The organism is Rhizobacter sp. (assembly GCA_019635355.1).
GTDB lineage: Bacteria > Pseudomonadota > Gammaproteobacteria > Burkholderiales > Burkholderiaceae_C > Rhizobacter.
The window spans coordinates 1,369,471-1,426,494 of record JAHBZQ010000001.1; the positions used below are offsets into that span (position 1 = coordinate 1,369,471).

Annotated in this window: 51 protein-coding genes and 1 riboswitch (2 of these 52 cut by a window edge); of the genes, 29 read left to right on the top strand and 22 right to left on the bottom strand. The window is 68.3% G+C overall.

From position 1 onward, the window contains the following. Positions 1-1,460: the 5' portion of an excinuclease ABC subunit UvrB gene (gene uvrB, locus KF892_06130; protein ID MBX3624571.1), read on the bottom strand. Its footprint begins 634 nt before the window's first position; the window shows 1,460 of its 2,094 coding nt (coding positions 1-1,460); its start codon is at positions 1,458-1,460; its stop codon lies beyond the left edge, outside the window. Positions 1,461-1,553: 93 nt separating this feature from the next. On the opposite strand from uvrB, the gene KF892_06135 reads away from it, so the two are divergent. The 4 genes from KF892_06135 (at position 1,554) to nth (ending at position 6,145) form a co-directional block, all read left to right on the top strand. Next, on the top strand, positions 1,554-2,753 hold the full coding sequence (locus tag KF892_06135; GenBank protein MBX3624572.1) for an aspartate/tyrosine/aromatic aminotransferase: 1,200 nt from the start codon (positions 1,554-1,556) through the stop codon (positions 2,751-2,753). Positions 2,754-3,806: 1,053 nt separating this feature from the next. Further along, the gene (rsxB, locus tag KF892_06140; GenBank protein MBX3624573.1) at positions 3,807-4,949 is read left to right on the top strand and encodes an electron transport complex subunit RsxB; all 1,143 of its coding nucleotides are present in this window, start codon (positions 3,807-3,809) and stop codon (positions 4,947-4,949) included. 157 nt (positions 4,950-5,106) lie between these two features. Then, positions 5,107-5,298, top strand: coding sequence for a hypothetical protein (locus KF892_06145; GenBank protein ID MBX3624574.1), 192 nt, complete (start codon positions 5,107-5,109; stop codon positions 5,296-5,298). Positions 5,299-5,488: 190 nt separating this feature from the next. Beyond that, positions 5,489-6,145, top strand: a complete 657-nt coding sequence (gene nth / locus KF892_06150; protein ID MBX3624575.1) for an endonuclease III — start codon at positions 5,489-5,491, stop codon at positions 6,143-6,145. On the opposite strand, the gene KF892_06155 is transcribed toward nth, so the two are convergent. The 10 genes from KF892_06155 to KF892_06200 form a co-directional block, all read right to left on the bottom strand. Continuing rightward, positions 6,091-6,660, bottom strand: coding sequence for a histidine phosphatase family protein (locus tag KF892_06155; GenBank protein ID MBX3624576.1), 570 nt, complete (start codon positions 6,658-6,660; stop codon positions 6,091-6,093). The genes nth and KF892_06155 overlap by 55 nt on opposite strands. Continuing rightward, positions 6,645-7,418, bottom strand: a complete 774-nt coding sequence (gene cobS, locus KF892_06160; GenBank protein ID MBX3624577.1) for an adenosylcobinamide-GDP ribazoletransferase — start codon at positions 7,416-7,418, stop codon at positions 6,645-6,647. Before cobS ends, KF892_06155 begins: the two co-directional genes overlap by 16 nt. Beyond that, on the bottom strand, positions 7,415-8,461 hold the full coding sequence (gene cobT / locus KF892_06165; protein MBX3624578.1) for a nicotinate-nucleotide--dimethylbenzimidazole phosphoribosyltransferase: 1,047 nt from the start codon (positions 8,459-8,461) through the stop codon (positions 7,415-7,417). Before cobT ends, cobS begins: the two co-directional genes overlap by 4 nt. Then, positions 8,458-9,945: a cobyric acid synthase gene (locus KF892_06170; GenBank protein MBX3624579.1), complete on the bottom strand. Its 1,488-nt coding sequence runs from the start codon at positions 9,943-9,945 to the stop codon at positions 8,458-8,460. The genes cobT and KF892_06170 overlap by 4 nt, the downstream gene beginning before the upstream one ends. Further along, positions 9,942-10,856, bottom strand: a complete 915-nt coding sequence (cobD, locus tag KF892_06175) for a cobalamin biosynthesis protein CobD (protein MBX3624580.1) — start codon at positions 10,854-10,856, stop codon at positions 9,942-9,944. The genes KF892_06170 and cobD overlap by 4 nt, the downstream gene beginning before the upstream one ends. Positions 10,857-10,934: 78 nt before the next feature. After that, positions 10,935-11,696 carry an ABC transporter ATP-binding protein gene (locus KF892_06180; GenBank protein ID MBX3624581.1) on the bottom strand — a complete coding sequence of 254 codons (762 nt, stop codon included), beginning with the start codon at positions 11,694-11,696 and terminating at the stop codon, positions 10,935-10,937. Then, the gene (locus KF892_06185; GenBank protein MBX3624582.1) at positions 11,693-12,715 is read right to left on the bottom strand and encodes an iron ABC transporter permease; all 1,023 of its coding nucleotides are present in this window, start codon (positions 12,713-12,715) and stop codon (positions 11,693-11,695) included. The genes KF892_06180 and KF892_06185 overlap by 4 nt, the downstream gene beginning before the upstream one ends. Next, positions 12,715-13,584: an ABC transporter substrate-binding protein gene (locus KF892_06190; protein MBX3624583.1), complete on the bottom strand. Its 870-nt coding sequence runs from the start codon at positions 13,582-13,584 to the stop codon at positions 12,715-12,717. Before KF892_06190 ends, KF892_06185 begins: the two co-directional genes overlap by 1 nt. Further along, a complete protein-coding gene (locus tag KF892_06195; GenBank protein MBX3624584.1) occupies positions 13,581-14,153 on the bottom strand; it encodes a bifunctional adenosylcobinamide kinase/adenosylcobinamide-phosphate guanylyltransferase in 573 nt (190 codons plus the stop codon). Before KF892_06195 ends, KF892_06190 begins: the two co-directional genes overlap by 4 nt. Then, positions 14,150-16,138 carry a TonB-dependent receptor gene (locus tag KF892_06200; GenBank protein MBX3624585.1) on the bottom strand — a complete coding sequence of 663 codons (1,989 nt, stop codon included), beginning with the start codon at positions 16,136-16,138 and terminating at the stop codon, positions 14,150-14,152. The genes KF892_06195 and KF892_06200 overlap by 4 nt, the downstream gene beginning before the upstream one ends. 70 nt (positions 16,139-16,208) lie before the next feature. After that, positions 16,209-16,443, bottom strand: a riboswitch (cobalamin riboswitch). 49 nt (positions 16,444-16,492) lie between these two features. Between KF892_06200 and zapB the strand changes: the two genes are divergently transcribed. The 3 genes from zapB (at position 16,493) to KF892_06215 (ending at position 17,771) form a co-directional block, all read left to right on the top strand. Beyond that, entirely contained in the window at positions 16,493-16,735 is a 243-nt protein-coding gene (zapB, locus tag KF892_06205) for a cell division protein ZapB (GenBank protein MBX3624586.1), read from the top strand. Positions 16,736-16,740: 5 nt separating this feature from the next. Continuing rightward, on the top strand, positions 16,741-17,058 hold the full coding sequence (locus KF892_06210) for a cell division protein ZapA (GenBank protein ID MBX3624587.1): 318 nt from the start codon (positions 16,741-16,743) through the stop codon (positions 17,056-17,058). A gap of 269 nt (positions 17,059-17,327) precedes the next feature. Beyond that, the gene (locus tag KF892_06215; GenBank protein ID MBX3624588.1) at positions 17,328-17,771 is read left to right on the top strand and encodes an EVE domain-containing protein; all 444 of its coding nucleotides are present in this window, start codon (positions 17,328-17,330) and stop codon (positions 17,769-17,771) included. Between the two features lie 102 nt (positions 17,772-17,873). On the opposite strand, the gene KF892_06220 is transcribed toward KF892_06215, so the two are convergent. Further along, positions 17,874-18,803: a diguanylate cyclase gene (locus tag KF892_06220; protein MBX3624589.1), complete on the bottom strand. Its 930-nt coding sequence runs from the start codon at positions 18,801-18,803 to the stop codon at positions 17,874-17,876. Between the two features lie 448 nt (positions 18,804-19,251). Here KF892_06220 and KF892_06225 point away from each other — a divergent pair, with 448 nt between their 5' ends. Further along, positions 19,252-20,523, top strand: coding sequence for a NarK/NasA family nitrate transporter (locus KF892_06225; protein MBX3624590.1), 1,272 nt, complete (start codon positions 19,252-19,254; stop codon positions 20,521-20,523). Here KF892_06225 and KF892_06230 read toward each other — a convergent pair. Then, positions 20,480-22,183 (bottom strand): bifunctional protein-serine/threonine kinase/phosphatase, encoded by a 1,704-nt coding sequence (locus KF892_06230; GenBank protein ID MBX3624591.1) that lies wholly within the window; start codon positions 22,181-22,183, stop codon positions 20,480-20,482. The genes KF892_06225 and KF892_06230 overlap by 44 nt on opposite strands. 166 nt (positions 22,184-22,349) lie before the next feature. Here KF892_06230 and nirB point away from each other — a divergent pair, with 166 nt between their 5' ends. From nirB to KF892_06260, 6 genes are all read left to right on the top strand, one after another. Then, a complete protein-coding gene (gene nirB, locus KF892_06235) occupies positions 22,350-24,797 on the top strand; it encodes a nitrite reductase large subunit NirB (GenBank protein MBX3624592.1) in 2,448 nt (815 codons plus the stop codon). 29 nt (positions 24,798-24,826) lie between these two features. Further along, positions 24,827-25,252 (top strand): nitrite reductase small subunit NirD, encoded by a 426-nt coding sequence (nirD, locus tag KF892_06240; protein ID MBX3624593.1) that lies wholly within the window; start codon positions 24,827-24,829, stop codon positions 25,250-25,252. Between the two features lie 16 nt (positions 25,253-25,268). Next, complete coding sequence (locus tag KF892_06245; protein MBX3624594.1) at positions 25,269-28,034, top strand: molybdopterin-dependent oxidoreductase; 2,766 nt, start codon at positions 25,269-25,271, stop codon at positions 28,032-28,034. Positions 28,035-28,101: 67 nt separating this feature from the next. Continuing rightward, positions 28,102-29,055 (top strand): DNA-binding protein YbiB, encoded by a 954-nt coding sequence (gene ybiB / locus KF892_06250; protein MBX3624595.1) that lies wholly within the window; start codon positions 28,102-28,104, stop codon positions 29,053-29,055. Then, positions 29,052-29,831 (top strand): uroporphyrinogen-III C-methyltransferase, encoded by a 780-nt coding sequence (gene cobA, locus KF892_06255; GenBank protein MBX3624596.1) that lies wholly within the window; start codon positions 29,052-29,054, stop codon positions 29,829-29,831. Before ybiB ends, cobA begins: the two co-directional genes overlap by 4 nt. Before the next feature lie 52 nt (positions 29,832-29,883). Further along, positions 29,884-31,017 (top strand): sterol desaturase family protein, encoded by a 1,134-nt coding sequence (locus KF892_06260; GenBank protein MBX3624597.1) that lies wholly within the window; start codon positions 29,884-29,886, stop codon positions 31,015-31,017. 6 nt (positions 31,018-31,023) lie between these two features. On the opposite strand, the gene KF892_06265 is transcribed toward KF892_06260, so the two are convergent. After that, positions 31,024-32,148, bottom strand: a complete 1,125-nt coding sequence (locus KF892_06265) for an MFS transporter (protein MBX3624598.1) — start codon at positions 32,146-32,148, stop codon at positions 31,024-31,026. A gap of 75 nt (positions 32,149-32,223) precedes the next feature. On the opposite strand from KF892_06265, the gene KF892_06270 reads away from it, so the two are divergent. From KF892_06270 to KF892_06305, 8 genes are all read left to right on the top strand, one after another. Beyond that, positions 32,224-33,441, top strand: a complete 1,218-nt coding sequence (locus KF892_06270) for an NAD(P)/FAD-dependent oxidoreductase (GenBank protein ID MBX3624599.1) — start codon at positions 32,224-32,226, stop codon at positions 33,439-33,441. Positions 33,442-33,589: 148 nt separating this feature from the next. Further along, positions 33,590-33,802: a 30S ribosomal protein S21 gene (gene rpsU, locus KF892_06275; GenBank protein MBX3624600.1), complete on the top strand. Its 213-nt coding sequence runs from the start codon at positions 33,590-33,592 to the stop codon at positions 33,800-33,802. 69 nt (positions 33,803-33,871) lie between these two features. After that, positions 33,872-34,318 carry a GatB/YqeY domain-containing protein gene (locus tag KF892_06280; protein ID MBX3624601.1) on the top strand — a complete coding sequence of 149 codons (447 nt, stop codon included), beginning with the start codon at positions 33,872-33,874 and terminating at the stop codon, positions 34,316-34,318. 10 nt (positions 34,319-34,328) lie between these two features. Beyond that, complete coding sequence (locus tag KF892_06285) at positions 34,329-34,673, top strand: TIGR01244 family phosphatase (GenBank protein MBX3624602.1); 345 nt, start codon at positions 34,329-34,331, stop codon at positions 34,671-34,673. 16 nt (positions 34,674-34,689) lie between these two features. Then, positions 34,690-36,069, top strand: coding sequence for a cache domain-containing protein (locus tag KF892_06290; protein ID MBX3624603.1), 1,380 nt, complete (start codon positions 34,690-34,692; stop codon positions 36,067-36,069). After that, complete coding sequence (locus KF892_06295) at positions 36,066-36,698, top strand: response regulator transcription factor (protein MBX3624604.1); 633 nt, start codon at positions 36,066-36,068, stop codon at positions 36,696-36,698. Before KF892_06290 ends, KF892_06295 begins: the two co-directional genes overlap by 4 nt. 119 nt (positions 36,699-36,817) lie before the next feature. Beyond that, entirely contained in the window at positions 36,818-37,438 is a 621-nt protein-coding gene (locus KF892_06300; GenBank protein MBX3624605.1) for a TRAP transporter small permease subunit, read from the top strand. Further along, positions 37,435-39,216 carry a TRAP transporter large permease subunit gene (locus KF892_06305; protein ID MBX3624606.1) on the top strand — a complete coding sequence of 594 codons (1,782 nt, stop codon included), beginning with the start codon at positions 37,435-37,437 and terminating at the stop codon, positions 39,214-39,216. The genes KF892_06300 and KF892_06305 overlap by 4 nt, the downstream gene beginning before the upstream one ends. A 44-nt stretch (positions 39,217-39,260) precedes the next feature. On the opposite strand, the gene KF892_06310 is transcribed toward KF892_06305, so the two are convergent. The 3 genes from KF892_06310 to pmbA form a co-directional block, all read right to left on the bottom strand. Beyond that, positions 39,261-40,523 (bottom strand): putative Na+/H+ antiporter, encoded by a 1,263-nt coding sequence (locus tag KF892_06310; protein ID MBX3624607.1) that lies wholly within the window; start codon positions 40,521-40,523, stop codon positions 39,261-39,263. A gap of 85 nt (positions 40,524-40,608) precedes the next feature. Then, the gene (gene dctP, locus KF892_06315; GenBank protein MBX3624608.1) at positions 40,609-41,691 is read right to left on the bottom strand and encodes a TRAP transporter substrate-binding protein DctP; all 1,083 of its coding nucleotides are present in this window, start codon (positions 41,689-41,691) and stop codon (positions 40,609-40,611) included. A gap of 130 nt (positions 41,692-41,821) precedes the next feature. Then, entirely contained in the window at positions 41,822-43,210 is a 1,389-nt protein-coding gene (gene pmbA, locus KF892_06320) for a metalloprotease PmbA (protein ID MBX3624609.1), read from the bottom strand. A 115-nt stretch (positions 43,211-43,325) separates the two neighbouring features. Here pmbA and KF892_06325 point away from each other — a divergent pair, with 115 nt between their 5' ends. From KF892_06325 to KF892_06335, 3 genes are read left to right on the top strand one after another with little or no spacing between them, the layout of a single operon-like run. Further along, positions 43,326-43,871: a DUF615 domain-containing protein gene (locus KF892_06325; protein MBX3624610.1), complete on the top strand. Its 546-nt coding sequence runs from the start codon at positions 43,326-43,328 to the stop codon at positions 43,869-43,871. Beyond that, positions 43,864-44,469 carry a molybdopterin adenylyltransferase gene (gene mog, locus KF892_06330; protein MBX3624611.1) on the top strand — a complete coding sequence of 202 codons (606 nt, stop codon included), beginning with the start codon at positions 43,864-43,866 and terminating at the stop codon, positions 44,467-44,469. Before KF892_06325 ends, mog begins: the two co-directional genes overlap by 8 nt. A gap of 57 nt (positions 44,470-44,526) precedes the next feature. Continuing rightward, positions 44,527-47,163, top strand: coding sequence for an EAL domain-containing protein (locus tag KF892_06335; protein MBX3624612.1), 2,637 nt, complete (start codon positions 44,527-44,529; stop codon positions 47,161-47,163). On the opposite strand, the gene cysE is transcribed toward KF892_06335, so the two are convergent. Further along, positions 47,156-47,923: a serine O-acetyltransferase gene (gene cysE, locus KF892_06340; protein MBX3624613.1), complete on the bottom strand. Its 768-nt coding sequence runs from the start codon at positions 47,921-47,923 to the stop codon at positions 47,156-47,158. The two genes, KF892_06335 and cysE, sit on opposite strands and share 8 nt — an antisense overlap. 48 nt (positions 47,924-47,971) lie before the next feature. After that, positions 47,972-48,691, bottom strand: coding sequence for an RNA methyltransferase (locus KF892_06345; protein ID MBX3624614.1), 720 nt, complete (start codon positions 48,689-48,691; stop codon positions 47,972-47,974). A gap of 111 nt (positions 48,692-48,802) precedes the next feature. Between KF892_06345 and KF892_06350 the strand changes: the two genes are divergently transcribed. Further along, a complete protein-coding gene (locus KF892_06350; GenBank protein ID MBX3624615.1) occupies positions 48,803-49,768 on the top strand; it encodes an inositol monophosphatase in 966 nt (321 codons plus the stop codon). Here KF892_06350 and KF892_06355 read toward each other — a convergent pair. Further along, positions 49,765-52,431, bottom strand: coding sequence for a transcriptional regulator (locus tag KF892_06355; protein ID MBX3624616.1), 2,667 nt, complete (start codon positions 52,429-52,431; stop codon positions 49,765-49,767). The two genes, KF892_06350 and KF892_06355, sit on opposite strands and share 4 nt — an antisense overlap. Between KF892_06355 and KF892_06360 the strand changes: the two genes are divergently transcribed. The 3 genes from KF892_06360 to KF892_06370 all read left to right on the top strand — a co-directional run bounded on the left by KF892_06360 (position 52,430) and on the right by KF892_06370 (position 54,650). Then, positions 52,430-52,867 (top strand): cupin domain-containing protein, encoded by a 438-nt coding sequence (locus KF892_06360; GenBank protein ID MBX3624617.1) that lies wholly within the window; start codon positions 52,430-52,432, stop codon positions 52,865-52,867. The genes KF892_06355 and KF892_06360 overlap by 2 nt on opposite strands. A gap of 142 nt (positions 52,868-53,009) precedes the next feature. Next, positions 53,010-53,723, top strand: a complete 714-nt coding sequence (locus tag KF892_06365) for a hypothetical protein (GenBank protein ID MBX3624618.1) — start codon at positions 53,010-53,012, stop codon at positions 53,721-53,723. Between the two features lie 21 nt (positions 53,724-53,744). Beyond that, positions 53,745-54,650 carry a c-type cytochrome gene (locus KF892_06370; GenBank protein ID MBX3624619.1) on the top strand — a complete coding sequence of 302 codons (906 nt, stop codon included), beginning with the start codon at positions 53,745-53,747 and terminating at the stop codon, positions 54,648-54,650. A gap of 18 nt (positions 54,651-54,668) precedes the next feature. Here KF892_06370 and KF892_06375 read toward each other — a convergent pair whose 3' ends face one another. Both KF892_06375 and KF892_06380 read right to left on the bottom strand, forming a co-directional pair. Continuing rightward, entirely contained in the window at positions 54,669-56,525 is a 1,857-nt protein-coding gene (locus tag KF892_06375) for an immunoglobulin domain-containing protein (GenBank protein ID MBX3624620.1), read from the bottom strand. 68 nt (positions 56,526-56,593) lie between these two features. Continuing rightward, positions 56,594-57,024, bottom strand: partial view of an NAD(P)/FAD-dependent oxidoreductase gene (locus KF892_06380; GenBank protein ID MBX3624621.1) — the 3' portion only. Its footprint extends 703 nt past the window's final position; the window shows 431 of its 1,134 coding nt (coding positions 704-1,134); the start codon falls outside the window, past its right edge; its stop codon occupies positions 56,594-56,596.

The window sequence follows — 57,024 nt, forward strand, 5'->3', positions numbered from 1 at the left end:
TTGTCGCTCAGGTAGTCGGTGAGCTGCTCGGCCATGCGCTTGGTGAGCGTGGTGATGAGCACCCGCTCGTTGACTTTCACCCGCTCGTTGATCTCCTGCAGCACGTCGTCGACCTGGTGGGTGGCGGGGCGTACTTCCACCACCGGATCGATGAGCCCGGTCGGGCGCACCAGCTGCTCGACCACCTGCCCGGAGTTCTTCTTTTCGAAGTCGGCCGGCGTCGCCGAGATAAACATCACCTGGCGCATCTTCTTCTCGAACTCCTCGAACTTCAGCGGCCGGTTGTCGAGGGCGCTCGGCAAGCGGAATCCGTATTCGACGAGCGTCGTCTTGCGCGCCCGGTCGCCGTTGTACATGCCGCCCAGCTGGCCGATCAGGACGTGGGACTCGTCGAGGAACATCAGCGCGTCTTTCGGCAGGTAATCCACCAGCGTCGACGGCGGCTCGCCGGGCGCCGAGCCCGAAAGGTGCCGCGTGTAGTTCTCGATGCCCTTGCAGTGGCCGATCTCCTGCAGCATTTCCAGGTCGAACCGGGTGCGTTGTTCGAGCCGCTGAGCTTCGACGAGCTTGCCCGCCTTCACGAGTTCGTCGAGCCGCTCGCGCAACTCCTGCTTGATGGTGTCGATGGCGGCCAGCACACGGTCGCGCGGCGTCACGTAGTGGCTCGACGGGTAGACCGTGAAGCGGACGATCTTCTGTTTGATACGCCCGGTGAGCGGGTCGAAGAGCTGCAGTGTCTCCACCTCGTCGTCGAAGAGCTCGATGCGTACCGCCAGCTCCGAGTGCTCGGCCGGGAACACGTCGATCGTGTCGCCGCGCACGCGAAACGTGCCGCGCGAAAAATCCTGCTCGTTGCGTGTGTACTGCATGCGGATGAGCTGCGCGATCACGTCGCGCTGGCCCATCTTGTCGCCCTTCCTGAGCGTCATCACCATGCGGTGGTAGTCGTTCGGGTTGCCGATGCCGTAGATCGCCGAGACCGTGGCCACGATCACCACGTCACGCCGCTCCAGCAGGCTCTTCGTTGCGGAGAGGCGCATCTGCTCGATGTGCTCGTTGATTGAACTGTCCTTCTCGATGAACAGATCGCGCTGAGGCACGTAGGCCTCGGGCTGGTAGTAGTCGTAGTAGCTGACGAAGTACTCGACCGCGTTCTTCGGGAAGAACTCGCGGAACTCACTGTAGAGCTGCGCGGCGAGCGTCTTGTTGGGCGCGAACACGATCGCCGGCCGGCCGAGCCGGGCGATCACGTTGGCCATGGTGAAGGTCTTGCCAGAGCCGGTCACCCCCAGCAGCGTCTGGAAGCTCAGGCCGTCTCGCACGCCTTCCACCAGCTGCTGGATCGCCGCGGGCTGATCCCCGGCCGGCGGGTACGGCTGGAACAACTGAAACGGTGAATCGGGAAAGCTCACGAACTCGCCCGCCGCGGGCTGCTCGACCACTTCTGACATCTCGGCCATGGCAGATAAAATCTCCGGGTTTCCCCGCGCACGCAGGGCAATCGTTCAGGTTAGCCCAAATCATTCCCCCGCTCTACTGACAAGGACTGTCCCATGACCTCGTTGTTTGCCGCCGTTGAAATGGCCCCCCGCGACCCCATCCTGGGCCTGAACGAGCAGTTCAACGCCGACACCAACCCGAACAAGGTGAACCTCGGCGTCGGCGTGTACTTCGACGAGAACGGCAAGCTGCCCCTGCTCAAGTGCGTGGCCCAGGCCGAGAAGCAGATGATGGAAGCGCCGACCGCGCGCGGCTACCTGCCCATCGACGGCATCGCCGCGTATGACAAGGCCGTGCAAGGCCTCGTCTTCGGCGCCGACAGCGCCGCCGTGAAGGAAGGCCGTGTCGCCACCGTGCAGGGCATCGGCGGCACCGGCGGCCTGAAGATCGGCGCCGATTTCCTCAAGCGCCTGAACCCCAACGCCAAAGTGTTGATCAGCGACCCCAGCTGGGAAAACCACCGCGCGCTCTTCACCAATGCCGGCTTCACGGTCGACACCTACCCCTACTACGACGCGGCCAAGAAGGGCGTGAACTTCGACGCCATGCTCGCCGGCCTGAAGGCGGCGCCCGCCGGCACGGTCGTCGTGCTGCACGCCTGCTGCCACAACCCGACTGGCTACGACATCACCCCCGCCCAGTGGGCCCAAGTCGTCGATGCCGTCAAGGCCGCCAAGCTCGTGCCCTTCCTCGACATGGCCTACCAAGGCTTCGGCGAAGGCATCCAGGAAGACGGCGCCGTCATCGAGCAGTTCATGGCCGCCGGCCTCGACTTCTTCGTCTCCACCTCGTTCTCCAAGAGCTTCTCGCTCTACGGCGAACGTGTGGGCGCGCTCAGCGTGGTGTGCGAGAGCAAGGACGAAGCGGCCCGCGTGCTGAGCCAGCTCAAGATCGTGATCCGCACCAACTACTCCAACCCGCCGACGCACGGCGCACAGGTGGTGGCCACCGTGCTCAACACCCCGGCCCTCCGCGCTCTGTGGGAAGAAGAACTCGCCGGCATGCGCGTTCGCATCAAGGAGATGCGCACGCTGCTGGTCGACAAGCTCAAGGCCGCGGGCATCAAGCAGGACATGAGCTTCATCACCTCGCAGAAGGGCATGTTCAGCTACTCCGGCCTCAGCAAGGAGCAGATGCAGCGCCTGCGCAGCGAGTTCGGCATCTATGGCGTCGACTCCGGCCGCATCTGCGTGGCCGCGCTCAACAAGAAGAACATCGACGCCGTGGTCAGCGCCATCGCCAAGGTGAGCTGATCCGCCCCCGGGTGTCCCGCCAGGGACACCCCTTGTGCGGCAAACGCACGCACAAAAACACACTAGGCCCTCTTCTGGTGCCTTTTCGGGGTTTCCACCCGCCGCTGTCATCTGCACGATTCAGGGCAGCTGCCTAGAATGTTGCAACGCACAAGCGTGCACTGGCGTGCGATCCACGCTCACGAGGAACTCCGATGCTGTATCAACTCTATGAAACCCACCGCGCGCTGCTGAGCCCGTTCTCGGAATTCGCCAGCGCCTCGGCCAAGCTGTACAGCCACCCGCTGTCTCCGTTCACGCACACGCCGCTGGCGCACCGCGTCTCGGCTGGCCTCGACCTGATGCACCGGCTCTCGAAGGAGTACGAGAAGCCCGAGTTCGGCATCACCTCCGTCAAGGTGGCGGGTGTCGACGTGGCAGTGCAGGAGCAGGTCGCCATCGAGAAGCCTTTCTGCCGCCTGCTGCGCTTCAAGCGCTTCACCGACAACCCCGCCGTGCTCGCCAAGCTGAAGGAGCAACCCACCGTGCTCGTGGTCGCGCCGCTCTCCGGCCACCACTCCACGCTGCTGCGCGAGACGGTAAAGATGCTGCTGATCGACCACAAGGTGTTCATCACCGACTGGACCGACGCCCGCATGGTGCCCACCGAGGCCGGCCCCTTCCACCTCGACGACTACATCTACTACGTGCAGGAGTTCATCCGCCACATCGGCCCCGAGGTGAACGTGATCTCGGTGTGCCAGCCGACCGTGCCGGTGCTCGCTGCGATCTCGCTGATGGCCAGTGCCGGCGAATTCACGCCGCGCACCATGACCATGATGGGCGGCCCCATCGACGCTCGCAAATCGCCGACCGCGGTCAACAACCTGGCGATGAACAAGAGCTACGAGTGGTTCGAGAACAACGTGATCTACCGCGTGCCCACCAACTACCCGGGCAACGGCCGCCGTGTGTACCCGGGCTTCCTGCAGCACAGCGGCTTCATCGCGATGAACCCCGACCGGCACCTGAAGTCGCACTACGACTACTTCATGGACCTGATGCGCGGCGAGGATGAAAGCGCCGAGTTCCACCGCGCCTTCTACGACGAATACAACGCCGTGCTCGACATGCCGGCCGAGTATTACCTCGACACCATCAAGACCATCTTCCAGGACTTCGCGCTGGTCAACGGCACTTGGGACGTGGGCGGCAACCTCGTGCGCCCGCAAGACATCACCACCTCGGCCCTGCTCACCATCGAAGGCGAGCTCGACGACATCTCCGGCGCCGGCCAGACCAAGGCCGCGCACGAGCTGTGCACTGGCATCCCGAAGTCGCGCCAGTTCCACTACGACGTGGAAGGCGCGGGCCACTACGGCATCTTCTCGGGCCGCCGCTGGCGCGAAAAGGTCTACCCGGAACTGCGCGACTTCATCGCGTCGCACCAGGCCCCGGCTTCGGCGCCGCGCAAGGCTGCCGCCGCCCCGCGCAAGGCTGCACGCAAGGCCGCGCCGGCGCGCAAGCGAGCCGCGTAAGCTCAGCCGGGTGACTGCACCGCCTCCCACCGCTGCCGCCCTCGCCGACGCGCTCAACGACGCCCTGCCGCAAACGCAGTGCACGCGCTGCGGCTACCCCGACTGCCGGTCCTACGCCGAGGCCATCGCGCACGGCGAGGCCGGCATCAACCAGTGCCCGCCCGGTGGTGCTGACGGTGTGGCAAGGCTGGCGCAGCTCACCGGGCGCCCCGCCCTCCCCCTCGACCCGAAGCACGGCCTCGAAGGCCCGCGCCAGCTGGCGGTGATCGACGAAGCCTGGTGCATCGGCTGCACGCTGTGCCTCAAGGCCTGCCCGGTCGATGCGATCGTGGGCGGCGCCAAGCGCATGCACACGGTGATCGACCCGCTGTGCACCGGCTGCGAGCTGTGCATTCCGGTGTGCCCGGTCGACTGCATCTCGCTCGTCAACGTCAGCGGCGAGGCGACCGGCTGGCAGGCCTGGAGCGCCCCCCAGGCCGATGAGGCCAAGACGCGCTACGCCTTTCATCGCCTGCGGCTGCAGCGCGACGCCGACGAGCGCAGCGCCCGCCTCGCGGCGCGGGCCCAGGCGCTGCAGGCGACCTCGTCTCCAGCGCCGGACTCGCAAGCCCCAGTGACCAAGGAAAGCCGCATCGCCGCCGCCCTGGCGCGCGCCCGGCGGCGCAACGGCGCACCCTGAAACCCAGGCGCCTGTCGGCGCCGTCCTACGCCCGGTTGCGGCAAGTTCCGACAACCCCCGTTGCAGAGGGCTGACTTGGGCCTCGCAGAGCGGCGCCTACGCTGTGCGCACGGGTTCAGCTTCGGGCCCGCAACTCACGTCACTCACGGGAGCCGACATGAATCGAGATCGCATCGGTGGCCAGCTGAAGACCAAGGGTCACGCTCGCAAAGGCTGGGGCCGCCTGTTCGGAGACGAACACCAGGGCGAAAAGGTGCGCGAACACGCCACGGGCAAGACGCAACGCACCTTCGCCATCCGCCAGGGCGAGGCCCGCGAGCAGATCCGCGAGCTGCAATCGCGCTATTGAGTCCATCACCGGGCACATGGCGCATGAACCGGGCTGGGTGGTGGATCGTGCTGGCAGCCGCCGTGGGCGCCATGCTGGCATGCGACCCCAAGAAGACTCCCAAACCGGGTGAACCACCCAAGCCTGTCGCGCAACTTCTCCTCCAGGCCCCGCCGCCCGACGACCTCACCCGCTGAGACAATCGGCGTCCATGAAGACGTCGTCGATCGAGCCCTTTTTCGCCACCCTCAAGGCCGCCAACCCGCACCCCGTCACCGAGCTGGAATACACCAACGCCTTCGAGCTGCTGGCCGCCGTGCTGCTCTCGGCGCAGGCCACGGATGCCGGCGTCAACAAGGCCACGCGCAGGCTCTTCGCCGCCGCCAACACGCCGGCCAAGATGGTCGCGCTCGGCGTCGAAGGGGTCAGCGAACACATCAAGACCATCGGCCTCTTCCGCAACAAGGCGAAGAACCTGGTTGAGACGAGCCGCATCCTCGTTGAGCAGCACGGCGGCCAGGTGCCGCACGACCGTGAGGCGCTCGAAGCGCTGCCTGGCGTGGGCCGCAAGACGGCCAACGTGGTGCTCAACGTGGTGTTCGGCGAGCCGACGATGGCGGTCGACACGCACATCTTCCGTGTCAGCAACCGCACCGGCCTCGCACCGGGCAAGAACCCGCTCGAAGTGGAGATGGGGCTGCTCAAGCGCGTGCCGGCCGAGTACCTGCACCATGCGCACCACTGGCTGATCCTGCATGGCCGCTATGTGTGCCAGGCGCGGCGCCCGCTGTGCGAGCAGTGCCAGGTGCTGCGCTATTGCGACTCGGCGCCGCCCGAGCTGCTGAAGAAGCTCACGGCCGCGGCGTAGGGCACGGCCGCAGGCCACTCGGCCGCGCTGCGCGGGTGCGACGCTCCGGCTGCGACCCAACGGGCCGCGTTGATCCACCCGGCATGGCCCACCACGCACAGCGGCATGTCACCGAGGTCATCGAGGAACGAGCGGCAGCGCGCCATCAGCTCGCGCACCGATTCGCCGCCCCCCGGCGCGTGGTCGGCGAAGGCCTCGGTCCAGGCGCCGATATCGGCAGCATCGATCTCGGCCCAATGCTGGCCGTCCCAGCGCCCGAAATCGAGTTCGCACAGGCGCGCATCGATGCGGTGCTCGAAGCCCCAGCGCGCGAGCCATCGCCCCACCTCGGCGCTGCGCCTCAGCGGTGAGGTGACGACCACCCGTGACCACGCTTCACGCCGCACCCGCTGGCGGATGCGGTGCGCGAGGCGCTTGGCCTTGCGCCGGTCCACCGGCAGGTCGACACGCCCCACGCAACGCCCCTGCGCCCCCACGGGCCGCGGGTGGCGCCAGACGATCAGCGGGGCCACCATGCGAGCCAGCCCAGCAGCACGGCGAGTTCGGTGAATTGCTGCGTGGCGCCGAGCGCATCACCGGTGATGCCGCCCAGCCGGCGCATGAACCAGCGCCCGCAGACCCAAGCGGAGGCGACGGCCACGGCCCATGCCGTGGCCACCATCGGCCACCACGCGGCTTGCCACACGATCACCGCACCACCGACGACCAGCGACCACCCGAGTGCCACGACGAAGCCGCCGCCTGAGATGCGCTGCGCCAGCGGCTTGGCCTTCGCCAGCGACACATCCCCCGCATAGGGCAGGAAGCGGATCAAGGCCACCGCGGCCGTGCGCGACACGGTGTGCGCGAGCAGCAGCGCCGCCACCGCCCACGCCACCGGCAGCGCCGCGAGCGTGGCCGCCTTGAGGCCCAGCACCAGCAGCAGGCCGACCGCGCCATAGGTGCCGATGCGCGAGTCCTTCATGATCTCGAGCGCCCGCTCGCGGCTCACCGTGCCGCCGAGAGCATCGCAGGTGTCGGCCAGGCCGTCTTCGTGGAAGGCGCCGGTGAGCAGCACCGTCGCGATCATCGAGAGCCCCACCGCCACGGCAGGCGGAAAGACGAGGCTCGCCGCCCACAGCACCAGCGCGCCCACTGCGCCGACGAAGGCGCCGACCAGTGGGAAGTGCCGTGCGCTCTGGTTCAGCCACAGCGGGTCGAAGCCCACCCGCACCGGCACGCGCGTCAGGAACTGCAACGCCACCCCGATGAGCCGCAGCTCGTGGCGAATCATGGAGCGCGCTTTTCCTGGCGGTCGGACACACCCGCCGACTCGAAGCTCGCCATCTGTTCGAGCAAGGTGAGCGCGCTCACGAGCAGCGGCCACGCGAGCGCCGCACCGGAGGCTTCACCGAGCCGAAGCCCCAGATCGAGCAACGGTTCGGCCCCCAGGTGTTTGATGAGTGCTGCATGCCCGGGCTCGGCCGAGCGGTGCGCCAGCACGCAGTAGCCCAGCACACGCGGCACGAGCCGCGCCGCCGCCAGCACGCCAGCACCGGCGATGAAGCCATCCACCACCACCGTGCGCCGCTCCGCCGCCGCCTGCAGCGCCGCGCCCGCGAGCATCGCGATCTCGAAGCCACCCATCGCGGCCAGCACGGCCAGGGGCGTGTTTGCCTCGCGGTGACGTGTGAGCACTGCGCGCAGCACGTTGAGCTTGCGCGCGAGGCCGGCATCGTCGAGCCCGGTGCCCCGGCCCGTGCAGCGCTCGAGGTCTTCGCCACCCAGGCGCGCCAGCAGCAGGGCCGCGCTCGACGTGTTGCCGATGCCCATCTCGCCCAGCAGCACCACATTGCCCGGCAGCGAGCGCACGAGTTCCCGACCGGCCTCGATGGCCTGCACACACTGCCCCTCGCTCATCGCCGGGCCCACCAGCGCGTCGGCGGTGCCGAAGCCGATCTTGCGGTCGATCAGCCCGGGGCGCGGTGCGAAGCTGTGGTTCACGCCCGCGTCAACGACGCTGAGCGCTAGCCCGTGCTGGCGCGCGAGCACGCTCACCGCCGCGCCGCCCGCGAGGAAGTTCTCGACCATCTGCCAGGTCACGTCGCTCGGGTAGGCCGAGATGCCGCGTGCGGCCAGGCCATGGTCGCCAGCGAACACGAGAAGTTGCGGCGATCGCCACTGCGGGGTCTCGCTGCACTGGATCAACCCGACCTGCAAGGCCAGCGACTCGATGCGCCCGAGCGACCCCGTCGGCTTGGTCTTGCGATCCAGCCGCTGCTGCAGCCGCTGGCGCAGCGCGGTGTCGTGGAGGTCAGCGATCTCGGGCAGGTTCATGGCGGGAAAGGTGCCTCGGCCAGGCGCCTCAAGGCGCCGGGTTCGAAATGGGTGTCGATGAAGTCGGCAAGCCCGTCGAATACGGCCGACAGCGGCTGCACGCCGGCACCGAACAGCGCCTGCATCACCGGGGCCGATTCGAAGAGGCCATGAGCGTACAGGCCGAGCACGTTGCGGTGTTGCCAGCCGATGGCCTCGCCTCGGGGGTTGAAAAGTGCCGTTTGCGCGCTGGCGCCCGCAGCGGGTTCGGTGCGACCGTGGCGGATCTCATAGCCCTCGGCCTGCACGCCCGACAAGGCCTGCCAAGCCCCCTGCAGCGGCGGGAAACGCACCGGCGTGGCGGACAGCAGCTTGTGCGGCTCGAAGCGCGTCACGAGCGGCAGCAAGCCCAGGCCGGCCGCGCTGCCGTCGACGCCATGCGCGTCATGCAGCGACTCGCCCAGCATCTGCAGGCCGCCGCACACGCCGAGCACACGGCCACCGCGTGCGGCGTGCGCATGGATCGGGCCGTCGAGCCCCTGCGAGCGCAGCCACGCGAGGTCACCACTCGTGTGCTTGGAGCCGGGCAGCACGATCCAGTCGCCCCCGCCGAGCGACGCCAGATCGGCCACGCTGCGCGCCCAGCTCACCCGCACGCCGGGCAGTTGGCGCAGCGGCTGGAATTCGTCGAGGTTGCTGATGCGCGGGTAGGCCACGATGGCGATGCGCGTGCCTCCGCCGTGGCCGGTGGGCGTGTCGTCGAACACGCCGTCTTCCTCGGGCAGGCCGTGGCCGCGCCACAGGGGCAGCACGGCGACGGTCGGCACGCCGGTGAGGTCTTGCAGTTGCTGCGGGCCGGGCGCGAGCAGGCTCGCGTCGCCACGGAAGCGGTTCAACACGAAGCCGCGCAGCAGGCGGCGCTCGGCCTCGGGCAAGAGCTGGTGCGTGCCGTAGAGGTGGGCGAAGGCGCCGCCGCGGTCGATGTCGGTGACGAGCAGGCAGGCGGCGTTTGCCTCGCGTGCGGTGCGCATGTTGACGAAGTCGCTCGCATGCAGGTTGATCTCGGCCGGCGAGCCGGCGCCTTCGATCACCAGCAGGTCGTTCTCGGCGGCGAGCGACTGCAGCGCCTCGCGTGCGAACGGCCAGAGCGCCTCGCTGCGCTCGCGCCAGGGCACGGCCGCCAAGTCGGGCCGCACCTCACCCATCACCACCACCTGGCTGCGCGTGTCGTGCTCGGGCTTGAGCAGCACCGGGTTCATGCGCACCTCGGGCACACGCCGCGCGGCCAGCGCCTGGAAGTACTGCGCGCTGCCGATCTCGCCCAGGCGACCACCCGGGCCCGGCACGACGCGCGCGTTGTTGCTCATGTTTTGCGCCTTGAACGGCGCCACCTTCAGCCCCTGGCGCGCATACCAGCGGCACAGCGCCGTGGCGAGCCAGCTCTTGCCGGCGCCGCTGGTGGTGCCGAGCACCAACACCGCGCGGGCGCGGCCTCGTGAGCTCACACCGCCCTCGCCACCCACGACAGCACGGTGAGCACCATCGCCGCCCAGGCGGCCATGGTGGCGAAGCCCAGCGCCTGCACCATGTTGCGCGACGAGGGCGCGGCACCCGTTTCGTTGAGCACGTAGACGCCCGGCTTGGCCAGCCGCACGCCCAAGCGCAGCGCCATCGCGCCCATCGCCCAGCCGCCGTTGGGTGACGGCGTGCGCCCCGCCTGCCGCTTGAGCGAACGCCAGCTGGCCGCACGCCACGCGGGGTAGAGGCTGAGCGCGGTGAGGCGCGCGGGCAGCCACGAGAGAACGTCGTCGGCGCGCGCCGACCACTTGCCCGCCCATTCCCACACACCGCGGAAGCCCCACATCGCATCCATGGTGTTGGCCACGCGGTAGAGCACGGCGCCGGGCAGGCCGAAGACGGCAAACCAGAAGAGCGGTGCGACGACCGAATCGTTGAGGTTCTCGGCGAGTGTCTCGATGGCGGTCTCGCGCAGCGTGTCTTCGTCGAAGTCGCTCAGGTCGCGGCTGACGAGCTGCGACAGGCGCTCGCGCGCCGGCTCCAGGCCGAGGGTGAGGCTGTCTTCGAAGGCAATGACTTCATCGCGCACCATGCGCCAGGCGAACATCGGCTTGAGCAGCAGCGCCAGCACCGGGATCGACCACCACCACGCCACGCCGAGCAGCTGCTTCTGCACCCACCACGCGAGCGCGGCGGCACCGCCGGCCAGCACGATCCACGACAGCGCCCCACCCCAGAACGCCGCAGACTGCGGCAGCACGCGCAGCCGGCAACCCAGGGGCCACAGCAGCTTGCCGAGCCAGGCGACGGGGTGCAGAGAGCTGCGGGGTTCGCCAAAGATGGCGTCAAGGGCCCAGGCGAGGATCAGCGCGAGGGCGAGGACGAGAGCGGCAGACAGCGGCGCAGAGGGGGTGGCGGGCAGCATCGTCGAGGTCGGTGCGGCGGGATTGTGCGTCAGCGGCGCGCCGGATGAGCATCAATCGAGGTGGGGGATCGCAACAAAACGCTCGCCCACCCGCGTGATGCGCAGCGCGTGGCCGAACACCTCCTGCAGCGTGGCATGCACGCGCTCGTCGCCCGCGGCGCCCACCGCCTTCACCCGCCCGGCCTGCATCACCACCAAATGGTCGGCCTGCAGCGCGAGCGACAGGTCGTGCAGCACGCTCACCACCGTGCGCTCACGCGCCAGCCGCTGGAAGAGGCGCACCAGCGCCACCTGGTGCGGCGGGTCGAGGTGGGTGGTGGGCTCGTCGAGCAGGAGGAACGGCGCATCGACCGCGAGCGCGCGCGCGAGCAGCACCCGTTGGCGTTCGCCGCCCGAGAGTTCATGCAGGCGGCGATCGGCCCAGGCTTCGCACTCTGCGTCGGCCATCGCCTGCTTCACGAGCGCGTGGTCGCGCGGGCCCGGCTCGGCGAAGAGCCCGAGCTGCGGCAACCGGCCGAGCTGCACCACCTCGCGCGCGCACAGCTCGCCGGTGGCCTCGCCCTGCTGCGCGAGCCAGGCGATGCGCTGGGCGCGCTCGCGCGGCACATAGCGGGCGAGCGGGCGCTCGTCGAGGCGCACCTCGCCCGAGGCGGGCGTGAGCAAGCCGGCGAGGCAGCGCAGGAGCGTCGACTTGCCGGCGCCGTTGGGACCGACGATCGCCGTCCAGCCGCGGGGCACGGCGAGCGTCACCTCGTGCAGCACCGTCGCGCTGCCCAGCCGCACGGTGAGGCCGCGGGCTTCGAGCCCGCTCATGCGGCCACCCTCCGCTTGTGCAGCAGCCAGATGAGGTAACCGCCGCCCAACACCGCCGTCAGCACGCCGACCGGCTGCTCCTGGGGCGCCGTGAGGCTGCGCGCGAGCACATCGGCCGCCAGCAGCAACACGCCACCCGTGGCCGCGCTCGCAACGAGCAGGTAGCCATGCGTCGCTGCGGCAAACCGGCGCACCAGGTGGGGCGACACCAGGCCCACGAAGGCAATCAGGCCGGCCTGCGACACCGCGAGCCCGGTGGCCAAGGCGAGCACCACCACCATCGCGAACCGCACCCTGGGCAACGAGACGCCCAGGCTCGCCGCACTGTCTTCACCGAGTGTCAACGCATCGAGCGCACGCGACAGCCGCCAGCCGAGCGGCAGCGCGACCAAGAGCCCGGCGCCCATCACCACGCAGCTGCTCCAGCCGAGGAAGCCGGTGGAGCCCAGCAGGAAGGCCTGCTTGCCGCGCAGCGCATCGGGTGCGGCGGTGGTGACGAGATCGCTCACCGCGCCGAGCAGCACGCCCACCACCACGCCGGCCAGCAACAGGCGCGCCGTCTGCTGCGCGCCCCGCGCGAGGCTCAGCGTGAGCAGCACTCCGACCAGCGCCCCGACGAACGCCGCGCCGACGAGGCCGAAGCGGGCGATCAGGTCCGCCGTGGCGAGGCTGAGCCCCTGCCCCGCCAGCATCGACGCCGCCAGCACGACCACCACGCCGAGCACCGCACCCGACGCCGAGCCGAGCAGGTAGGGGTCGGCCAGCGGGTTGCGGAAGAGGCCTTGTGCCACCGCCCCGCCGAGGCCCAGCAGCGCCCCGGTGAGCCAGGCGCCGAGCGTGCGCGGGGCGCGAATCTGGCCGATCAGCAGCCCGCCGTCGGGCCCTTGCAGCAAGGCCCAGGTCTGCGCAGGCGACCAGCCTTCGCTGCCGGCCGCAAGCCCCGCCGCCACGAAGAGCAGGCTCAGCGCCCACAGCGCAAGCGCGAGACGCTGGCGGGAGCGGCGCTCTTCCTGCGACATCAGCGCGCCCCTCGCGCGAGGCCGGCCAGGCAGTCGGCCAGGTGCAGCGCCGCCTCGCCCATGCGCGGGCCGGGGCGCACCAGCACCTCGTAGTGCTCGAGGTCGAAGCCACAGCTGCGCCGCTGCTGCAAGGCCGGCAGGCTGGCCCAGCCGGGGCGGCGCGGCATCTCGTCGAGGTTGCGCTGCGCGGCCATCACGATGTCGGGCTGCACCTTCACGATGAACTCCGGGTTGAGCCGCGGAAAGGCCCCGAGCGACGGGTCGATCACGTTGCCCATGTGCAGCCGCTGCAGCGTCTCGCCGATGAAGGAGCTGGCGCCGGCGGCGTAGGGCGCGGCGTCGACCTCGAAGTACACCTTCTGCCCCCGCACGCTGGCCGGCACGCGCGTGGCGGCCTCGTCAAGGGCGCGCTGGATGCTCGCCCACGCACGCTCGGCCTCCTGAGGCGTGCCGAGCAGCACGGCCACCATGCCGAGCGCGCGCCGCACGTCGGCATGCGTCTTCGCATCGACGATCACGACCGTCAGGCCCAAGGCTTCGAGGCGGTCCACCACGCGGGTGGACGGCTCGGCCAGCACCACCTCGGGCTTGAGGGCCGCGATGCGCTCGACCTGCGCGTCTTCCAGCCCGCCGAGTCTCGGCAGCGAGCGCACCTGCGGCGGCGAGTTGGAGAAACGGTCGACCCCCACCAGCCGCGCGCAGCCGCCCAGCGCGCATACGGTTTCCGTCAACGAGGGCAGCAAGGTGACGATGCGCTGCGGGGGGCGCTCGAAGCGGTGCGTCACGCCACGGTCGTCTCGCAAGGCGAACGCCGCCAGCGCGGGGCTGCACAGACACAGCAGCAGCCAGCCGATGAACAAGCGCTTCATGCCGGGCCTTTCACATTCACCTCGAGCCCCGCCACCATGAGCGTGACGCGGCTCGCGCGTTGCGCCACCGCCTGGTGCAGATGCCCCAGCGCATCGACGAAGTGCCGCGCCTCTGGCGACATCGGCGACACGCCGAGGCCGATCTCGTTGGACACCAGCACCACCGGGCTGCAGGTGGCGGCCAGCGCATCGCACAGCACCTGTCGCTGCGCGTCCCAGGCCGGCTCGTCGAGTGGCGCGCCGTGCATCGGCATCAGCAGGTTGGTGAGCCAGAGCGTCAGGCAATCCACCACCAGCAGCCGATGCGGCGCGCCGAGCCGGCGCAGCATTTCGGGCAGCGCATGCGGCACTTCCTCGGTCGACACCCCCGGCACACGCACCGCACGGTCGGCACGGTGCCGGGCGATGCGCTCGCGCATCTCGGCATCGTGCGCCTGCGCCGTGGCCAGCAGCATCGCCTCATGACCCGGCTGCGCGAGCCAGGCGCGTGCGCGCGCTTCGGCACAGCGCGACTTGCCGCTGCGCTGGCCGCCGAGGATGAGTTCGACCGACGCGGCCACGGTGGTCAGAGCGCGACCCGCACCGAGAGCACCACGTTGCGCCCGGCCTCCGGGTAGATGGAGGTGGGCACGCCGCTCGCGCTGCAGCCGTAGGCCTGCGTGTAGTACTTGCGATCGGTCACGTTGTTGACGCCCAGCCCGAGCTCGACCTTCTCGGTGCTGAAGGCGTAGCGCAAGCTGCCAATCGTGTAGGCGGGCATGGTGCAGGCGTTTTCGAAGTTGGGCGATTGTGACGACACGGTGTTCACGAGCGCGCCGAGCTTGTGGCCGTCGACAAGCTTCCAGTCGACACCGACCGATGCGGTGCGGCGAGGCGTCAACGCGATGCGGCGGCCGTCGTAGGCACCGGCGGTGAACTTCGCCTCGCGCGCGGCGGCGTTCGCCCACACGAACCAGGCCGTGGCGAGCTGCTGGCGGACTTCGAGTTCGACGCCCTGGCGCACCGTCGGGTCGAGGTTCACATTGGCGCCCGGGCCAAACGGGCCAGGGGCCGTGGGGTTGTAGCCGATCTCCTGGCGCAAGGCGCTGCGATAGGCGCGCACGTCGCCACGGCCCGTGCCCCACCCCATGCGCATGCCCAGCTCGGCATCGCGCGAGGTCTGCGGCGCCAGCGAGGCGCCGATGGCGGTGAAGCCGATTTCGTCGACGTTCGGGAAACGGAAGCTACGGCCCACGTTGCCATAGAGCGAGGTCGTCTGGCCCACTGTCTGCACCACACCGACGTTCCAGGCGTTGAAGCGGCGGTCGATGCTGGCGGTCGGCGCATCGGTGCTGGTCTTGGTGGCGCTCTGCCGGCGCAGGCCGAGCGAAATCACCGTGCCCCAGGGCATGGCGAGATCGTCCTTCACATACACCCCGCGCGAGTCCTGCTCGGCGGTCGAGCCGAAGGCGCCTGGCACGACACGCGTCCAGCTGTCGTCGTCGACACCGGCGATGAGCGTGTTGGCGAAGTCACCGAGGGGCGCGTGGTGGTGCACCCGCAGGCTGCGGTTGCGGGCCTCGATGGTGTAGGCGTAGGTGAAGCTCGTCACGCTCTCCAGCGACTTGTTGCGCTGGCCCGCATCGAACGAGACCTGGAACGGGCCGAGGGTAGTGGCTGCGAAGAGGCCGTTGCGTTGGTTGTCGACGTGGGCGCGATCGCTTTCGTGGCCGGGCTGGGCCCGCGTGGGGTCGGCGTCGTAGTCGGCCGTGGCGAGGGCGCCGGGCAGGCCTGTTTCCAGCGAATCCTGCGCATGGCGCGCACCGATGCGCAGCCAGTCGTTGCGCCACTGCGCCGCGAGGCTGCGGCCGTCGCTCGACGAATGGAAATTGCGGCGGTGCCCATCGGTGCTGCGGGCGTTGAGCGCTGCATCGAGCGAAAACCCATCCTTCACGACGGTGGCCGAGCTGCGGGCTTCGAGCAGCGAGTGGCTGCCCATCGCCAGGTACCCCTGGCCGCCGGCGACACGCGGCTTGCCGCTCGCGGCCTTGGTGGTGACGACGATCGCACCCGCGGTGCCGCCTTCGCCATAGAGCACCGAGGCGGTGCCGCCGCGAACGACCTCGACGCTCTCCACCGAGTCGATCGGGATGCCGGCGAGGCGGGTGCCGCTCATGTCGGCTTCGCTGAACCGCACGCCGTCGACGATCACCACCTGGTTCGCGTCGGCGGTGGTGCCGAAGCCACGGAGGTCGAGCTGGTAGTCGCCGCCGCCGTAGAAGTCTTGCCGGCCCGGCACGCCCAGGAGCTTCATCAGCGCGTCGTTGACGGTGACGGCGCCGCTGTCGCGGATCTGCTCGGCGGTCAGCACGCTGACGCTGAACGACAGGCGGCTCGCGTCTTCCGGGAAGCGGGTGGCCGTCACGGTGACGGGCGGGAGGGTGGGCGCCTGGGCATGGGCGGCGAAACACGCCGTCGCAAGGGCCGACAAGGCAAACGCCGGCACGAAACGTTCAGGCGAAGAAAGACGCGCAGCGGCAGACCGTGCCGAAGCGGGCAGAGCGGAACTCATCATGGAAAAGACTCACGTGGACACCAACGTGCGCGCCGGCTTCCCCGCCAGCACACACCTCATGGCCCACATCAAAGCGGGCCGCCTCGTTGGCCGGTATCCGGGCTGGCGGACATCCCATGCGACCTTCCCAGTGCCGTGAGGCTCCAGTGGTGTTTGCACATGAGCGAAGGGGTGGCCTTCGTCCGCTTACCGTTGCGGGGGCAGCGCAGGTGGGTGCTCGGCCCGTGGGGCGTTGCGACCTCTGCTTCCCGTTTAACTGTGCCGATGTGAAAACCGGCACGGGCACCAACACGCGGATTGTAAGCAGCGCAGGTGGGCGCCCTACAATGACGCAACGCAACCTTCCGGCACCCCATGTCGAAGATCCAGGACCTTGCAGACCGCGTCGAGCGCTTGCTGCTGCGGCACGAGGAACTCAAGCGCACCAATGAGTTGCTGGAACAGCAGGTCGCGCAACTCACGCAAGAGCGCGACAACCTGCGCTCGCGGCTGAACGCCGCGCGCAGCCGCATCGACGCCCTGCTCGACCGCTTGCCGGTCGACGCACCTGCCGGCGACAACCACCACGATGGCCGCAACGAAGGTGAGCGCGCATGAGCACCATGAAGCAGATGGAAGTGACCATCATGGGCCAGAGCTACATCCTCGGCTGCCCCGAAGGGGGCGAGGTGTCGTTGCTGGAAGCCGTGGGCAGCGTCGACCGCGAAATGAGCGCGATCCGCGATGCGGGCCGCGTCAAGGCGCGCGAACGCATCGCGGTGCTGGCCGCACTCAACCTCGCGTATGCACTTGCCGAGCGCCCCGCAGCCCCGCCACCGGCAGCGGGCGGCGCGTCGGACGCACCCACGTCCAACGTGGACATCGACGCCCTCATCCAGCGCCTCGACCAAGCCCTTGGCGCCGACGGTCAATTGCTCTGAAGCGGTGGTGTCGCCGCGGTGCGGCGCGTAAACTTCGCACCGTCCGTTGCGTTCGCGTGAGTCTTATATTTCCTTGAACCGATGCGCGTAAGCGCCAGGGCTTGGAACATCGCCTGGCAGGTGTGATCGTCTCGCGTCAGATGAACCCGAAGCCACGCTGACCTCGCCCACCTGAACCAGCCTGGGTTCAGGAATGCGGCTCACGGTTCGTGACGGACACCTTTTCTTCCTCACCGACTCGTCTCATGGCAAAACAACAATATTGGCTCATGAAGAGTGAGCCGAGTGAGTGTTCGATCGACGATCTGGCCGCCGCCAAGAACAAGACCGTGCCCTGGTTCGGCGTGCGCAACTACCAGGCGCGCAACTACATGCGCGACCAGATGCAGGTGGGCGACGGCGTGCTGTTCTATCACTCGTCGTGCCCGGAGCCGGGCATCGTGGGCCTGGCCACCGTGTCGAGCACGCCCTACCCCGACGACACCCAGTTCGACAAGAAGAGCCACTACTACGACGAGAAGTCCACCCGCGAGGAACCGCGCTGGATGCTGGTCGACGTGACGCTCGATCGCAAGACGCGGCTGCTGTCGCTGCCCGAGCTGCGGGAAGCGCCCGAGCTTGCGGACATGATCATCCTGAAGAAGGGCAACCGCCTCTCGATCACGCCGGTGACGGCGGCCGAGTGGAAAGCTGTGTTGAAGCGGCTCGGCTGAGGAGATGACAGCCCCTCGGCCTGTGAGTACACAGGCCGATCCCCCGAGGGGATGGCGGGCCGGCTTGGGAGCGGCCCGGCGCTCGGCCCGCCGCTCAGTGCATCAGGCTTCGAAGCGGATGCTCGCGAGCGTCACGTGGTTGCCACCACGGCGCTGCGCCTGCGAGAGCGCGGTGTCGGCGGCCTGCAGCAGGTCTTCCTGCGTGTGCGCGGTGTGCGGGAAGCTCGCCACGCCCATCGAGACAGTGAAACCGAGGTCTTGCCCATTCAGCATCACCAGCTGAGTGGCGCACTGGCGGCGCAGGCCTTCCATGCGCGCGTGCGCGGTCGCGAGGCCCACGCCTGACAGCAGCACGGCAAAGCGGTCTTCGCTCAGGCGGCACGACGCGTCCATCGCCCGGGTGTTGCTGCGCAAGAGGCGGCCGAGCGCTTCCAGCACCCGCTTGCGCCCTTCACTGCCCGAGGCACGCGCGGCCTCGCCGAGCGGGTCGAGCGACACCGACACGAGCGCGAACTCGCGGTGCTCGCGCGACGACAGGTCGACTTCGCGGCGCAGCTGGTCGTCGAAGTGGCCCCGCTGGTAGAGGCCGGTGACGCTGTCGCGCAAGCCGTGGTCCTGCATCTCGCGGCGCAGGGTCTCGTTGGCTTGCTGTTGTTCTTCAAGCTGGCGCAGGGCCAACTGGAGCTGGGTCTCGGCCTGGCGCTGGGGCGTGAGGTCTTGCCAGATGCAGCACAGGTACTTGGCAGCGCCGCCATCGGCCGAGGGCAAGGACAGGCGCGTGACCGAGAACTCCCGGCGCCCGCCGCCGAGTTCCAGCCGATGTTCGCTGACCTGCGGCACGGTCACCACCATCGCCGACTGATCGGCGGTGCGCAGCGAGGCGCAGGCTTGCGGGTCGACCCATTCCTCGTCGACAAGGCCATCGGCACTGCGGCCGAAGAGGGCCTGCATGCGCGGGTTCGCGTGCACGTAGCGGCCGGTGGCGGCTTCCTTGATGGCGAACATCGCCTCGGCACGGTCCAGCAGGCTCATGGCCACCACGCCCCAGGCTTGCGGGGCCAAGCCAAGTGCAGCCGTCAGGGCGTGCGCCTGGTCGGCGCGCGCAGACAGTGCCTGCTGGTTGGTGTCGGTCATTCCTTGTCTCGTCGGTGCCCGCAGGCCGCCATCGGCGGCAGAAGTGCCCTGCCGGTGATTAGCGCACCCGGCACGGCGCCTTGAAAACCCCTAGGTTGATCGATCATAGCGGTGGTGTTCTGGCATGCAGACTGCCCACCTCAAGTGCGGGGCGTGCAGATTCCGCACAAAAGACGTGCCAATGGCACGGACTCGGAGCAGCGCAGCGCGCACCCATCACACCCCTCGGCAATCGCCGTGCCCTCGTATGGCTTGCGACGCACCGCGCTCTGGCACAGGAATCGCTTCGTTGGGTGCAGTTTCCAAAACTTGCCCAAAACAAGGGCGCCGCCTTCCGAGGATCATCGTGTCTAGTTTCAAGAGCTTCCTGAAGTCAGGTCATGCACCGACCCTGTTCGCGTCATTTCTCTACTTCGACTTCTGCTTCGCCATCTGGGTGCTGAACGGGGCCATGGCTCCGTTCATCAGCGAATCCTTCCAGCTCAGCGCCGCCCAGAAGGGCTTCATGGTGTCGGTGCCGATCCTGGCCGGCGCACTGATGCGCTTTCCGCTCGGTGTGCTGGCTCAGTACATCGGCCGCAAGAATGCCGCCATGGTCGAGATGAGTCTGATCGTGCTCGCCCTCGCCTTCGGCTACTTCTTCGTCAACAGCTACGACAGCGTGCTGGCGATGGGCGTGCTGCTGGGCATCGCAGGGGCAAGCTTCGGGGTGGCCCTGTCGCTTGGCTCGGGCTGGTTCCCGCCCAAGTACAAGGGCTTGGCCATGGGCATCGCGGGAGCCGGCAACTCCGGCACGGTGCTGGCCGTGCTGTTCGCCCCGCCGCTGGCCACCAAGTTCGGTTGGTCCACGGTGTACGGGCTGGCCGCCTGCACGATGCTGCTGCCGATGGCGGTGATGTGGTTTGCCGCGAAGGAGCCGCCGGATCGCGAGCACCAGACCTTCCGCGAGCACATCGCCTGTCTGTTCGAGAAAGACGGCTGGGCCTTCAGCCTGATCTACATCGTGACCTTCGGTGGCTTCATCGGCCTCGCCAGCTTCCTGCCGACCTACTTCTACGACCAGTTCAAAGTCACCAAGGTCGAAGCCGGCCAGCTGACGATGCTGGCCACCCTGATGGGCTCCGCCGTGCGGGTGGTCGGCGGCTACATCTCCGACCGCATCGGGGGCATCAACACCTTGAGCGGCGTGCTGGTCCTGGTGGCGGTCACGCTGGTGCTGTGCGGCTTCGCGAGCAACTCGGTCGCCATCACCACGCTGTTGTTCATGCTGTGCTTTGCCGCCCTCGGCGCGGGCAACGGCGCGCTGTTCCAGTTGGTGCCGCTGCGCTGGCCCCTCACCACCGCGGTGGCAGGTTCGATGATCGGGGAGGTCGGCGCACTGGGTGGCGGCTTCCTGCCCAACGCGATGGGCCAGTCAAAGCAATTCGCCGGCACCTACCTCTGGGGCTTCGTGTCGTTCGCGGTGCTGGCGCTGGCCATGCTCGTGATGCTCAGGCGGGTGCAGATCCGCTGGACGCGCACCTGGGCCGAAAAAGGCGGCCGTGCCCGGCCGTCGCTGGGCGCGGCAGCCTCGCCTAGCGCGGCAGAAAGAGCAACCAGTACACCAGCAATGCGTTGAACAACACCGAGACGGCGAACGCGACCTTCCACATCAGCGCGGGGTCGCGTGCCAGCAGTGGTGCAGCCGATTGAGCCGACAGGGGCCGCGAGGCCCCTCGCCGCAAGGCCAGCTCCAGCTCCTCGGCCGTCTCGAAGCGCTGCTTCTTCTCGAAGGCCACCGCCTTGAGCACGATGTGGTCGAGCCAGATCGGCACGTCGGGCCGCAGGCGCGACGGCGGCTTGGGTGGGCGGCGGTAGCGCAGCTTTTGGTAGGGCTCGATGTCGCCGAACGGCAGGTGGCCGGTGAGCAGCTGGTAGAGCGTGGCGCCGAGCGCGAAGAGATCGGTCTGCGCATCGACGGGCTCGTCGTCCCACAGCTCCGGGTTCATGTAGCTCGGCGTGCCGGCATGCAGGCTGCGCTGCTCCTCGGGCTCGTTGCCCGAGATGGCCACGCCGAGGTCGAGCACACGCAACTGCCCGTCCTCGCCCAGGTGCAGGTTGCCGGGTTTGATGTCCCGGTGCACCACCCCCAGCCGGTGCAGCTTGCCGATCGCCCGCGTGGCCGCGAGCGCCCAGGCCACCACGTCCGCCACCGGCAGGCCGCCCGTCTCGCGTGCCGCGGCGAGGTGCTGCTCGAGCGTCTGGCCGGTGTGCCAGTCGAAGACAAGATAGAACGCACTCGCATCCTGCACCTCGTGCAGCGCGACGAAGCCGGTGCTGCCCCGCTCGTTGACGCGCGTGCCGAGCCAGGCCTCGTGCGCCAGCATCGCCCGCTCCTGCGGATCGTTGGCGCGTGAAGGGTGCAGCGTCTTGAGCGCCCGTAGCGACTTGGTCTGCAGGTGGCGCACCTGGTACAGGAGGTGCACCCCGGTGTCGGCCACGAGCGCCGTCACCACGTGGCCATCGACCTCGTCGCCCACCTTGAGCCGCGGCGGCACCGGCAGCTGCCGGCTGCGCACGATGGCATCTTCGAGGCGCGAGCGGGCCAGGCCGAGCACGCGCACGACGAGCACCGTGGCGTTGTCTTGCGTGCCGGCAACGAGCGCCGCTTGCGAAATGGCATCGCTGGCCTCTTGCGCCGTGCCCTGCCCCAGGAGCTTGAGCATCTGCGACTGCGGCACCTTGCCGTGCACACCGTCGGACACGAGCACGAACATGTCGCCGAGATGCAGCTCGCCTTGCAGGTAATCGACGCGGATGGCGTCGTCCTGCCCCATCGCGCGGGTGAGCTGGCTCTTCAGATCGGGGTGGTCGAGGCTGTGGTCCTGCGTGAGGCGGCGGCACTCGCCATCACGCACCAGATAGGCACGCGTGTCCCCAACATGGGCCACGGTCCAGGTCTGCCCGCGCAGTGCGAGGGCAGTGAGGGTGCTCATCGCAGCGCTGTTGTGGCGGCGGTTGTGGGCCGCGAGCCAGCTGTTCTGGGCACTGATGATGCGGTCGAGCACCACGCTGGTGTCCCAGGTGGGTGGTGCACCGAAATAGTCTTCGACCACCGAGCGCACGCTGGTCTGCGCCGCCATGCGGCCCTCGCCGCCCATCGAGACCCCGTCGGCAATGGCGGCGATGAAGCCCAATTCCTCCTCGTGAGGCGCCGGCCTGCAGGCACCTGCGAAATCCTCGTTCTCCTGCCTCGGGCCACGCTCACTCGTGTAGCCCACATCGATGTCGAAGCTCATGTTGGTGCACCCACGTGGGGCGCCTGTGATTTACGTCACCTGCGAAGCAAGACGCTTGCCCGCAAAGAGTGCGCACAGCACCAGTTTGCGGCCATGAGCGTGGTGCACGCTGGCACCGTGCTTGCTAACTATGCAGCCAACAGAACCGCGACTGAGGATGCGCTGCATGAAGAAGATGAAGTTGGTGATGGTCGGCAATGGCATGGCGGGGGTGCGAACCCTCGAAGAGCTGTTGAAGATTGCGCCCGATCTCTATGACATCACGGTGTTCGGTGCGGAGCCGCACCCGAACTACAACCGCATCCTGTTGTCTCCCGTGCTCGCCGGCGAGCAGACACTCGAAGAGATCGTGCTCAACCCACTGAGCTGGTACGAAGAGAACAACATCAAGCTGCACCTGGGCAAGAAGGTCGTCGACGTCGACCGCCGCAACCGCATCGTCAAGGCCGCCGACGGCACCGAAGAATCGTATGACCGCCTGCTGATCGCCACCGGCTCCAACCCCTTCATCCTGCCGGTGCCCGGCAAGGACCTCGAAGGCGTGATCGCCTACCGCGACATCGCCGACACCAACACGATGATCGAGGCTGCGCAGAAGTACAAGCACGCGGTCGTGATCGGTGGCGGCCTCCTGGGCCTCGAAGCCGCCAACGGCCTGATGCTGCGCGGCATGCAGGTCACCGTCGTCCACATCATGCCGTGGCTGATGGAGCGCCAGCTCGACGACACCGCCGGCAAGCTGCTGCAGAAGTCGCTGGAAGACCGCGGCCTCAAGTTCATGATCGGCGCCAGCACGCAGGCGCTCATCGGCGATCAAGACGGCGGCAAGGCCGGCCGCGTGATGGCCGTGCAATTCAAAGACGGCACCGAAGTCCCGGCCGACCTGGTCGTGATGGCCGCCGGCATCCGCCCCAACACCGAGCTCGCCGAGAAGATCGGCCTGCACTGCAACCGCGGCATCGTCGTCAACGACACGATGCAGACCATCACCGACCCGCGCATCTACTCCATCGGCGAGTGCGCCGCCCACCGCGGCATTGCCTACGGCCTGGTGGCGCCGCTCTTCGAGCAGGGCAAGGTGTGCGCGACGCACCTCGCCGAGTTCGGCATCGGCCGCTACACCGGCTCACAGACCAGCACCAAGCTCAAGGTCACCGGCATCGACCTCTTCTCGGCCGGCGACTTCATGGGCGGCGACGGCTGCGAAGAGATCGTGATGAGCGACCCCTACGGCGGCGTCTACAAGAAGCTCGTCATCAAGGACGACAAGCTGATCGGCGCCTGCATGTACGGCGACACGGTCGATGGCTCCTGGTATTTCAAGCTTCTCCGCGAAGGTCGCAAGATCGCCGACATCCGTGACAAGCTGATGTTCGGCGAGTCCAACATCGGCGACACCGGTCACGAGGGCCACAGCAAGGCGGCCGCGATGGCCGACAGCGACGAGGTCTGCGGCTGCAACGGTGTCAACAAGGGCACCATCTGCAAAGCCATCAAGGAGAAGGGCCTTTTCACGCTCGACGAGGTGCGCAAGCACACCAAGGCTTCGGCCTCCTGCGGCTCGTGCACCGGGCTCGTGGAGCAGATCCTGATGTTCACGGCCGGCGGTGACTACTCCGCCACGCCGAAGAAGAAAGCCATGTGTGGCTGCACCGACGTAAGCCACCAGGAAGCCCGTGATGCGATCCGCGAGCAGAAGCTGCTCACCATCGATGCGACCTACAAGGCCCTCAACTGGCGCACGCCCAATGGCTGCTCCAGCTGCCGCCCGGCGATCAACTACTACCTCATCAGCACCTGGCCGAAGGAAGCGAAGGACGACCCGCAGTCGCGCTTCATCAACGAGCGCAGCCACGCCAACATCCAGAAGGACGGCACCTACTCCGTCGTGCCGCGCATGTGGGGCGGCGAGACCACCGCCGCGGAGCTGCGCCGCATTGCCGATGCGGTCGACAAGTACAAGATCCCCACCGTCAAGGTGACCGGCGGCCAGCGCATCGACCTGCTCGGCGTGAAGAAGGAAGACCTGGTCAACGTCTGGAAAGACATCGGCATGCCCTCGGGCCATGCCTACGCCAAGGCGTTGCGCACGGTGAAGACCTGCGTGGGCAGCGAGTGGTGCCGCATGGGCACGCAAGACAGCACCCAGATGGGCAAGGACCTCGAGCGTGCGATGTGGCGCATGTACGCCCCGCACAAGGTGAAGTTCGCCGTGTCGGGCTGCCCGCGCAACTGTGCGGAGTCGGGCATCAAGGACGTGGGCATCATCGGCGTCGACTCCGGCTGGGAGATGTACATCGCCGGCAACGGCGGCATCAAGACCGAGGTGGCGCACTTCCTCGTGAAGCTCAAGACGGCCGAGGAAGTGCTCGAGTACACCGGCGCCTTCTGCGAGCTCTACCGCCAAGAGGGCTGGTACTTGGAACGCACCGTCCACTACGTGAACCGCGTTGGCCTCGACTACGTGAAGAAGCGCATCCTCGACGACCATGAGGGCCGCAAGGCGCTGTGGGCGCAGTTGCAGTACGCGCTCGACGGCGAGCCCGATCCGTGGTTCGAGTTCGACAAGGCGCAGGTCGACACGCGCCAGTTCACGCCCGTCCAGGCGGTCTGATCCCCCTTCCACTGCATCCCCACATTCCCATGCCCAACTGGACCCTCATCTGCCGCGTCGACGACATCAGCCCGCTGGGCTCGCGACGCGTGACGCGCCCAAAGGGCGCCCCCGTCGCCGTGTTTCGCGCCCAGGGCGACCAGATCTTCGCCATCCTCGACCGATGCCCGCACAAAGGCGGCCCGCTCAGCCAGGGCATCGTCTTCGGCACCAGCGTCGCCTGCCCGCTGCACAACATGAACATCGGCCTCGACGACGGCCGCGTCAAGGAGCCCGACGAAGGCTGCGTGCCGAAGTTCGCGGTGAAGGTGGACGCCGGCACGATCTACCTCGACGCCGACGAGCTGGCATCGGTCGGCACCGATCTCGCCTTGCCCGTGGCCGGCCCTTGCGCCACGCGCGGCGCGGTCGGTGGCGGCCAGATCATCGAGGTGCAGACGCCGCACACGGCCTGAGCGAGGACCGGCCCCGATGCTCGAAACGCGCACAACCTGCCCTTACTGCGGCGTGGGCTGCGGCGTCATCGTCGAAAGCGACGGGGCGCAGATCACTGGCGTGCGTGGTGACCCGGAACACCCGGCCAACTTCGGCCGGCTCTGCACGAAAGGGTCGACACTGCATCACACGGCCACCCGGCCCATCACGCTGCAGGCCCGGCTGCTTCACCCGGCGCAGCGGCTCTCGCGGCAAAGCGCGCCGCAGCGGGTGAGCTGGGATGCAGCGCTCGCGCTCGCCGTCGATCGTTTCGCCCAGACGATCCGCGAGCATGGGCCCGATGCCGTGGGCTTCTACATCTCGGGCCAGCTGCTGACCGAGGACTACTACGTCTTCAACAAGTTGGCCAAGGGCCTCATCGGCAGCAACAACATCGACACCAACTCGCGCCTGTGCATGAGCAGCGCGGTCGCCGGCTACAAGGCCACGCTGGGCGCCGACGCGCCGCCGGCCTGCTACGACGATGTGAATCACGCGAGCACGCTCTTCATCACCGGCTCCAACACCGCGTTCGCCCACCCCATCCTCTTCCGCCGCATCGAAGACGCGAAGCGTGCCAACCCGGCCATGAAGGTGATCGTGGCCGACCCGCGCCGTACCGAGACGGCCGAGTTCGCCGACCTGTACCTGCCCATCCTGCCGGGCACCGACGTCGCCCTGTACCACGGCATGCTGCACGTGATGCTGTGGGAGGGCTTGACCGACACCGCCTACATCAACGCCCACACCCACGGCTTCGAGGCCCTGCGCAACCGCGTGCGCGACTACACACCCAAAGAGGTCGCGAAGCTTTGCGGCATCACCGAAGACGCGCTCCTGCAGGCGGCGCGCTGGTTCGCCGACTCGAAGGGCCGCACGCTCTCGCTCTACTGCCAGGGCCTGAACCAGAGCAGCCGCGGCACCGACAAGAACGCCGCGCTCATCAACCTGCATCTCGCCACGGGCCAGATCGGCAAGCCGGGCGCCGGCCCCTTCTCGCTGACCGGCCAGCCCAATGCGATGGGCGGGCGCGAAGTGGGTGGCCTTGCGAACCTGCTGAGCGCGCACCGCGACATGGGCAACGCCGAGCACCGTGCCGAGGTGGCGCGGCTCTGGGGCGTGGACGACGTGCCGGCCAAGCCCGGCAAGACGGCGGTCGAAATGTTCGAGGCCGCGGCGGACGGAGAGATCAAGGCACTGTGGATCGCCTGCACGAACCCCGCGCAATCGATGCCCGACCAGGCCACCGTGCACCGCGCGCTGGAGCGCGCCGAGTTCGTGGTCGTGCAGGAAGCCTTCTCGACCACCGCCACCTGCCGATATGCCGACCTGCTGCTGCCGGCCACCACCTGGGGCGAGAAGGACGGCACGGTGACCAACAGCGAGCGCCGCATCAGCCGCGTGCGCCCCGCCGTGCCCAAGCCCGGCGAGACCCGGCACGACTGGGATATCGCAGTCGATTTCGCTCGCCGCCTGGAGCGGGAGCTGCGCCCTGGACAGCCGACGGTCTTCCCCTACGACACGCCAGAGTCGGTGTGGGTCGAGCACCGCGAGAGCACGCGCGGCCGCGACCTCGACATCACCGGTCTCAGCTACGCACGGCTCGAACAATCGCCAGCGCAGTGGCCTTTCAGGGAAGGCGCGGCGCAAGGCCAGGAGAGGCTGTACGAAGACGGCGTCTTCCCGACCGCCGACGGCCGCGCGAAGTTTGCCGACGTGGGCTACGAGCCCGTGGCCGAGCCGCGCGATGCACGCTTTCCTTTCTCTCTCAACACCGGCCGCCTGCGCGACCAATGGCACGGCATGAGCCGCACCGGCACCATCGGCCGCCTGTTCGGCCACGTGCCGGAGCCCGTGGTCGAGATGAACGCACAGGATCTCGTCCGCTTGCGGGTCAGCGAAGGCGATCTCGTGCACGTGACCTCGCGCCGCGGCAGCGTTGTGATGCCGGTGCGCGCGAGCGATCAGGTGGCCGGCACACAAGCCTTCATCGCCATGCACTGGGGCGAGGAGTTTGTCTCCGGCAGCAGCAGCACCGGCTCGCGCCTCCACGGCGTCAATGCGCTCACCACGCCCGCGTTCTGCCCGAAGTCCAAGCAGCCCGAGTTCAAGCACGCCGCAGTGAAGGTGCTCAAGGCCGAGCTGCCCTGGCGACTGCTCGGCATGGCCTGGCTGGCCGACGACAAGGTCATCGCTGCGCGCGAGCAGCTCAAGTCGCTGATGGGCGCATTCGCCTATGCGAGCTGCGTTCCGTTTGGGCGCGATCGCGGCGGCCTGCTTTTCCGCGCCGCGGCATACGAAGCACCGCCCGATGAGCTCGTGATCCAGCTCGAGGGCATGCTGGGGCTGGGCGGCGCCGAGGTGCTGCACTACGCCGACAAGCGCCGTGGCCAGCGCCGGACCATGCGGCTTGCCCAGGCGGGCGACCAGACGCGTCTCGAAGGCTTCGTGCTCGCCGGCGACACCAGCGCCGAAAGCTGGGTGAAGCCGCTTCTACAGGATGAGCTGCCCGCACAGGCCTATGGTCGGCTGCTGCTGGTGCCCGGTGCACGTGCGCCGGTGGCCGTGCAGGCACGTGGGCGCCAGGTCTGCACCTGCTTCAACGTGGCCGAGCCCGAGATCGTGGGCACGCTGCGAGGCTGCCAGGGCTCGCCGGACCAACAGCTCGCGCAGCTGCAGGACTCGCTCAAATGCGGCACGAATTGCGGCTCCTGCATCCCTGAATTGAAGCGTCTCGTGCGCGCGCAGCTCAGCGCCGCCTGAAAATCCGCAATCCCCAGGCCCAAAGTGGCCCGGGTCTTGCGAACGCAGTTCCAGGGACGACAAGCACATGAGCATCAGCCACTACATCAAGGAGATCGGGCGCGGCAAGGAAGGCGCTCGGTCGCTCAAGCACGAGCAGGCACACGACCTGATGAGCCAGGTGCTCGACGGGAAGGTGACCGACCTCGAACTCGGCGCCTTCGCCCTCGCCATGCGCATCAAGGGCGAGACCATCGACGAGACCGCGGGCTTCCTGCAGGCCACCACCGAGCGCTGCCTGCCCATCGCGACCACCCGCCCGGCCGTGGTGCTGCCCTCGTACAACGGCGCGCGCAAGCTGCCCAACCTCACGCCGCTGCTGGCGCTGCTGCTGGCGCAGGAAGACATCCCGGTGCTCGTGCACGGCATGCCCGAAGACCCGGGCCGCGTGACCACCGCCGAGATCTTTCATGACCTGGGCCTGCCGATCGCGCGCGACGCCGGCGACGTGGCCGCCGCGTGGGCGCGGCACGAGCCGGTCTACATCCGCACCGATGTGTTGTGCCCGCCGCTGGCGCGCTTGCTCGATGCCCGCTGGACCATCGGCCTGCGCAACTCGGGCCACACCGTCGCCAAGCTGCTCGACCCGTGTGCAGCCGGCAGCGCAATGCGCGTCGTCAACTACACCCACCCGGAGTACGGGCAGATGTTGACCGGCTTCCTGCAGCACACCCTCGCCAACGCGATGCTGATGCGCGGCACCGAAGGCGAGCCGGTGGCCGACCCGCGCCGCCTGCCGAAGCTCGATGTGTTCATCGACGGCGTGGCCCGCACCGATCTTTCGGTGGCTGCGCATGATGGCGTGCTGCGCGAGCTGCCCGTGCTGCCGCGCACCTGCGACGCGGCCACCACGGCGATGTACATCCAGTCGGTGATCAGCGGCGAGAAGCCGGCACCGGCACCCCTCATGCAGCAGGTCGCCTGCCTGCAGGCTTCGCTCGAAGCCCTTGCCCACGCCCATCCCCAGGAGAAATCGGCATGACGCCCGCAGCAGTACACCGCCCGCAGGTCACCTTGGTCGGCGCCGGCCCCGGCGACCCGGAGCTGCTGACGGTCAAGGCCGTGCGGGCGATCCGCGCGGCGACGGTGCTGCTGGTCGACGACCTGGTGGGCGACGGCGTGCTGCGCTACGCCCGCCGCAGCACACGCATCGTGCGCGTGGGCAAGCGAGGCGGCTGCGCGAGCACGCCGCAGGCCTTCATCGAGAAGCTCATGGCAGCGGAGGCGCTCAAAGGCGAGCGTGTGGTGCGCCTCAAGGGCGGCGACCCGTTTGTCTTCGGCCGTGGCGGTGAGGAGGTCGAGCACCTGCGCGAGCTGGGCATCGAGGTGAACGTGGTCAACGGCATCACCTCGGGCCTGGCCGCCGTCACGTCGCTCAACGTACCGCTCACCCACCGTGACCACGCGCACGGCGTCATCTTCGTCACCGGCCACGCCAAGGAGCACGGCCGCTCGCCCGACTGGGCCACGCTGGCCGCCGCGGCGGCGCAGGGCCTCACGCTCGTCATCTACATGGGCGTCGCGCAGGCGGGCCACCTGCAGCAGGGGCTGCTCGAAGGCCTGGGCCACTCGACGCCGATTGCCGTGGTGCAGCACGCGAGCCTGCCGCACCAGCGCCACGCCGTCGGCACGCTCGGCGACCTGCCGGGCCTGATCGAGCGCGAAGGCCTGGGCAGCCCGGCCATCATCGTGGTCGGCGACGTGCTCCGGGGCCTGGCCGCCCTGCCCCTCGAAAGAGGGGCGACCCGGGCAGCCTGACCGCGCACGCCGACACGATAATCCCCGGCGTTTTGACGGACGGAGGGGACCGATGCTCGAACTCGACAAGCTCAACCAGCTCACCGAATCCCACGGCGAGCTGCGCCGTGGCAAGGGCATGGTGACCGGCGTGATCGCGCTGGTGCTGGCCATGCTGTGCTTCCTGGGCGTGCTCGCCTTCCACTTCCCTCAGTACCTGACCACGCCCGAGCTGCGCAAGAGCTACGACGTCAACGTCATCCGCACGATCATGCTGGTGGCCATCGGGATCTCGGGCGGGCTGTCGCTGTTCAACCTCATCCGCGGCCGCAACCGCTGGCTGGCGCTGTGGACCTTCGGCCTGGTGGCGCTCACCCTGCTGCTCGGCGGCCACAAGGTCGAGGTCGATCCCAACTTCCCCGACCACACACCGTACATCGGCCTCGACTGGTTCATCCTCGACCTGCTCGGCTCCACGCTGATCTTCATCTTCATCGAGAAGATGTGGGCGCTGCGCAAGGATCAGCCCGTCTTCCGCGCCGAGTGGCAGACCGACATGCACCACTTCATCGTGAACCACATGGTGGTGGGCTTCATCCTGCTGGCCACCAACCTGCTGGTGCACAAGCTCTTCGGCTGGGCGGCGCACGACGGCATCCGCGGCTGGGTGGCGGGGCTCAACTTCTGGGTGGCGCTCTTCCTCATCATCCTGGTGGCCGACCTCGTGCAGTACTGGACGCACCGCGCCTACCACGAGGTGCCGCTGCTGTGGCGCCTGCATGCGGTGCACCACAGCGTCAAAAGCATGGACTGGCTGGCCGGCTCGCGCCAGCACATCCTCGAGCTGCTGATCACCCGCACGCTGGTGCTGGCGCCGATCTACGTGCTCGGCTTCAGCAAGCAGGTGATCGATGCGTACATCATCGTGGTGGGCTTCCAGGCGGTGTTCAACCACGCCAACGTGAGCGTGCGGCTCGGGCCGCTGCGCTATCTCATCGTCACGCCGAATTTCCACCACTGGCACCACTCGCAGGACGACGAGGCGATCGACAAGAACTACGCCGCGCACTTCGCATTCCTGGACTATCTCTTCGGCACCGCGGTGAAGTCAGACCGTGAGTGGCCCGCGCAGTACGGTGTGGTCGGCGACTACGTGCCCAACGGCTTCTGGAAGCAGGTCAAGTTTCCGTTTGTCTGGAAAGGCTGAGCCTCTTCACTTGACCGAGCCGAGCGCCTTGGGTGCCGCCATCCCGAGGATCGCGGCGAACACAGCAACCGAGGTCAGGCCGATCGTCAGCGACGAGTGCTCGGCGATCACGCCGATCAAGGGCGGCCCGGCCATCATCCCGAAGTAGCCGACCGACGCCACCACCGCGATGCCGTGCGCCGGGTTGGCATCGAGCTTCGCAGCCGAGCCGAAGAGCACCGGCACCACGTTCGCGAAGCCGAGCCCCACCAGCGCGAAGCCGACCAGCGTGGCGACCGGGTGGGCAATCAACAGCACGGCCGCCATCGACACCGCCGCCAGGGCAGCACTGGAGCTCATGAGCATGGCGGGCGACACACGGTCGCGCACCCAGTCACCGCCGAACCGGGCCGCCGCCATCGCGCCGCTGAAACTGGCATAGGCCAGCGCCGCGACGTCGGGCGCGCTTTGCAGCTCCTGCGTCATGTAGAGCACGCTCCAGTCGTACATCGCCCCCTCGGCGATCAGGCCCAGTGCGGCCAGCACGCCCAGCAGGCCCAGCACCCCGCGCGGCCAGGCCAGGCCGTGGCCCTGCTGCGACGAGCCTGACACGGTGGAGAGCATCGACAGGCCAGCCACCACGACCAGCACTCCGCTGGCGAGTGAGGTCAACACCAGGTGCGCGTCGGGCGACACCCCGCGTGACAGCAGCACGCTTCCAAAGCCCGCCCCCACCATGCCGCCGAGGCTGAACATGCCGTGGAAGCCGCTCATCAGGCTGCGCTTGCGCAGCGTTTCGATCTCGCTGGCCGCCGTGTTGATCGACACATCGAAGAGGCTCATGCCCACGCCGAAGGCGATCAGCAGCGCCACCAGCACCCAGTAGCTCTGGCTCGCCAGCAGGCCCACGAGGCTCGCCGCACAGAGGACGCCGGCGGCGATGCCCACACGCCTCGCCCCCCCGAGGCCGACGATGCGGCCCGCTTGCGTCAACGTGGCCACCGCGCCGACACCCGAGGCCAGCATCGCCATCGCCAGGGCCTGCTCGCCGAGCCCGTAGTGCTGCTTGACCGTCGGCACGTGCACGCCCCAAGTGGCGAACAAGGCGCCTGCGATGAAGAATTGCGCCCGCACTGCGTGGGTCGCACGCATCAGGCTCTGTTGGGGGATCGGCGCGACAAGGCTCATGGGGCGGCGATTCTAGGAATCGCTCGGGATAATCGCGCGATGGGGAGATTCGATGCAGTCGTGATCGGTGGGGGTGCCGCGGGCTTGTTCTGTGCCGGCATGGCGGGCCAGAGGGGCGCCAAGGTCTTGCTGATCGACCACAGCGAGAAGGTGGCCGAGAAGATCCGCATCTCGGGCGGCGGGCGCTGCAACTTCACCAACCGCGACGCCGGGCCGGCGAATTTCCTCTCGGCCAACCCGCACTTCTGTCGCTCGGCACTCGCACGCTACACGCCGCAGGATTTCATCGCGCTGGTGCAGCGCCACCGCATCCCCTGGCACGAGAAGCACAAGGGGCAGCTCTTTTGCGACGAATCGTCGGAAGACATCATCGGCATGCTGCTGCGCGAATGCGAGCAAGGCCGCGTGACGCGCTGGCATGGGTGTGGGGTGCAGGCGGTGCGGGCGGCCGGCAGCGGGTTCGAGCTCGACACGGCGCAAGGCACCGTTCGCGCCGACAAGGTCGTCGTGGCCACCGGCGGCCTCTCGATCCCCAAGATCGGCGCCAGTGACTTCGGCTATCGGCTGGCGAAGCAGTTCGGCCACCGCCTCGTCGAGACCCGGCCGGCGCTGGTGCCACTCACTTTTGATGCGACAGCTTGGGCGCCTTTTTCAGCACTGTCGGGACTGTCGCTTCCGGTCGAGATCCGCACTTGGCCCGCCAAGGGCGGCATGGCCTTCCTCGAAGACCTGCTCTTTACCCACCGCGGGCTGAGCGGCCCGGCCGTGTTGCAGATTTCGAGCTATTGGCAACCCGGCACGCCGATTCGGCTCGACTTGGCGCCGCAGCACGACCTGGCCCACCACCTGACGCAGGCCAAGTCGGGCTCGAAGCGCAAGCTGCAGACAGAGCTGGCCGGATTGCTGCCCCAGCGCCTGGCCGAAGGCTGGCTGGCCCGCTACCCCGACATCGCCGACCGTCCCCTGGCCGACCTCAAAGACCGCGACCTGCAAACCCTCGCCCAGAGCCTGCAAGCCTGGGAACTCACCCCCTCCGGCACGGAGGGCTACCGCAAGGCCGAAGTCACTGCCGGCGGCGTCGACACCCGCGAACTCAGCTCGCAGACCCTCGAAAGCCGCCTGATGCCCGGTCTCTTCTTCATCGGCGAGGTGGTCGACGTGACCGGCTGGCTCGGCGGTTACAACTTCCAGTGGGCCTGGGCCAGCGCCGCCGCCTGCGCCCAAGCTTTGGCAGCGCCCTCTCCGAGCGGCCACTAACCTGTGCTTGCCAGCCAGGATTCCCTGGCTATAATCGCCGTCTTTGCTGGCAAAACCCGCGTGTCGATTCGCCCAGCACACCAGGCTGGATTCCGGAACCTCCTTCCTGGCACCCCGAGCGAACACCGAGCGCACAACTTCTGAATCCATGACTTCTATTCGCGTCAAAGAAAACGAACCGTTCGACGTGGCCCTGCGCCGCTTCAAGCGCACGATTGAAAAGCTGGGCCTGCTGACCGACCTGCGCGCCCGCGAGTTCTACGAAAAGCCCACCGCCGAGCGCAAGCGCAAGAAGGCGGCCGCGGTGAAGCGCCACTTCAAGCGCATCCGCAGCATGCAGCTGCCCAAGCGCCTGTACTGATCCCTCGCGGATCCTCGGCAAAGCCCGCACACTGCGGGCTTTGTTGTTTCTAGCCCGGAGAAACATGCCATGAGTCTCAAAGACCAGATCACCGAAGACATGAAGACCGCGATGAAGGCCAAGGAAGCCGATCGCCTGCTCACCATCCGCGGCCTGATGGCGGCGATGAAGCAGAAGGAAGTCGACGAACGCGTGACGCTCGACGATGCGGCCATCATCGGCATCGTCGACAAGCTCATCAAGCAGCGTAAGGATTCGATCAGCCAGTTCGCCGCCGCCGGCCGCACCGACTTGGTCGACAAGGAAACGGCCGAGCTGAAGGTGCTGGAGACCTACCTGCCGCAGCGCATGAGCGCCGATGAGATCACCGCTGAAGTGGCGAAGATCGTGGCGAGCCTCGGCGCCAGCGGACCGGGCGACATGGGCAAGGTGATGGGCGCCGTGAAGGCGCAACTCGCCGGCAAGGCCGACATGGGCCTCGTCTCCGCCGCCGTCAAACAAGCACTTGCCCGCTGAGGTATCCGCCATGACGACTCCCCATGTGATGCCCGTGGCGCCCGATGTGTGCGTCGCCCCGCAACTCGACCCGTCGGCCATGGCGTGGGCCGCGCAGAACGGCTTCAAGAGCGTGGTCAACAACCGCCCCGATTTCGAAGGCGGCCCCGACCAGCCGACCAATGCCGCCATCGAAGCCGCCGCCCGCGCGGCTGGCCTCGAATACGCCTTCCTGCCGGTGAACGGCGCCTACCAGTCGCCGGAAGAGATCGAGCGCTTCGCCGAGCTGCTGCGCACGATGCCGAGGCCCCTGCTCGCCTTCTGCCGCTCGGGCGCCCGCTCGGGCAGGCTCTACCAGGCCGCCGCCAGCCTCTGACCCCACGGCGCCCGCCATGCGCCTCAAGCTCAAGGTCTTCCTGCTGGCGGTGATCCCGCTGCTGGCCTCGGCCGCGCTCATCGCGTGGGCGGTGGGCCAGCAGGAGAAGAGCCTCTCCGAGCGCGAACGTGCACTCGTCGAGTCGGCGTACATGGCGAACAAGGAAGCGGAGCTTCGCCACTACGTCGACCTCGCGCAGAGCGTGATCGCCCCGCTGTACCAGTCCGGCCGCGACGACGCGGCCACGCGCGCCGAAGCCATGCGCCTGCTCGCCGCGCTCGACTACGGCGCCGACGGCTACTTCTTCCTCTACGACCTCGACGGGCGCAACCTCATGCACCCGCGCCAGCCCGAACTCATGGGCCGCAACCTGTGGGAGATGCGCGACGCGCAAGGCCAGCCCATCATCCAGCAGCTCATCGGGAAAGCGCGCGAAGGCGGTGGCTACGTGCAATACGTCTGGCAGAAGCCGTCATCGCAACAGATCACGCCCAAGCTCGGCTACGTGATCGCGCTGCCGCGCTGGAACTGGATGCTCGGCACCGGGCTGTACCTCGACGACATCCACGCCACACTCGCGCAGCTCGACCAGCAGGTCAGCGACAACGTGCGCACCACCATGTGGTGGATCGCCGGCATCGCACTCGCCGGCATTGCGGTGCTTGGCGCCTGCGGCCTCGCCTTCAACCTCAGCGAATCGCGCGAAGCCGACCACAAGCTGCGCCTGCTCGCGCGCCAGGTGGTGAAGTCGCAGGAAGACGAACGCGCCCACCTCTCACGCGAGCTGCACGACGGCACCAGCCAGACCCTCGTCTCGATCAAGCTCCTGCTCGAATCGGCGCAGGCCCAGCTCGACCGGGGCGAACGCAACGCCCCGCTGGCCAAGGCGCTGGCCCGCCTCAACGACGCCCTGCACGAGGTACGCAACATCTCGCACCGCCTGCGCCCGGCCGAGCTCGACGTGCTGGGCCTGCCCGCTGCGCTCGAACAGATGGGCCGCGAGTTCAGCGAGCACAGCGAGATGGCGTTCGACATGCGCGTAGGCGGTGCTGCATCGCCCCTGCCCGATGCGGTGAGCACCGTGCTCTTCCGCGTCACGCAAGAGGCCCTGACCAACATCGAGAAGCATGCCCAGGCCGGCGAAGTGCAGGTGCGCCTCATCTTCGGCACGACGGGCGTGCGCCTGCGCATCACCGATGACGGCATCGGCTTCGACGCACAAGCCGTGGCGCTCGACCCGCGCCGCGGCATCGGCTTGCGCAACATGCGCGAACGGGTCGAATCGATTGGTGGGCGCTTCCAGGTGCGCTCGCAACGGGGCCGCACCGAAGTCGTGGTCGATGTGCCGGCGGCCTCACTCCGGCGCCTTTCCCCCTCCGAGCGCCTGGCCGCATGAACACGACCCGCATCGCCATCGTCGACGACCACCCGCTGGTGCGAGACGGCTTGAAGCTGCGCCTGTCGGCCCAGCCCGCCCTCGCCCTGGTCGGCGAAGCGGGCGATGCCGCCGAGGCCTTCGACATGGTCGAGCGCCACGCCCCCGAACTCGTGCTGATGGACGTCGGCATGAAGGGCACCAACGGCATCGACCTCACCGCCCAGTTGCTGCGGCAGCACCCGCGCCTGCGCGTGCTGATGCTCAGCATGTACGACAACCCCGAATACGTGAACCGCGCCATGCAGGCCGGCGCCCGCGGCTACGTGCTGAAAGACGCCCCGTCGGACGAGATCCTCGACGCGATTGCCGCCATCAACGCCGGCCGCACGTATCTCAGCGCCGCCATCTCCGGGCGCATGTCGCGTTCGCAGGCCCCGCGGCCGGTGCTGTCGCCGCGCGAGAGCGAGATCCTGGCCGGCCTGGCCCGCGGCCACGCCAGCCGCCAGATCGCCGAAGCCCTGGGCCTGAGCGTGCGCACCGTCGAAACCCACCGCCAGAACATCAAGCGCAAGCTTGGGCTGGAGGGCCAGGCCGAACTCATCAAGTACGCGGTCGAGCACTGCCGTGACCACGCGCCGGGCACGTAAAACCACTTAGCGGAAAGACCCGTGGCGCACCAGGGCCGAATCGGTTCTGATCCAGCCTGCCGCCGGTGTGCCCACGAGGCGCCTGCGCATCCGATCTCTCAAAACCTCCGGAGACTCCCGTGTCCCCCCTACTGTCACTGTCCAGGTGGATCGACCGCTTCAGCGAGTTCATCGGCCGCTGGGTCGCATGGCTCGTGCTGGCCGCCGTGCTCATCAGCGCCGCCAACGCCATCGTGCGCAAGGCGTTCAACACCAGCTCCAATGCGTTTCTCGAAATCCAGTGGTACCTCTTCGCCGGGGTCTTCCTGCTGGCGGCGGGCTACACACTGCTGCGCCAGGAGCACGTGAAGATCGACGTGATCGTGGGCCGCTTCTCGAAGCGCGTGCAGATCTGGGTCGACATCGTCGGCCTGGCGTTCTTCCTGCTGCCTTTCGTCGTGGTCGTGTTCGCGATGGTGATGCCGCTGGTGCTGAGTGCCTATCACAGCGGCGAGGTGTCGCCCAACGCGGGCGGCCTGATCCGCTGGCCCGTCTATGCGCTCTTGCCACTGGGCCTCTTGCTGCTGGGCATCCAGGCGATCTCCGAGCTCATCAAGCGCGTGGCGTTCCTGAAGGGGCTGATCCCTGACCCCACGCTGAAGGCCGGGGCCAAGAGCGCCGAGGAAGAACTCGCCGAGTTCCTGCTGCAAAAGGAAGTGGCCGCCCGTGAGCAGGCCCTCGCCAAGGGAGGCGAAAAATGATCGAGTTCATCACCGCGAACATGGCCCCGATCATGTTCGCCAGCCTGATCGTCTTCCTGTTGATGGGCTATTCGGTGGCGTTTTCGCTCGCCGCCTGCGGACTCTTCTTCGGCTTCGTGGCCATCGAGCTGGGTGTCCCTGGCATGGCCTCGCTGATGCAGGCGTTGCCCTTGCGCATCTTCGGGATCATGCAGAACGACACGCTGCTGGCGATCCCGTTCTTCACCTTCATGGGGCTGGTGCTCGAACGATCGGGCATGGCCGAAGACCTGCTCGACACGGTGGGCCAGCTCTTCGGCCCCATCCGTGGCGGCCTGGCCATCGCGGTGATCCTCGTGGGCGCCATGCTCGCCGCCACCACCGGCGTGGTGGCGGCGTCGGTGATCTCGATGGGCCTCATCTCGCTGCCCATCATGCTGCGCTACGGCTATGACCGGCGCGTGGCCGGTGGCGTGATCGCCGCCTCGGGCACGCTCGCGCAGATCATCCCACCCTCGCTCGTGCTCATCGTGATGGCCGACCAGCTCGGCAAGAGCGTGGGTGACCTCTACAAGGGCGCCTTCATCCCCGGTTTCGTGCTCACGGGCCTGTACCTGCTCTACGTCATCGGCGTCGCGATCACGCGGCCGAAATGGGTGCCCGCCCTGCCGCCCGAGGCCCGCACCATCCGCGAGCCCGACGGCTCGCCGGGCCTGCGCTCGCTGCTCGTGCTGACGATCCTGTCGACCGGCTGCGCCATCGCGTTCGCCAAGACCCGCCCGGCCGGCACGCCAACCGACGAGATGATCGTCGTCTCGATGTGCGTGGGCGTCGGCGTGGCCTTCCTGCTCGCCGTCATCAACAAGGTCGCACGCCTGAAGCTCCTGTCGAACATGGCCGAGCGCGTCACCTTCGTGCTCATCCCGCCGCTCGGGCTGATCTTCCTCGTGCTCGGCACCATCTTCCTCGGCATCGCCACGCCGACCGAAGGCGGCGCGATGGGAGCGACCGGCGCGCTCATCATGGCGCTCGCTCGCAAGCGCATCGACATGAAGCTCCTGCGCCAGGCGATGGACTCGACCATGAAGCTCTCGTGCTTCGTGCTCTTCATCCTGGTGGGCTCCACCGTGTTCAGCCTGTCGTTCCAGGGCGTCGACGGGCCGAAGTGGGTCGAGCACCTGTTGACCAGCCTGCCGGGGGGCCAGCTCGGCTTCCTGATCGTGGTCAACATCCTGATCTTCGTGCTCGCGTTCTTCCTCGACTTCTTCGAGCTGTCGTTCATCGTGGTGCCGCTGCTCGCGCCCGTGGCCGACAAGCTGGGCATCGACCTGGTGTGGTTCGGCGTGCTGCTGGCGGTCAACATGCAGACCTCGTTCATGCACCCGCCGTTCGGCTTCGCGCTCTTCTACCTGCGCAGCGTGGCGCCGCACAACGACTACACCGACAAGGTCACCGGCCAGCCCGTGGCCAAGGTGACCACCGGGCAGATCTACTGGGGCGCGGTGCCCTTCGTGGTGATCCAGATCATCATGGTCGGCCTGATCATCGCGTTCCCGGGGCTCGTGTCGAGCGGCCTGACCAAGGAAGAGACCATCGACGCGGACAAGGCCTTCCAGGAACTGCGCATGCAGGAAGACAAGGAAGCCGGCCTCTCCGCCGAGCCGGCCGACCCCGGCGCGTCGGAAGCCCAGGCAGCCGACCCTGCCGCGTCGGAGCCTCAGGCAGACAGCAGCACCGAGTCCGACGACCCGATGAAGGCGCTCGAAGACGCCATCAAGGACGACGAGAAGAAGAAGTAGCCGTCGTCACCCCAGCGGAGCGCAGCGCTCCGCTGGCCCCGGCCTCACAACAGCTGGAACGCGGCAATCGCCACCAGCGTGGGGCCGGCCGCGGCGACGAAGAGCCACACCGCGCTGATGGCACCGTCGCGGAAGCTCGCGCGCAAGATGGAATAACCGGCCGGGTTCGGCGCGTTGGCAATCACGGTGAGGCCACCGCCGGTCACGGCGCCGGCCACCAGCGAGTACTTGAACTCGTCGCTCAAGCCGTCGACGAGCGAGCCCAGGTAGGTGAGCGCCGCGTTGTCGGTCACCGCCGTGAGGGCGGTGGCGGCGTAGTAGACCTGCTGCGCGCTCAGGCGCGTGAGCAGCTCCTGCAGCCACCACTGCTGCTGCCCGCCCAGCACCACAAGCCCTGCGAGGAAGAACGCCACCAGCAGCGCTTCGCGCAGGATGAGCGCATCGTGGTGCCGCGGGTAGGCCCGCGCGTAGCCGATGAAGAAGAGCAGCAGCCCCATGAAGACGGCTGGGTGGTGGGCGAACATCACCACGCCCAGCAGGAACAGGCCGCTCACGATCATCGCCGTCGGCGGCGGGCCGCTGCGATCGCGGATGCCCGCCGCTTCGGGCGTGGCGCGCAGCAGGTGGCGGGCGAAGATCAGCGTCACGACCGAGGCGTTGATCACCACTGCCAGCGCCGCCTTCCAGCCGAAGTGGCTCAGCATGAACGAGGAGTCCCAGCCCCACTTGGCCGCCACCATCAGCACCGGCGGCGCCGCAAACGAGGTGAGGGTGCCGCCGATCGACACGTTGACGAAGAGCACACCGAGCGTCGCGTACTTCACGCGCTCGGGCAGCTCGACGTTGAACACACGGTCGCGCAGGGTCAGCGCAGCGAGCGTCATGGCCGCCGGCTCGGTGAGCGCCGAGCCCATCAGCGGCAGCACCGACAGCGCGAGGAAATACACCGCCATCGACCGCGGCAGCGGCGTCACCCGCGCCAGCGCGTTCACCAGCACCTCGGCCAGCTTCAGGATGGGCTTGCTGCCGGCCACCACCATGATCGCGAAGACGAAGAGCGGCTCGGTGAAATTGCGGCTGTCGATGTAGGCGACGGCACCGTCACGCCCGAGCGCCACGAAGAGGAAGAGCGCCAACACCAGCGCCCAGAAGCCGAACACGACCTCCACTTCCGACAGCAGGTGGAACACGCCTTCGTGCCGCGGATAGCGGTGCGCCAGGTGGGCGAACACGCTGGTCGAGAAGGTGTGCACCAGCGCCACGGCAAAGAGCGCGGCGGCAACGAGTTGGACGGTGGTGGGCGTCATGGCAGCGGGTGGCGTGAACGTGTGGAAGGGGTGGCCCAAGAAAAAAGCCCCGCCGTGGCGGGGCTTGCACGAGTGTCGCGCGACCTCAGAGCTTGGCGCTCTGCATGTAGCTGTCGAAGCGGGCCTCGGTGAAGCGGAACCACAGGTTCGCTTCCTTGCGGTAGTTCGAGTAGTCGGTGTAGATCTTCTTCCAGCTCGGGTTCTTGGCGGAGATCTCGCTGTAAAGGTCCATCGAGGCCTTGTAGGCCGCGTCCATCACCGGCTTCGGGAAGGACACGAGCTTGGTCTTGTTGGCCACCAGCTGGCGCAGCGCGGCCGGGTTCTTCACGTCGTACTTGGCCTGCATTTCGGTGTGCGCAAACGCAGCAGCGGCTTCGATGATGGCCTTGTATTCGGCGGACAGGCCGTCATAGGCCTTCTGGTTGACCAGCAGGTCGAGCTGCGGGCCACCTTCCCACCAGCCGGGGTAGTGGTAGAACTGCGCGACCTTGTTGAAGCCGAGCTTCTGGTCGTCATACGGGCCTACCCATTCGGCTGCATCGATGGTGCCCTTCTCGAGCGCCTGGTAGATCTCGCCACCAGGGATGTTTTGCGGCACCGAGCCGAGGCGTTCGCAGACCTTGCCGGCGAAGCCGCCGACGCGGAACTTCAAGCCCTTCATGTCGGCGACGGTCTTGATCTCCTTGCGGAACCAGCCGCCCATCTGCGCCCCGGTGTTACCCATCGGGAAGCTGATCATGCTGTACTTCGCGTAGAACTCGCGCATCAGCTTCAAGCCGTTGCCTTCGTACATCCACGCGGTCATCTGGCGCGAGTTGAGGCCGAAGGGAATCGCGCAGCCGAGGGCGAAGGTCTCGTCCTTGCCGAAGTAGTAGTAGGGCGCGGTGTGGCCCATCTCGACGGTGCCGTTTTGCACGCCGTCGATCAGCGCGGGCGAAGGCATCAGCTCGCCAGCGGCATGCACCGAGATCTCGAACTTGCCGCCCGTCATCTCGCGCACCTTCTTCGCGAAGGTTTCAGCGGCACCGAAGATGGTGTCCAGCGACTTGGGGAAGCTCGAGGTCAGGCGCCAACGCAGGCTGGCCTGTGCATGAACGATGGCCGGGGCTGCACCCGCTGCCAACACGCCGGCCAATCCCGCGCCGTGAACGAACGAACGACGTTGCATGAAGAGTCTCCTAGTAGGCCCTCCCAGGGCCGATGGCGGCAAATTCTAGGAGCGGCCCCCAGGCCCCCGACCCGGATTTACCCGTGCGCAAAACCGCGTAGCAACACGACCGCGCCGCGTCAGCAACGCGTCAGGAACCGGCGACCTTCATGCGGTCGATGAGCACCGAACCGATGGTCTTGGTGCCCATCGTGTACGTGTCGGCGCCGACGGCCACGATGCCCTTCAGCATGTCGCGCAGGTTGCCCGCGATGGTGATCTCGTGCACCGGGTATGCGATGCGGCCCTTCTCCACCCAGAAGCCCGCGGCACCGCGCGAGTAGTCGCCGGTGACGTAGTTCACGCCCTGGCCCATCAGCTCGATCACGAAGAGGCCGCGGTCGAGCTTCTTCAGCATCGCATCGAGGTCGTCGCCGGCCTGTGTGAGGCGGCTGGTGAAGGTGAGGTTCTGCGAGCCACCGGCGTGGCCGGTGGTGCGCATGCCGAGCTTGCGCGCCGAGTAGCTGGAGAGGAAGTAGCCCTGCACCACGCCGGCCGTCACCACGTCGCGCACGCGGGTGACCACGCCTTCGTCGTCGAAGGGCGCACTGCCCTTCGCGCCGCGGATGTGCGGGTCTTCGTGGATGTCGATGTGGTCGGCCAGCACCTGCTGGCCCAGGCTGTCGAGCAGGAACGACGACTTGCGGTACAGCGCCCCGCCGCTCGTGGCCTGCACGTAGGCGCCGAGCAGGCCGGCGGCGAGCGTCGACTCGAAGAGCACCGGCACCTCGCAGGTCTTGATCTTGCGGCCGTTCAGGCGCGACAGCGCGCGCTCGGAGGCATAACGCCCCACGGCTTCGGGCGCAGCGAGCTCGGTGGGCGAGCGCATGGAGCTGTACCAGGCGTCGCGCTGCATGTCTTCGCCGTTCGGGCCCGGCACCGAGGCGATAGGCGCGACCGAGAGCGAATGCCGCGAGCTGGCGTAGCCGCCGCGGAAGCCGTGCGTGTTGCCAGCGAAGAAGTGCGACTGCTGGGCCGAGACGCCGGCCCCTTCGGAGTTGGTGATGCGCTTGTCGACGGCCAGCGCGGCGGCCTCGCAGCGCAGGGCGAGTTCAGCGGCGTGTTCGGCGTTGATGTCCCACGGATGGAAAAGGTCGAGGTCGAGCTTCGCGGCCTCGCCGAGCGCCAGGTCGGCTTCATCGGGCAGGCCGGCGGCCGGGTCTTCGGCGGTGAACTTGGCGATGTCGTAGGCGGCGCGCACCGTCTGCTCGAGCGCGGTGCGCGAGAAGTCGGAGGTGCTCGCGTTGCCCCGGCGCTGGCCCACGTAGACCGTGACACCCATGGACTTGTCGCGGTTACGCTCGACGTTCTCGATCTCGCCTTTGCGCACCGAGACCGACAGGCCCGCGCCTTCGGAGACCTCGACACCGGCGTTGCTCGCGCCGAGCGATTTGGCGATGGCCAGCGCATCGTCCACGAGCTGGCGGAAGTCGTCCTGCGAATACGAAAACCCGTGGTGTCTGGTCAGCGAGGAGCTCATGCGCAGCGGCGTTTGGTGACGGGATGCACGGTGACGTGCACAGCAAAGGGCCCACACGAGGCGCCCTGCAAAAAGGCCGCGGCTATCATACCCACGACCTATGGTTCAGCCCCACATGCGCTCCCCCTCTGCCGACGACGGACATGCCGATGACCACGGCGCTCCCGAGTTCGACCGTCCCAGCAAGACCCAGCTCAAGAAAGAGATGCACGAGCTGCAGGACCTCGGCGAGGCGCTCGTCGGCCTGCCCGATGACCGCGTCGTCGACCTGCCCATTTCCGAGTCGCTGCGCGATGCGGTGGCCGAGTACAAGCGCACCAAGTCCTTCGAGGGCAAGCGCCGCCAGATGCAGTACATCGGCAAGCTGATGCGCAAGAACGACGTGGAGCCCATCCGCGAAGCGGTGGCCGCCATGAAGCTCGGCCGCGCAAAGGATGCGCTGGCCCTGCACGAAGCAGAACGCTGGCGTGTGGAGCTGCTGGCCAGCGACGACGCCCTCACCCGCTGGATGGCCGAGCATGCCGGCACCGACCTGCAGCAGCTGCGCAGCCTCATCCGCGCCGCCCGCAAGGACGCCGCGGCCACGCCCGAGCAGCGCAACGGCCGTGCCTATCGCGAGCTGTTCCAGTTCATCAAGGAACATTCCCTCGGCCATGAGTGAGGCAGCCGCGTCGTTCGACAAGGTCCGCATCGGGCTGGTCTCGATCAGCGACCGTGCTTCCACCGGCGTCTATGAAGACAAGGGCATCCCCGCGCTCAAGGATTGGCTGACACGCGCACTGCGCAACCCGGTCGAATGGGAGACGCGGCTCATCCCCGACGAGCAGGCCACCATCAGCGCCACGCTGATCGAGCTGGTCGACAGCGCGAAGTGCGACCTCGTGCTCACCACCGGCGGCACCGGCCCCTCGCCGCGCGACGTGACGCCCGAAGCCACCCTCGCCGTGGCCCACAAAGAGATGCCAGGCTTCGGCGAGCAGATGCGCCAGATCAGCCTGCGCTTCGTGCCCACCGCCATCCTCTCGCGCCAGGTGGCGGTGATCCGCGGCCAGGCACTCATCGTCAACCTGCCTGGCCAGCCCAAGTCGATCGCCGAGACGCTGGAGGGACTGCCGCTTGCCACACCTCCAGTGCACGGCATCTTTGCCGCGGTGCCGTATTGCATCGACCTCATCGGCGGCCCCTACATCGAGACAGACGACGCCGTCTGCAAAGCCTTCAGACCCAAATCCGCGCAGCGGCCTCCGCCGCGCAGCTGAGGGAACCAGAGCCTGAACACAGGCCACCCCAGAGACGACAGACCAACAGGAGACAGCATGAGCGCACAGCCCGCCCGCGACAGCGGCGAACGGCACATGGTCGCCATGTATTCCGTGCTCAGCGCCACCAACGAGGCGCTGCTGTACGCCAAGACGCCCACCGAGCTGTTCCAGCGGGTGTGCGATGCCGCGGTCGACGGGCATCAGTTCCTCACCGCGGCCGTCACCACGCCGGACGCCGACACCGCCTGGCTGCGCGTCGAAGCCGCATCGGGCATCGCCGCCTCGCAGCTGCGCGAGTCGCGCATCTCGGTCGACGCCAACACCGCCGAAGGCCGCGGCCTGGTCGGCGAGGCCTACCGGGGCACCAAGCCCGCCATCAGCAACCAGTTCATGCAGGACCCGCGCACCGGGCCCTGGCACGCACAAGCCAGCCGGGCCGGCGTGGCGTCGGGCGCGGCCATCCCGATCGTGCGCGGCGGCAAGGCCTATGGCGTCATGCTCTTCTACGCGCGCGAGGTCGAGGCCTTCGGCGCCAGCATCGTGGCACTGCTCGAGCGCATGGCGCGCAACATCGTCTTCGCCCTCGACAACTTCGAGCGCGAAGCCGAGCGCCAGCATGCCGAGGCAGCCCTGCGCCGCAGCGAAGACAAGTTCCGCAACATCCTCGAAAGCCTGGACGACGCCTACTACGAGGTCGACCTGAAGGGCCGCCCGATCTACCTCAACGGCGCCTACGCCCGGATGCTGGGCTACGACCACCACCACGTGGCCGAGCGCGACTACCGCAGCCGCCAGACGCCTGAGATGACGCAGGTCGTGTTCAACGCCTTCAACGAGGTCTTCCGCACCGGCGTGTCGAAGAAGTCGCAGATGTGGGAATACCTGCACCGCGACGGCAGCGTGATCCAGGTCGAAGGCTCGGTGCTGCTGGTCAAAGACGAAGACGGCAAGCCAGTGGGCTTTCGCGGCATCCTGCGCGATGTGACCGAGCGCCGCCGCATGGACCAGGCGCTGCGCGAGAGCGAGGCGCGTTTCCGCGCCATGACCAACCTGTCGTCCGACTGGTACTGGGAGACCGACCCCGAGACCCGCTTCACCCGGCTCGAAAGCCGCGAGACCGGCCTGCGCCAGAGCCGCAACCCGCTCATCGGGCGCGCCATCTGGGAAAGCACCATGCAGGCGCACCTGCCCGGCGGGTGGGACGACTTCCGCGCGCTGCTGGCCGACCGCCAGTCCTTCCGCGACATCGTCATGCAGCGCATGGCCCCAAACAAGTCGCCCTACTACATCAGCATGAGTGGCGAGCCGATGTTCGACACCTCGGGCGCCTTCATCGGCTACCGCGGCATCTCGCGCGAGATCACCGAGCAGAAAGTGGCCGAAGAGCACATCCACCACATGGCGCGGCACGACAGCCTGACCGGCCTGCCCAACCGCCTGCTCTTCAGCAGCCTGCTCAACGCCGCCTTCAAGACCGCCGAGCGCTACAAGCGCACCTTCGCGGTCATGTTCATCGACCTCGACCGCTTCAAGTTCATCAACGACACGTTGGGCCACGAGGCCGGCGACACGCTGCTGAAGGAGATCACCGCCCGTTTCAAGCAGGCCCTGCGCGCGAGCGATGTGCTCGCACGCCTGGGCGGCGACGAGTTCGTGGTGCTCGTGCAGGAGGTGCCCGACCGCGAGCACGCGGCTGCGGTGGCGCGCAAGCTGCTCTCGGCGGCCATCAAGCCGATCGAACTCATGGGCCAGGAATGCCGCGTCACCGCGAGCATCGGCATCTCGCTCTTCCCCGGCGACGGCCAGGACGAGCAGGCGCTGATGAAAAACGCCGACAGCGCGATGTACCACGCCAAGGAAGAAGGCAAGAACAACTTCCAGTTCTATTCGAGCGAGATCAGCACTCAGACCCGCGAGCGCCTCACGCTCGAAGCCAACCTGCGCCGCGCGCTCGAGCGCCAGGAGTTCTCGCTCGCCTACCAGGCCAAGGTCGACCTGAAGAGCGGGCGCATCACCGGCGTGGAAGCCCTGCTGCGCTGGCACAACGAGGAGCTGGGCACGGTGTCGCCGGCCACCTTCATCCCCGTCGCCGAAGAGACCGGCCTCATCGTGCACATCGGCCGCTGGGTGATGAAGACCGCCTGCCTGCAAAACGTGGCCTGGCAGAAGCAGGGCCTGCCGCCGATCAACATGGCGGTGAACCTCTCGGTGCGCCAGTTCGCCGACGAGCACCTGCTCGACGACGTGACGGCCATCCTGCAGGAGACCGGCATGAACCCGGCCCTGCTCGAGCTCGAGATCACCGAGGGCATGATCGTCCACAACGTCGACCGCGCCATCAAGCTGCTCACCGCCATCAAGCAGCTCGGCGTGCGACTGGCCATCGACGACTTTGGCACCGGGTACTCATCACTCGGCCAGCTGAAGAACTTCCCGATCGACACGCTCAAGGTCGACCGCTCGTTCATCCGCGACCTCGCCACCGACTCCGAAGACAAGGCCATCACCAGCGCCATCATCGCGATGGGCAAGACGCTGTCGCTCACGGTGGTCGCCGAAGGCGTGGAGACGGCCGAGCAGCAGACCTTCCTGCGAGAGCAGGCCTGCGACGAGATGCAGGGCTACTACTTCAGCAAGCCGGTTGCGCCGGACGAGTTCGCGGCGCTGCTCGGCAAAGAGAAGGCTACTTGACGAGCTGACTGAGCCGGTCGGCGTCGAAGTCTTCCTTCGTCGCCGCATCGCTCGGCACGCAGTCGCCCTTCTGCATCGGCGCGATCTTCTCGATGGCCGCCCACAGCAGCGCGATCTGGTGCGCATTGCCGGCGGCGTTGTCGATCAGGCCCTTCATCGCCTGCGACATCGGGTCGTCGCTCTCGGTGATGCCGTAGGCCGAGAAGCCCATGCGGGCGGCGGCTTCCTCGCGCTTGGCGTCGACGTCTTTGTGGATGATGCGCGCCGGGTTGCCCACGGCTGTGGCACCGGGGGGCACCTCTTTCAGCACGACCGCGTTGGAGCCGACACGCGCACCATCGTGCACCGTGAAGCCACCCAGCACCTGTGAATTGGCCCCCACGATCACACCCTTGCCGAGCGTCGGGTGGCGCTTGGCACCGCGCGTGAGCGAGGTGCCGCCGAGCGTCACGCCCTGGTAGATGGTGCAGTCGTCGCCGATCTCGGCTGTCTCGCCCACCACCACGCCCATGCCGTGGTCGATGAAGACCCGCCGACCGACTTTCGCCGCGGGGTGGATTTCGATGCCGGTGAACCAGCGCGCCAGCTGGGAGATGAAACGCCCGCCCCACTTCCAGCCGCGCACCCAGCACGCATTCGCCCAGCGGTGCATCACCAGCGCATGCAGGCCGGGGTAACAGGTGAGCACGGTGAAGGCCGAATGCGCGGCCGGGTCGCGCTCCAGGATGCAGTGGACGTCTTCTCGAATGCGCTCGAACATGGCGAGGCAGTTTAGCGACGGACTTCCAAGCCTGCTCGGCTCGGGTTGTCAGGGCTTGCGGCCGCCCTGCATCGCGCGGGCGATGCCGCGCAGGATGTGGATCTCTTCCGCCGTCAGCTCGGCGCGGTTGAAAAGCTGGTTCAGGCGAGGCATCAGCTTCTTCGGCGCGGCCGGGTCGAGGAAGCCGACGTCGGTCAGCGCCTGTTTCCAGTGGTCGAGCAGGCCCTGCACATCGCTCGCGGTGGCTGGTGCCGCCGCCGGCGTGCGGGCTGCGACCTCGAAGCCACCGAGCGCCTGCCGCCAGTCGTAGGCGATGAGCTGCACCGCCTGCGCGAGGTTGAGCGAGCCGTAGTCGGGGTGCGTGGGGATGCTCAGGCAGGCATGGCAGCGGTACACGTCGTCGTTGCCCATGCCATAACGCTCGGAGCCGAAGACGAAGGCCACGCGGTGGTCGGTCTTGGCCAAGGTCGTGAAGAGTTCACGCGGTGCGTGGGTCGGCGGGCCGAAATCGCGCGGCGTCATGGCGGTGGCGCAGGCATAACTCACGCCGTCGAGCGCTTCGGTCAGCGTGCCCACCACGCGGGCGCGCACGAGGATGTCGGCCGCGCCGCTGGCCATCGCGACCGTCTCTTCCTGCACCAGCACGTCGGCAAACCGTGGTGCCACGAGCACCAGATCGCTGAAGCCCATCACCTTCATCGCCCGTGCCGCCGCACCCACATTGCCCGGATGGCTGGTGTTGATGAGGACGAAACGTGTGTCGTTCATGGGCTCGCGCTTAAAATTCGATTATCCGTGCCGCTCTCTTCGCGAGATCCGCGCACCCCGCTCTTTCCACACCGCCATCCGCCTCTTTCCTTTTCCTTTGCAGGACGCCCCATGTCGCAAGCGCTTCACCCCATGCTCAACGTCGCCATCAAGGCGGCCCGTACCGCGGGGACCATCATCAACCGCGCTTCGCTCGATCTCGACATCCTGAAGGTGACCACCAAGTCAGCCAACGACTTCGTGACCGAGGTGGACCATCGCTGTGAAGAAGCCATCATCGAGACCCTGCTCGCCGCCTACCCCGGCCACGGCATCCTGGCCGAAGAGTCGGGCCGCACGCATGGCGCGAAGAGCAGCGAATACGTCTGGATCATCGACCCGCTCGACGGCACCACCAACTTCATCCACGGCCTGCCGTTCTATGCGGTCTCGATCGCCCTCGCCTTCCGCGACCAGATCCAGCAGGCCGTGGTCTACGACCCGACGCGCAACGACCTCTTCTATGCCTCGAAGGGCCGCGGCGCCTTCCTGAACGACAAGCGCCTGCGCGTCTCGAAGCGCACGCGCCTGTCCGACTCGCTGGTCGGCACCGGCTTTCCCTTCCGCAAGGGTGACAACTTCCAGCGCTACCTGAAGATGTTTGCCGAGGTGATGACCTCCTGCGCCGGCGTGCGCCGCCCGGGCGCTGCGGCGCTCGACCTCTGCTACGTGGCCGCAGGCCACTACGACGCCTTCTTCGAGACCGGACTCAACCCCTGGGACATCGCCGCCGCCTCGCTCATCATCACCGAGGCCGGTGGCCTGATCGGCAACTTCACCGGCGAGGCCGACTTCATGTATCAGCGCGAGGTGGTGGCCGGCAACCCGAAGATCTATGCGCAGATGGTGAACATCCTCGCGCCCTTCACCCGCGTCATCAAGGATGCACCGGCGGCCGGCGTCGCCCCCGCCGACGCCGCCCCGACGGCAGAAGACGTCTTCATCGCCAGCGCCACGGCTGCACCAGCCGTACCCGCCGAAGCGCCGAAGAAGAAGGTGGCCGTGCGCATCCGCAAGGCCGACCTCGACAAGTCTTAAGCGTCGTTCAACTCGCGCCAGCGCGCCGCCGCCTGGCCGCGCGTGTCGACGCCGAGCTTGCCGAGGATGTTGGCCACGTGCCGCTTCACGGTGTGCGGGCTCAGGTCGAAGGCGCGGGCGATGAGCTTGTTGCTGTCGCCGGCGGCGATGCGCGCGAGCACCTCGGTTTCGCGCTCGCTCAGCCCCGCGGTGCCCGCGGGCCGAGCGCTCGGCATCGCCACCACCGGCGCCTGCAGGCCCAGCACCGACGACAAGTGCGCAAGCAGCGCCTGGTCGGCCGCCGGCAGGCGCGCGCCCCAGGGCGCCGACTGCAGCCGCGCCAGCACCTGCGGGCCGGCGAACAAGGCCCCGCCGATCTCGCGCCGGTCGCGCACCTCGTCGAACCAGTTTTGCAGCGTGATCGCGGCGAGGTCGAGCCGGCCCTGTTGCACGTGCACGTCGGCCAGCAGCAAGCGCGCCTGCGTGGCGGGGTAGAAAAGCGAACGGTTCACGTCATCGGCCAGCGGCTGCAGCAGCACGCGTGCGTCGTCGAGACGGCCATCGGCCAGCGCGACCAGCGCCTGGCCGAAGGCACGGTTGGCCGGCGCGGCGGGCCATTCGTAGGCATTGCCAGCGCGCTGCAGCTCGGCGTCGACACGGCGCAGCGCCTCGTCGTCGCGCAGGATCCAGCAGGCGCGAAGGTGCACGAAGAGCACCTCCGATTCGTGCACCTGCCGGTGGCTCAGCGGGCTGTGCAGGCGCAGGTCGTCGACCATCTCGCGGCCCACCGCGTGGCAGGCCTCGCGCTCGCCGCGCAGCGCGAGCCACAGCGTGCGCGCTAGGCGCAGCTCGGTGGCGAGGATGCGCGGCATGCCGAGCCAGTGGCTGTCTTCCTCGCAACGCTGCAGCCATTGCCCGGCGTCGTCGAGCTGGGCCGCGCCGAGCGCCAGCCAGGCACGGATGTTGGCCACGCCGGCGCGCAGCTGCGTGGGCGCATCGCCGCACACGCGCATCGCGCTGTGGGCAAAGCGATCGAGCAGCGGTTGCATGCCCGGTAGGCCGACGAACACGCAGTGCGCGGGGAACTGCATCCACAGCATCGGCACCGGCACACGCTCCAGCGAGGCCAGCATCTCGGCAAACATGGGCGCGACCCGCTCGGTGCGCGCGGCCACGAATTCGTCCCACGCGCTGCTGTAGTAGACGAAGGCGCGAGCCGCATCGTCGAGCGGCATCGCGCGCAGCGCCGTGAGTTCACGGGTCGACTCGGCCAGGCGGCCGGCGTGCCAGAGCCCCGAGCAGACGTTGGCCCGCGTGAGCACCGCGTCGCGCTGGCGGCCCATGCGGGCAAAGCCCTCGGCGGCCTGCTGCATCGCGACGAGCAGCGTCGACCAGTCGAAATGCGGCCAGGCGGCCAGGCCCTTCACCAGCTGCAGGTCGGGCCGGCGCGCGAGTTCTTCTTCCGGGAAGAGCGTCAGCAGTTGCTCCAGCGTCGCACCGGCGCCAACGCCCAGCTGTTCCTGCGCACGCTTGGCGAGCACGGCTGTCGCTTCATCCCAGGCACCGGCGCGTGCCAGGTAGCCCACCGCCCGCGACAGGTCGGGCTCGTGCTCGGCCGCGCGGCGCAAAAGGCGTGGCAGCTCGTCGGGGAAGTCGCGCTGGAGCCGGTCTTCCAGGAAATCGCGGAAGAGATCGTGCAGGCGCAGCGTGAACTCGTCGGCCTCCATGACGCTCGCGAAGAGGCCGCGGCGCTCGATGTCTTCGAGCAGCCGCGCGGCATGCGGCGTCTCGGCCACATGGCCGCAGCGCGCCACCGTGAGCTCGGGCAGCACCGAGCAACGCAGCAGGAAGTCGCGCAGCTCGGCGGGCAGCTCGTCGAGCACCTCGGTGGCCAGGTAGTCGAAGAGGTGGCGTTGCGTGGGAACGCTCGCCCTCGCCGTGCCCGGCCGAGCCGCCAGGCTGAGGCGAAGGCCTGCGGCCCAGCCGTCGGTGCGCTCCATCAGCTCTCGGGGGCTGGTGCAGGCGCTGCTGCCGGCATTGAGGTCGAGCAAGGCGCTGACCTCGGCTTCGTTGAACCGCAGGTCGAACTGCCGGAACTCGGCCAGCTCACCTTGCGCACGCAGCCGCGCGAGTGAAAGCACCGGCTCCACCCGGCTCGCCACCACCAGGCCCCAGCGCGGCGGCAGCCGCTCGACCAGCGCCTGCAGCAGCTCGAAGATGCGCGGGTCGCTGAGCCGGTGGGCGTCGTCGAGCACGATGAGCCCGCGCCAGACCTCGGTGCCGGCGAGTGCGTTGGCCAGCTCGGTGGCCACGTCGCGCAAGCCGTGTTCGGCCTGCGCCAGGAGGGCCAGCGCTTCGGGTGACACGCGCCACGGCAGGTCATAAGGTTCGAGTGCGGTCGCCAGGCACGCCAGGAAGCGCGGCAGCTGGTCGTCCTCGTCGACCGAGACCCAGGCCAGCGCGAGCCCTTCGGGCCCCTCGGGCAGCAGGCGGATCTGCCGTCCGAGCGCCGAGGTCTTGCCGTAGCCGGCCGGTGCCACCAGCAGGGTGAGCCGCTGCTCCATCAGCGCGCGGCCGAGCGCCTCTTCGAGCTGAGGGCGGGCCACGAGCCCGGCCCGGGGCCGCGGCGGCTGGATCTTGGCAAGGGCGAACGACGGCGCCAGAACGGCGGCGGAGGCAGGCATGCGCGCAATTCTGCCCAAAGCATCGGCCGCGGCGAGTGACCAATGGCTCTTCTGGGCGATGCCGCCGCCCACCCGGCTGCGCAGACTGCCCGGCATGCACGTCTTCCACCACCAACACCTGCAGCGCCTCGCCCAAGACCGCGAGGGCGAGCAGCACTTCTGCGCCATCGGCCCGCCTTGCGGCGTGCACGACTTCCAGGTCTGGGTGCACACCCTGCCGCCCGGCGCCCACACGCCGCTGCAGCGCCACGGCGGCAGCTTCGCCTGCCTCGCGTTCTCGGGCTCGGGCAAGTTGCTGCTCGACGGCGGCCCGGTGCGCTTCCAGGCGCCGTGCACGCTGGTGGTGCCGCCCGGCTGCGACTTCCAGATCGCCAACAACAGTGCGCTGCCGCTGCGGGTGCTGAGCGTCTTCACGGCCGAGCCCGTGGCCCGCTGAGCCCCTCACCCCCTCATCCGGGGTGGCCCGCCGCGGGCCATGCGATGGCTCCTTCAGGCGATGCCTGGCCCGCCCCGCCCCGGAACACTGACAACCATGCCGCGAACCCTGCGGCACCCCTTCAACCCATCAGGAGAGACCCATGACGACCGCCATCCACGCCGACGCCGCCACGCAAGACACCACCCCCGCCACCGCGCAGCGATTCGACATCTACCAGCCCATCCACAAGGCGCTGCGCAACTTCATGGGCGACACCCTCTCCCGCCTCGGCCGCGTCGACGTGACCGATGCCGAAGACCTCGCCGGCGCACTGAGCCAGGTCGAGTCGCTGCTCGACTTCTGCGCCAAGCACGTGCGCCACGAGAACGACTTCATCCACACCGCCATCCGGGCCCGCCAGCCGGCCGGGGCGAGCCGCACCAGCGAAGACCACGTGGAGCATCTGCAAAGCATCGACGCGCTGCACAAGGAGACTCGCGCCGTCTACGACGCCAGCGACGCCCAGCGCCACGTGCTTGCGCTGCGCCTGTACCGCCACCTCGCGCTTTTCATCGCCGAGAACCTGCAGCACATGCACATCGAGGAGACGGCCAACACCGCCGCGCTGTGGGAGCACTACACCGACGAGGAACTGATGGACCTGGAGGCCCGCCTGGTCGCCACCATCAGCCCCGCCGACACCATGCTCACGATGCGCTGGATGGTGCCAGGCATCACCCCGCAGCAGCGCGCCGCCCTGCTCGGCGGCATGAAGGCCGGTGCGCCGGCCGAGGTGTTCGAAGCGGTGCTGAACGTGGTGCGCCCGCACCTGTCTGCACACGACTGGTCGAAGCTCACGCGCGACCTCGGCTGAGCCGCCCTCCAGGAGAAGAACATGAACAAATGGGTGAAACGCGGCGGCCTCGCCGTGCTGGGCCTCATCGCGCTCGGCGCCTCGACGCTCGTCGTGGGCACGCAGCTTGGCCAGCGCAAGATGAACCGCATCGTGTCGGTCAACGTCGCCGCCCTCACGCTGCCCACCGACGCCGCCAGCATCGAACGTGGCCGCTACCTCTACATGTCGCGCGGCTGCACCGAATGCCACGGCGTCGACGGCGCCGGCAAAGACGTGGTCAACGACGGCAAGGGCATGCACGTGCGTGCCCCCAACATCACGCCCGGCCCCGGCAACGTGGTGGCGAAGTACGACGTGACCGACTGGGTGCGCACGCTGCGCCACGGCGTGAAGCCCGATGGCCGCCCGGCCATCGTGATGCCCAGCGAAGACTACGCACGCCTCACCGACGCCGACCTCGGCGCGATGGTGGCCTACCTGCGGCAGATGCCGCCCGCCTCGGGCACGGCCGCGGTGCTGGAACTGCCGCCGCTCGTGAAGACGCTGTACGCGGCTGGCGTGGTGCACGACGCGGCCGAGGTCATCGACCACACGCTGCCGCCTTCGGCCCCGGTGCCCGTGGCGGCCAGCGCCGAGCACGGTGCCTACGTCATCAACTCGTGCATCGGCTGCCACGGCGCCAAGCTCTCGGGCGGCAAGATCCCAGGCGCCCCGCCCGAGTGGCCGGCGGCCGCAAACCTCACGCCCGGGGAAGGCAGTGCGATGAAGCACTACCCGAGCGCCGAGGCCTTCGCCGCGATGCTCAAGACCGGCAAGCGGCCCGACGGCAGCGAGGTCAGCAAGGTGATGCCCTTCATCGCGCTGAAGGAGATGAACGACACCGACGTGCGGGCCATGTACGCGCACCTCAAGACGCTGCCGCCGTTGCCGGCGGGCAATCGCTGAGCGAGCCTGGCCTTTCGCTCAGTCGAGGTACTGCCCCGCAGCCTGTATGAGCGGGCGCCACTTGCCCGCTTCCGCCTGGATGAAGGCACGGTGGCCGGCGGGGGTTAGCGACGGCCCCATCGCCGCACGCGCCCCCGCATTCGCACGCCGGGACAAGTATCCGGGGTTGACCATCGCCGTTCGAAGCGCGGCATTCAGCCTCGCGATGACCGCAGCCGGTGTGCCGCGTGGCGCATGCAAGCCGTGCCAGTCGGTCGCGTCGAAGCCCGTCAATCCGCTTTCGTCCAGCGTCGGGATGCCGGCGAGCGCCGGCAACGCGCTGCGCTCAAGTGCCGAGACTCCGTAAGGACGCACACGCCCCGCTTCGATATGCGCCTGCATCGCGTCATCGCAATACAGATCGATCTGGCCATTGAACAGGTCACTCAAGGCCAGGGACGGGCCGGCGTAGGCGGCCTGGGTGAGCACCGTCCCGTCGAGATGCGCGAACAGTAACGCGCACAGGTGAGACCGCGAGCCGAGGCCGGCATGGCCGATGCGCACGCTGCCCGCGGGTCGCGAGTCGATCCACGAAGCCAACGCTGGGTAGGTGCCGGAAGGCAATGCCAGCGCCCCCGTCATGACCATCGGGACATGGCCGGCACCACCCAGGTGCTCGAAGTCGCCAATCGGGTCGTAGGCCAGCCGGCGATAGAAGGTCGAGGCGGTCGCCATCCAGTTGTTGCCGAACAGGAGGGTATGGCCGTCGGCGGCGGCACCGAGCACCAGCGCCATGCCGGTCGTCCCGTTGCCACCCGGTCGGTTGTCGACGATCACGGTCCAGCCCTGATCTTCCGACAGAGCCAGCGCGAGATCACGTGCCGCGAGATCGAATGAGTTCCCAGGCGCAGTTGGCACCACGATCGTGATGCGGGTCGACGGAAACGCCACCGCGCCGATGACCGTCAGGGCCGCAGGTGCACTCGTCGTGCTGATGGCGCCATTGCGCACAGACACCGTGAACTCGGCCCCGTTGTCGCCCGGCGTCGCCGCAGCCGTGGTGTGGCTGCTGCCGGTGGCGCCGGGAATGTCGACGCCATTGCGCCGCCACTGGTAGGTGAACGGGCCGCCCCGGGCGGCGACGCTGAAGCTGGCCACAGCCCCGGCCGGCAGCGTGAGGGGCTGAGGCTGCGCCACGATCGTGGGCGCCGCCCCACTGCTGGAGACGGCAAGCGTGGCGGTGCCGCTCGTGTCGGTGCCGGCCACGTTGGTCACGCGCACGCTGAAGGCGGCGCCGTCATCGGCCAGCGTGGTGGCTCCCAGGATGTAGGTGGAGGCCTGGGCGCCGGGGATGTCGACACCGTTTCGCAGCCACTGGTATTGCAGCGGCCCGCTCCCGGTTGCGGTGACGCTGAACGAGGCGCTCCCACCTTCCACCACCGACACGTTGGCTGGCGACGCCGTGATGGCGGGAGCCACGGGCGCTGCGATGACGCTCAGCTGCACCGGGGCACTGTTGGCGCTCCCAGCGACGTTGCTCACCGTCACGGAATAGGCCGTGCCGTCGTCCTGCGCTGCGGCCGGTGGCGTCGTGTAGCTGGCGCTGGTGGCGCCCGAGATGGCGGCGCCGTTGCGTTGCCACTGGAAGGCCAGCGGGGCCGTGCCGGAGGCCTGTACCGAAAACGTGGCCGTCTGGCCCAATGCGACCGACACACTGGCCGGCGGCAAGGTGATGGTTGGCGCCACCGCAGGGGCGGGTGGGCTGCCCGAGCCGCCACCGCCACCCCCGCAGGCAGAAAGCAGGCCGAGCACCCCGGCGAGCGCAACCTTCTTCAGGCGGGCCGACCACCTGGCCTCGCGACTTTTCAGGCGCGTGTTCTCACAAGCTTCAACCATTTCGCTTCCCCTCCCCGTCCGCCGATGTTGATTGCTCGGGGAATGTTGAAGGCTGAGGGGTGTGCGCGCTACCCCGCGAACCCGGCGTCGAGCATGGCCACCACCTCACCGGCAATCGCAAGACACGAGGTGAGCCCGGGCGATTCCACACCAAAGAGGTTCACGAGACCCGGCACACCGTGGTGCGACGGACCCTCGATGCACCAGTCGGGCGCGGGCTGGTCAGGTGTGTGGATCTTGGGGCGGATGCCGGCGTAGGCCGGCTGCAGCGCGCCGTCGGGCAGGCCCGGCCAGTAGCGGCGCACGTCGGCGTAGAAGCCTGAAGCGCGGGCCGGGTTCACGGTGTAGTCGAGCCCTTGTTCGGCCACTGAATCGGGCAGCCACTCCACGTCGGGGCCGAAGCGGGCTTGGCCGCCGAGGTCGAGCGTGAGGTGCACGCCGAGCCAGGCGTCCTGCGGCAGCGGGTAGACGAGGCGGGAAAACGGCGCACGGCCGGCAA

Coding starts and splice junctions, on each gene's coding strand:
- KF892_06260 (MBX3624597.1), top strand. CDS start 29,884: ATGCTCGAACTCGACAAGCTCAACCAGCTCACCGAATCCCACGGCGAG.
- KF892_06310 (MBX3624607.1), bottom strand. CDS start 40,523: ATGACGCCCACCACCGTCCAACTCGTTGCCGCCGCGCTCTTTGCCGTG.
- KF892_06200 (MBX3624585.1), bottom strand. CDS start 16,138: ATGATGAGTTCCGCTCTGCCCGCTTCGGCACGGTCTGCCGCTGCGCGT.
- KF892_06210 (MBX3624587.1), top strand. CDS start 16,741: ATGAAGCAGATGGAAGTGACCATCATGGGCCAGAGCTACATCCTCGGC.
- rsxB (MBX3624573.1), top strand. CDS start 3,807: ATGAAAGCGCCGAGTTCCACCGCGCCTTCTACGACGAATACAACGCCG.
- ybiB (MBX3624595.1), top strand. CDS start 28,102: ATGAGCATCAGCCACTACATCAAGGAGATCGGGCGCGGCAAGGAAGGC.
- nth (MBX3624575.1), top strand. CDS start 5,489: ATGAAGACGTCGTCGATCGAGCCCTTTTTCGCCACCCTCAAGGCCGCC.
- nirD (MBX3624593.1), top strand. CDS start 24,827: ATGCCCAACTGGACCCTCATCTGCCGCGTCGACGACATCAGCCCGCTG.
- KF892_06265 (MBX3624598.1), bottom strand. CDS start 32,148: ATGCGTGCGACCCACGCAGTGCGGGCGCAATTCTTCATCGCAGGCGCC.
- KF892_06215 (MBX3624588.1), top strand. CDS start 17,328: ATGAAGAGTGAGCCGAGTGAGTGTTCGATCGACGATCTGGCCGCCGCC.
- zapB (MBX3624586.1), top strand. CDS start 16,493: ATGTCGAAGATCCAGGACCTTGCAGACCGCGTCGAGCGCTTGCTGCTG.
- KF892_06245 (MBX3624594.1), top strand. CDS start 25,269: ATGCTCGAAACGCGCACAACCTGCCCTTACTGCGGCGTGGGCTGCGGC.
- KF892_06135 (MBX3624572.1), top strand. CDS start 1,554: ATGACCTCGTTGTTTGCCGCCGTTGAAATGGCCCCCCGCGACCCCATC.
- KF892_06295 (MBX3624604.1), top strand. CDS start 36,066: ATGAACACGACCCGCATCGCCATCGTCGACGACCACCCGCTGGTGCGA.
- dctP (MBX3624608.1), bottom strand. CDS start 41,691: ATGCAACGTCGTTCGTTCGTTCACGGCGCGGGATTGGCCGGCGTGTTG.
- KF892_06360 (MBX3624617.1), top strand. CDS start 52,430: ATGCGCGCAATTCTGCCCAAAGCATCGGCCGCGGCGAGTGACCAATGG.
- KF892_06270 (MBX3624599.1), top strand. CDS start 32,224: ATGGGGAGATTCGATGCAGTCGTGATCGGTGGGGGTGCCGCGGGCTTG.
- KF892_06285 (MBX3624602.1), top strand. CDS start 34,329: ATGACGACTCCCCATGTGATGCCCGTGGCGCCCGATGTGTGCGTCGCC.
- KF892_06355 (MBX3624616.1), bottom strand. CDS start 52,431: ATGCCTGCCTCCGCCGCCGTTCTGGCGCCGTCGTTCGCCCTTGCCAAG.
- mog (MBX3624611.1), top strand. CDS start 43,864: ATGAGTGAGGCAGCCGCGTCGTTCGACAAGGTCCGCATCGGGCTGGTC.
- KF892_06365 (MBX3624618.1), top strand. CDS start 53,010: ATGACGACCGCCATCCACGCCGACGCCGCCACGCAAGACACCACCCCC.
- nirB (MBX3624592.1), top strand. CDS start 22,350: ATGAAGAAGATGAAGTTGGTGATGGTCGGCAATGGCATGGCGGGGGTG.
- KF892_06325 (MBX3624610.1), top strand. CDS start 43,326: ATGCGCTCCCCCTCTGCCGACGACGGACATGCCGATGACCACGGCGCT.
- cysE (MBX3624613.1), bottom strand. CDS start 47,923: ATGTTCGAGCGCATTCGAGAAGACGTCCACTGCATCCTGGAGCGCGAC.
- KF892_06345 (MBX3624614.1), bottom strand. CDS start 48,691: ATGAACGACACACGTTTCGTCCTCATCAACACCAGCCATCCGGGCAAT.
- KF892_06230 (MBX3624591.1), bottom strand. CDS start 22,183: ATGAGCTTCGACATCGATGTGGGCTACACGAGTGAGCGTGGCCCGAGG.
- KF892_06280 (MBX3624601.1), top strand. CDS start 33,872: ATGAGTCTCAAAGACCAGATCACCGAAGACATGAAGACCGCGATGAAG.
- cobS (MBX3624577.1), bottom strand. CDS start 7,418: ATGATTCGCCACGAGCTGCGGCTCATCGGGGTGGCGTTGCAGTTCCTG.
- pmbA (MBX3624609.1), bottom strand. CDS start 43,210: ATGAGCTCCTCGCTGACCAGACACCACGGGTTTTCGTATTCGCAGGAC.
- KF892_06220 (MBX3624589.1), bottom strand. CDS start 18,803: ATGAGCCTGCTGGACCGTGCCGAGGCGATGTTCGCCATCAAGGAAGCC.
- KF892_06370 (MBX3624619.1), top strand. CDS start 53,745: ATGAACAAATGGGTGAAACGCGGCGGCCTCGCCGTGCTGGGCCTCATC.
- KF892_06375 (MBX3624620.1), bottom strand. CDS start 56,525: ATGGTTGAAGCTTGTGAGAACACGCGCCTGAAAAGTCGCGAGGCCAGG.
- KF892_06305 (MBX3624606.1), top strand. CDS start 37,435: ATGATCGAGTTCATCACCGCGAACATGGCCCCGATCATGTTCGCCAGC.
- cobA (MBX3624596.1), top strand. CDS start 29,052: ATGACGCCCGCAGCAGTACACCGCCCGCAGGTCACCTTGGTCGGCGCC.
- KF892_06190 (MBX3624583.1), bottom strand. CDS start 13,584: ATGAAGCGCTTGTTCATCGGCTGGCTGCTGCTGTGTCTGTGCAGCCCC.
- rpsU (MBX3624600.1), top strand. CDS start 33,590: ATGACTTCTATTCGCGTCAAAGAAAACGAACCGTTCGACGTGGCCCTG.
- KF892_06185 (MBX3624582.1), bottom strand. CDS start 12,715: ATGTCGCAGGAAGAGCGCCGCTCCCGCCAGCGTCTCGCGCTTGCGCTG.
- KF892_06290 (MBX3624603.1), top strand. CDS start 34,690: ATGCGCCTCAAGCTCAAGGTCTTCCTGCTGGCGGTGATCCCGCTGCTG.
- cobT (MBX3624578.1), bottom strand. CDS start 8,461: ATGAACCTGCCCGAGATCGCTGACCTCCACGACACCGCGCTGCGCCAG.
- KF892_06180 (MBX3624581.1), bottom strand. CDS start 11,696: ATGAGCGGGCTCGAAGCCCGCGGCCTCACCGTGCGGCTGGGCAGCGCG.
- KF892_06155 (MBX3624576.1), bottom strand. CDS start 6,660: ATGGTGGCCCCGCTGATCGTCTGGCGCCACCCGCGGCCCGTGGGGGCG.
- KF892_06350 (MBX3624615.1), top strand. CDS start 48,803: ATGTCGCAAGCGCTTCACCCCATGCTCAACGTCGCCATCAAGGCGGCC.
- KF892_06145 (MBX3624574.1), top strand. CDS start 5,107: ATGAATCGAGATCGCATCGGTGGCCAGCTGAAGACCAAGGGTCACGCT.
- KF892_06335 (MBX3624612.1), top strand. CDS start 44,527: ATGAGCGCACAGCCCGCCCGCGACAGCGGCGAACGGCACATGGTCGCC.